This is a genomic window from Pseudomonas indica NBRC 103045, from assembly GCF_002091635.1.
GTDB lineage: Bacteria > Pseudomonadota > Gammaproteobacteria > Pseudomonadales > Pseudomonadaceae > Pseudomonas_M > Pseudomonas_M indica.
On record NZ_BDAC01000004.1, the window covers coordinates 1 to 55,961 of the forward strand.

General features: G+C 66.1%; 50 protein-coding genes, 1 tRNA gene and 1 pseudogene (1 of these 52 running past the window's edge). 21 read left to right on the plus strand and 31 right to left on the minus strand.

What is annotated here, in order from left to right:
• The first annotated feature begins 642 nt into the window (after positions 1-642).
• On the plus strand, positions 643-999 hold the full coding sequence (locus tag PIN01S_RS06240; protein ID WP_084334477.1) for a hypothetical protein: 357 nt from the start codon (positions 643-645) through the stop codon (positions 997-999).
• Positions 1,000-1,194: 195 nt separating this feature from the next.
• Here the strand turns inward: PIN01S_RS06240 and PIN01S_RS06245 are convergent, their stop codons facing one another.
• The 3 genes from PIN01S_RS06245 to PIN01S_RS06255 form a co-directional block, all read right to left on the minus strand.
• Positions 1,195-2,595, minus strand: a complete 1,401-nt coding sequence (locus PIN01S_RS06245) for a sodium-dependent transporter (protein WP_084334479.1) — start codon at positions 2,593-2,595, stop codon at positions 1,195-1,197.
• A gap of 76 nt (positions 2,596-2,671) precedes the next feature.
• Positions 2,672-3,730: a Glu/Leu/Phe/Val dehydrogenase dimerization domain-containing protein gene (locus PIN01S_RS06250; protein WP_084334481.1), complete on the minus strand. Its 1,059-nt coding sequence runs from the start codon at positions 3,728-3,730 to the stop codon at positions 2,672-2,674.
• 123 nt (positions 3,731-3,853) lie between these two features.
• Positions 3,854-7,321, minus strand: coding sequence for an indolepyruvate ferredoxin oxidoreductase family protein (locus PIN01S_RS06255; protein ID WP_084334483.1), 3,468 nt, complete (start codon positions 7,319-7,321; stop codon positions 3,854-3,856).
• Positions 7,322-7,523: 202 nt separating this feature from the next.
• Between PIN01S_RS06255 and PIN01S_RS06260 the strand changes: the two genes are divergently transcribed.
• Positions 7,524-7,991, plus strand: a complete 468-nt coding sequence (locus PIN01S_RS06260; RefSeq protein ID WP_084334485.1) for an Lrp/AsnC family transcriptional regulator — start codon at positions 7,524-7,526, stop codon at positions 7,989-7,991.
• A gap of 118 nt (positions 7,992-8,109) precedes the next feature.
• On the opposite strand, the gene phnP is transcribed toward PIN01S_RS06260, so the two are convergent.
• Entirely contained in the window at positions 8,110-8,859 is a 750-nt protein-coding gene (gene phnP, locus PIN01S_RS06265; protein ID WP_084334486.1) for a phosphonate metabolism protein PhnP, read from the minus strand.
• Entirely contained in the window at positions 8,850-9,404 is a 555-nt protein-coding gene (gene phnN / locus PIN01S_RS06270) for a phosphonate metabolism protein/1,5-bisphosphokinase (PRPP-forming) PhnN (protein ID WP_084334487.1), read from the minus strand. Before phnN ends, phnP begins: the two co-directional genes overlap by 10 nt.
• A 553-nt stretch (positions 9,405-9,957) precedes the next feature.
• On the opposite strand from phnN, the gene PIN01S_RS06275 reads away from it, so the two are divergent.
• Positions 9,958-10,290 carry an Arc family DNA-binding protein gene (locus PIN01S_RS06275; protein ID WP_084334488.1) on the plus strand — a complete coding sequence of 111 codons (333 nt, stop codon included), beginning with the start codon at positions 9,958-9,960 and terminating at the stop codon, positions 10,288-10,290.
• 166 nt (positions 10,291-10,456) lie between these two features.
• On the opposite strand, the gene PIN01S_RS06280 is transcribed toward PIN01S_RS06275, so the two are convergent.
• A complete protein-coding gene (locus PIN01S_RS06280) occupies positions 10,457-10,777 on the minus strand; it encodes a four-helix bundle copper-binding protein (RefSeq protein ID WP_084334489.1) in 321 nt (106 codons plus the stop codon).
• Positions 10,778-10,798: 21 nt separating this feature from the next.
• Positions 10,799-11,140: a hypothetical protein gene (locus PIN01S_RS06285; protein ID WP_084334490.1), complete on the minus strand. Its 342-nt coding sequence runs from the start codon at positions 11,138-11,140 to the stop codon at positions 10,799-10,801.
• A 77-nt stretch (positions 11,141-11,217) separates the two neighbouring features.
• On the opposite strand from PIN01S_RS06285, the gene PIN01S_RS06290 reads away from it, so the two are divergent.
• The gene (locus tag PIN01S_RS06290) at positions 11,218-11,658 is read left to right on the plus strand and encodes a YqaA family protein (RefSeq protein ID WP_084334492.1); all 441 of its coding nucleotides are present in this window, start codon (positions 11,218-11,220) and stop codon (positions 11,656-11,658) included.
• A gap of 196 nt (positions 11,659-11,854) precedes the next feature.
• Here the strand turns inward: PIN01S_RS06290 and PIN01S_RS06295 are convergent, their stop codons facing one another.
• From PIN01S_RS06295 to PIN01S_RS26710, 7 genes are all read right to left on the minus strand, one after another.
• The gene (locus tag PIN01S_RS06295; RefSeq protein ID WP_084334494.1) at positions 11,855-12,199 is read right to left on the minus strand and encodes a copper-binding protein; all 345 of its coding nucleotides are present in this window, start codon (positions 12,197-12,199) and stop codon (positions 11,855-11,857) included.
• Between the two features lie 83 nt (positions 12,200-12,282).
• Positions 12,283-12,789, minus strand: coding sequence for a cupredoxin domain-containing protein (locus PIN01S_RS06300; RefSeq protein WP_084334496.1), 507 nt, complete (start codon positions 12,787-12,789; stop codon positions 12,283-12,285).
• Positions 12,790-12,812: 23 nt separating this feature from the next.
• Positions 12,813-14,222, minus strand: coding sequence for a multicopper oxidase family protein (locus tag PIN01S_RS06305; RefSeq protein ID WP_084334498.1), 1,410 nt, complete (start codon positions 14,220-14,222; stop codon positions 12,813-12,815).
• Positions 14,223-14,239: 17 nt separating this feature from the next.
• A complete protein-coding gene (locus tag PIN01S_RS06310) occupies positions 14,240-15,655 on the minus strand; it encodes a TolC family protein (protein WP_084334500.1) in 1,416 nt (471 codons plus the stop codon).
• A gap of 11 nt (positions 15,656-15,666) precedes the next feature.
• Positions 15,667-15,981: a hypothetical protein gene (locus PIN01S_RS06315; protein ID WP_084334502.1), complete on the minus strand. Its 315-nt coding sequence runs from the start codon at positions 15,979-15,981 to the stop codon at positions 15,667-15,669.
• Between the two features lie 74 nt (positions 15,982-16,055).
• On the minus strand, positions 16,056-16,475 hold the full coding sequence (locus PIN01S_RS06320) for a hypothetical protein (protein ID WP_084334504.1): 420 nt from the start codon (positions 16,473-16,475) through the stop codon (positions 16,056-16,058).
• Between the two features lie 145 nt (positions 16,476-16,620).
• Positions 16,621-16,785, minus strand: a complete 165-nt coding sequence (locus tag PIN01S_RS26710) for a hypothetical protein (RefSeq protein WP_169715792.1) — start codon at positions 16,783-16,785, stop codon at positions 16,621-16,623.
• Between the two features lie 354 nt (positions 16,786-17,139).
• Here PIN01S_RS26710 and PIN01S_RS06325 point away from each other — a divergent pair, with 354 nt between their 5' ends.
• The gene (locus PIN01S_RS06325; protein WP_084334506.1) at positions 17,140-17,790 is read left to right on the plus strand and encodes a gamma-glutamylcyclotransferase; all 651 of its coding nucleotides are present in this window, start codon (positions 17,140-17,142) and stop codon (positions 17,788-17,790) included.
• 158 nt (positions 17,791-17,948) lie between these two features.
• Here the strand turns inward: PIN01S_RS06325 and PIN01S_RS06330 are convergent.
• Positions 17,949-18,025 (minus strand) — tRNA-Arg (locus PIN01S_RS06330).
• Positions 18,026-18,182: 157 nt separating this feature from the next.
• Between PIN01S_RS06330 and PIN01S_RS06335 the strand changes: the two genes are divergently transcribed.
• Both PIN01S_RS06335 and PIN01S_RS06340 read left to right on the plus strand, forming a co-directional pair.
• Positions 18,183-18,662 carry a GNAT family N-acetyltransferase gene (locus PIN01S_RS06335; protein WP_084334508.1) on the plus strand — a complete coding sequence of 160 codons (480 nt, stop codon included), beginning with the start codon at positions 18,183-18,185 and terminating at the stop codon, positions 18,660-18,662.
• A gap of 143 nt (positions 18,663-18,805) precedes the next feature.
• A complete protein-coding gene (locus PIN01S_RS06340; protein ID WP_084334510.1) occupies positions 18,806-20,179 on the plus strand; it encodes a dicarboxylate/amino acid:cation symporter in 1,374 nt (457 codons plus the stop codon).
• A gap of 3 nt (positions 20,180-20,182) precedes the next feature.
• Here the strand turns inward: PIN01S_RS06340 and PIN01S_RS06345 are convergent, their stop codons facing one another.
• Positions 20,183-20,656 (minus strand): MarR family winged helix-turn-helix transcriptional regulator, encoded by a 474-nt coding sequence (locus PIN01S_RS06345; protein WP_084334512.1) that lies wholly within the window; start codon positions 20,654-20,656, stop codon positions 20,183-20,185.
• Between the two features lie 147 nt (positions 20,657-20,803).
• Between PIN01S_RS06345 and PIN01S_RS06350 the strand changes: the two genes are divergently transcribed.
• From PIN01S_RS06350 to PIN01S_RS06370, 5 genes are all read left to right on the plus strand, one after another.
• Positions 20,804-22,576 (plus strand): N-acetylglutaminylglutamine amidotransferase, encoded by a 1,773-nt coding sequence (locus PIN01S_RS06350; RefSeq protein ID WP_084334513.1) that lies wholly within the window; start codon positions 20,804-20,806, stop codon positions 22,574-22,576.
• Positions 22,577-22,678: 102 nt separating this feature from the next.
• A complete protein-coding gene (gene ngg, locus PIN01S_RS06355) occupies positions 22,679-24,421 on the plus strand; it encodes an N-acetylglutaminylglutamine synthetase (protein ID WP_170837175.1) in 1,743 nt (580 codons plus the stop codon).
• 70 nt (positions 24,422-24,491) lie between these two features.
• Positions 24,492-25,682: an osmoprotectant NAGGN system M42 family peptidase gene (locus PIN01S_RS06360; RefSeq protein WP_084334517.1), complete on the plus strand. Its 1,191-nt coding sequence runs from the start codon at positions 24,492-24,494 to the stop codon at positions 25,680-25,682.
• Between the two features lie 106 nt (positions 25,683-25,788).
• The gene (locus PIN01S_RS06365; protein ID WP_084334518.1) at positions 25,789-28,575 is read left to right on the plus strand and encodes a hybrid sensor histidine kinase/response regulator; all 2,787 of its coding nucleotides are present in this window, start codon (positions 25,789-25,791) and stop codon (positions 28,573-28,575) included.
• A 59-nt stretch (positions 28,576-28,634) separates the two neighbouring features.
• A complete protein-coding gene (locus PIN01S_RS06370; protein WP_084334519.1) occupies positions 28,635-28,874 on the plus strand; it encodes a YheU family protein in 240 nt (79 codons plus the stop codon).
• A gap of 496 nt (positions 28,875-29,370) precedes the next feature.
• On the opposite strand, the gene PIN01S_RS06375 is transcribed toward PIN01S_RS06370, so the two are convergent.
• Complete coding sequence (locus PIN01S_RS06375) at positions 29,371-30,639, minus strand: cytochrome P450 (RefSeq protein WP_084334520.1); 1,269 nt, start codon at positions 30,637-30,639, stop codon at positions 29,371-29,373.
• 245 nt (positions 30,640-30,884) lie between these two features.
• Here PIN01S_RS06375 and PIN01S_RS06380 point away from each other — a divergent pair.
• Positions 30,885-31,034, plus strand: a pseudogene (locus tag PIN01S_RS06380) (con-10 family general stress protein); the annotation flags it as partial.
• Between the two features lie 56 nt (positions 31,035-31,090).
• Here PIN01S_RS06380 and PIN01S_RS06385 read toward each other — a convergent pair.
• From PIN01S_RS06385 to PIN01S_RS06395, 3 genes are all read right to left on the minus strand, one after another.
• Positions 31,091-31,525: a low affinity iron permease family protein gene (locus PIN01S_RS06385; protein ID WP_084334522.1), complete on the minus strand. Its 435-nt coding sequence runs from the start codon at positions 31,523-31,525 to the stop codon at positions 31,091-31,093.
• A gap of 85 nt (positions 31,526-31,610) precedes the next feature.
• Complete coding sequence (locus tag PIN01S_RS06390) at positions 31,611-32,321, minus strand: endonuclease (RefSeq protein WP_084334524.1); 711 nt, start codon at positions 32,319-32,321, stop codon at positions 31,611-31,613.
• 157 nt (positions 32,322-32,478) lie between these two features.
• Positions 32,479-32,709 carry a PLD nuclease N-terminal domain-containing protein gene (locus PIN01S_RS06395; RefSeq protein WP_084334526.1) on the minus strand — a complete coding sequence of 77 codons (231 nt, stop codon included), beginning with the start codon at positions 32,707-32,709 and terminating at the stop codon, positions 32,479-32,481.
• Between the two features lie 215 nt (positions 32,710-32,924).
• Between PIN01S_RS06395 and PIN01S_RS06400 the strand changes: the two genes are divergently transcribed.
• The 3 genes from PIN01S_RS06400 (at position 32,925) to PIN01S_RS06410 (ending at position 37,440) form a co-directional block, all read left to right on the plus strand.
• Positions 32,925-33,260, plus strand: a complete 336-nt coding sequence (locus PIN01S_RS06400) for a hypothetical protein (protein WP_139198533.1) — start codon at positions 32,925-32,927, stop codon at positions 33,258-33,260.
• Positions 33,261-33,508: 248 nt separating this feature from the next.
• On the plus strand, positions 33,509-35,146 hold the full coding sequence (locus PIN01S_RS06405) for a VRR-NUC domain-containing protein (protein ID WP_084334530.1): 1,638 nt from the start codon (positions 33,509-33,511) through the stop codon (positions 35,144-35,146).
• The gene (locus PIN01S_RS06410) at positions 35,125-37,440 is read left to right on the plus strand and encodes an ATP-dependent DNA helicase (RefSeq protein WP_084334532.1); all 2,316 of its coding nucleotides are present in this window, start codon (positions 35,125-35,127) and stop codon (positions 37,438-37,440) included. The genes PIN01S_RS06405 and PIN01S_RS06410 overlap by 22 nt, the downstream gene beginning before the upstream one ends.
• Positions 37,441-37,592: 152 nt before the next feature.
• On the opposite strand, the gene PIN01S_RS06415 is transcribed toward PIN01S_RS06410, so the two are convergent.
• The 6 genes from PIN01S_RS06415 to nosR form a co-directional block, all read right to left on the minus strand.
• The gene (locus PIN01S_RS06415; protein ID WP_084334534.1) at positions 37,593-38,147 is read right to left on the minus strand and encodes a nitrous oxide reductase accessory protein NosL; all 555 of its coding nucleotides are present in this window, start codon (positions 38,145-38,147) and stop codon (positions 37,593-37,595) included.
• A 34-nt stretch (positions 38,148-38,181) separates the two neighbouring features.
• On the minus strand, positions 38,182-39,012 hold the full coding sequence (locus tag PIN01S_RS06420; RefSeq protein WP_084334536.1) for an ABC transporter permease: 831 nt from the start codon (positions 39,010-39,012) through the stop codon (positions 38,182-38,184).
• Positions 39,009-39,920 carry an ABC transporter ATP-binding protein gene (locus tag PIN01S_RS06425; protein ID WP_084334538.1) on the minus strand — a complete coding sequence of 304 codons (912 nt, stop codon included), beginning with the start codon at positions 39,918-39,920 and terminating at the stop codon, positions 39,009-39,011. The genes PIN01S_RS06420 and PIN01S_RS06425 overlap by 4 nt, the downstream gene beginning before the upstream one ends.
• Positions 39,917-41,188 carry a nitrous oxide reductase family maturation protein NosD gene (locus tag PIN01S_RS06430; RefSeq protein ID WP_084334540.1) on the minus strand — a complete coding sequence of 424 codons (1,272 nt, stop codon included), beginning with the start codon at positions 41,186-41,188 and terminating at the stop codon, positions 39,917-39,919. Before PIN01S_RS06430 ends, PIN01S_RS06425 begins: the two co-directional genes overlap by 4 nt.
• A gap of 150 nt (positions 41,189-41,338) precedes the next feature.
• On the minus strand, positions 41,339-43,243 hold the full coding sequence (gene nosZ / locus PIN01S_RS06435; protein ID WP_084334542.1) for a TAT-dependent nitrous-oxide reductase: 1,905 nt from the start codon (positions 43,241-43,243) through the stop codon (positions 41,339-41,341).
• Between the two features lie 41 nt (positions 43,244-43,284).
• Complete coding sequence (gene nosR / locus PIN01S_RS06440) at positions 43,285-45,465, minus strand: transcriptional regulator NosR (RefSeq protein WP_084334544.1); 2,181 nt, start codon at positions 45,463-45,465, stop codon at positions 43,285-43,287.
• Positions 45,466-45,741: 276 nt separating this feature from the next.
• Here nosR and PIN01S_RS06445 point away from each other — a divergent pair, with 276 nt between their 5' ends.
• Positions 45,742-46,056: a c-type cytochrome gene (locus PIN01S_RS06445; protein WP_084334545.1), complete on the plus strand. Its 315-nt coding sequence runs from the start codon at positions 45,742-45,744 to the stop codon at positions 46,054-46,056.
• A gap of 207 nt (positions 46,057-46,263) precedes the next feature.
• On the opposite strand, the gene PIN01S_RS06450 is transcribed toward PIN01S_RS06445, so the two are convergent.
• The 4 genes from PIN01S_RS06450 to PIN01S_RS06465 are packed head-to-tail and all read right to left on the minus strand — an operon-like array spanning position 46,264 to position 49,281.
• Positions 46,264-47,454 carry an NnrS family protein gene (locus PIN01S_RS06450; protein ID WP_084334546.1) on the minus strand — a complete coding sequence of 397 codons (1,191 nt, stop codon included), beginning with the start codon at positions 47,452-47,454 and terminating at the stop codon, positions 46,264-46,266.
• Positions 47,441-47,683 carry a hypothetical protein gene (locus PIN01S_RS06455; RefSeq protein WP_084334547.1) on the minus strand — a complete coding sequence of 81 codons (243 nt, stop codon included), beginning with the start codon at positions 47,681-47,683 and terminating at the stop codon, positions 47,441-47,443. Before PIN01S_RS06455 ends, PIN01S_RS06450 begins: the two co-directional genes overlap by 14 nt.
• Before the next feature lie 49 nt (positions 47,684-47,732).
• The gene (gene hmpA / locus PIN01S_RS06460; protein ID WP_084334549.1) at positions 47,733-48,917 is read right to left on the minus strand and encodes an NO-inducible flavohemoprotein; all 1,185 of its coding nucleotides are present in this window, start codon (positions 48,915-48,917) and stop codon (positions 47,733-47,735) included.
• A gap of 16 nt (positions 48,918-48,933) precedes the next feature.
• Positions 48,934-49,281 (minus strand): hypothetical protein, encoded by a 348-nt coding sequence (locus PIN01S_RS06465; protein ID WP_084334551.1) that lies wholly within the window; start codon positions 49,279-49,281, stop codon positions 48,934-48,936.
• A 149-nt stretch (positions 49,282-49,430) separates the two neighbouring features.
• Between PIN01S_RS06465 and norR the strand changes: the two genes are divergently transcribed.
• Positions 49,431-50,987 (plus strand): nitric oxide reductase transcriptional regulator NorR, encoded by a 1,557-nt coding sequence (gene norR / locus PIN01S_RS06470; RefSeq protein ID WP_084334553.1) that lies wholly within the window; start codon positions 49,431-49,433, stop codon positions 50,985-50,987.
• Between the two features lie 362 nt (positions 50,988-51,349).
• Complete coding sequence (locus tag PIN01S_RS06475; RefSeq protein WP_084334555.1) at positions 51,350-51,571, plus strand: hypothetical protein; 222 nt, start codon at positions 51,350-51,352, stop codon at positions 51,569-51,571.
• 91 nt (positions 51,572-51,662) lie between these two features.
• Here the strand turns inward: PIN01S_RS06475 and PIN01S_RS06480 are convergent, their stop codons facing one another.
• Positions 51,663-53,156: a helicase HerA-like domain-containing protein gene (locus PIN01S_RS06480; RefSeq protein ID WP_425287670.1), complete on the minus strand. Its 1,494-nt coding sequence runs from the start codon at positions 53,154-53,156 to the stop codon at positions 51,663-51,665.
• Positions 53,157-53,374: 218 nt separating this feature from the next.
• On the opposite strand from PIN01S_RS06480, the gene PIN01S_RS06485 reads away from it, so the two are divergent.
• Together PIN01S_RS06485 and gpgS are read left to right on the plus strand one after the other, a co-directional pair.
• Positions 53,375-55,264 (plus strand): methyl-accepting chemotaxis protein, encoded by a 1,890-nt coding sequence (locus PIN01S_RS06485; RefSeq protein ID WP_084334559.1) that lies wholly within the window; start codon positions 53,375-53,377, stop codon positions 55,262-55,264.
• 437 nt (positions 55,265-55,701) lie between these two features.
• Positions 55,702-55,961, plus strand: partial view of an N-acetylglucosaminyl phosphatidylglycerol synthase gene (gpgS, locus tag PIN01S_RS06490; protein WP_084334561.1) — the beginning only. The gene runs 856 nt beyond the window's last position; the window shows 260 of its 1,116 coding nt (coding positions 1-260); its start codon is at positions 55,702-55,704; the stop codon falls past the right edge of the window.

Sequence of the window (55,961 nt, forward strand, 5' to 3'; positions counted from 1 at the left end):
GGCTAACGCCGAACCGCGCTCTATCCTCAACCGATACCCGCCGAATAAAGCCGTTTCAACAACACTGAACGGAACCATGTCACAAATAGATTCGATAGCGGAGAACCAGTCACAACGGTAGGAAGCGCGCGTTGCGTCCCCGCTCAGGGCTGTGGAATCGTTGCGCCACATCCGGCAGCGACAGCGCCGGAACGCCCCGATGGGGCTCGCTCGGGCCGTGAAGGACAGCCCGACGCATCCAGGGATGAGCACCCGATATCATGCCGAAGTTCCAGGCATGAAGGTACGGTCTCACCTTTCCCGGCAGCCGGATGGGACGGAGTTCCCGTTGGTATCCGCACGCCAGACATGGGCCACGGCCCTGACGACTTTTTCCAGTGATCGCGACCGCCTCGGGTGGATTGTGCGGGGCTTGCATCGCCCCTCGCACGGTAGCGCTTTGCCTGAAGGTAGAGCACTTCGCCAGTCATGATGCGAGGTGAACGCGGTTGGATGCCGAAACCGTGACATATCAATGCCCGCCGCGTCCGTCGCCCGACACGATCGAAACCTTTGCCGGGCTGCTCGACCCTCCTCTCCTCTTCTCCCCGGTTTTCGCCTGCTCGAGGCGAATGCCCTCTTCACTGCGACAGGAACACCTACATGGCAAAAGTGAATCTCGAACCCTTGCGCGACATTGCCGGATTCATGGCGGCGGCGCTGGTGGACAGCGAAAGCGGCCTGCTGCTCGCCGGTGATGGCGCCCAGGTGGACCTGGAAGCGGCCGCCGCCAGCAATGCCGAGGTGATCCGAGCCAAGCGCAAGGTGATCGAGAGCTTGAACCTGAGCGATTCGACCGAGGACATACTGATCAGCCTGTCCGGGCAGTACCACCTCCTTCGCCCGCTCGAATGCGACCCGAAGCTGTTTCTTTATTTGGTGCTGGATCGCACCAAGGCCAACCTGGCCATGGCACGCCATGAGTTGCGCTTGTATGAGAGGACTCTTGATTTGGCCTGAGCGCCTTCTTCGGCGAAGCCGTTTGCGAATGAATTCGTCCCTACATGGAAGGGAATCCGGATGGGCAATGTCGGACCGGGCCTCCGCCCCCTCTCCCCAGCGGGAAGAGGGGGTAGAAGGTGCACCCCATAGCTTTTGCAAGGGGCGAATTCATTCGCCCAGCGGGCAGATGAACCCACCCCGCATCGCCCTTCCTCAAATCACCCCGATGAGGTTGAGGAAGACCAGCACGATGCCCAGCGGGGTAACGAAGCGGATCAGCCACCACCACGCCTGGAACAGCGCCGGATGGCCGATGTTCAGTGCTTCGCTGACCCGCTTGCGCTTGAGCACCCAGCCGGTGAAGAACACCGTGGCCAGGCCGCCGAGGGGCATCAGCAGGTTGGTGGTGAGGTAGTCCAGGCAATCGAAGAAGGTCTTGCCGAACAGGGTGCCTTCGGCCCAGAGGTTGAACGAGAACACGCTGCCCAGGCTGAGCAGCCAGAGTGCCGCACCGCTCAGCAGCACCGCCTTGAGGCGGCTGATGCGGAAGCGTTCGGTCAGCCAGGCGATGGTGGGTTCGCTGAGGGAGATTGCCGAGGTCAGCGCGGCGATCAGCAGCATGACGAAGAAGAACACGCCGACCACCTGCCCCAGCGGCATCTGGCCGAAGGCGATGGGCAGGGTGACGAAGATCAGCCCCGGCCCGGCGCCCGGCTCCAGGCCGTTGGCGAACACCAGCGGGAAGATCGCCAGGCCGGCCAACAGTGCCACGGCGGTATCCGCCAGGGCCACCAGCAGCGAGGTGAGGGCAATCGAGGTACCGGCCGGCAGGTAGGAACCATAGGCCATCATCGCACCGCAACCCAGGCTGAGGGTGAAGAAGGCATGGCCCAGGGCGACGAGGATGGCCTCGCCGGTCAGCTTGGAGAAATCCGCAGCGAAGAGAAACGCCGCCGCTTGGCCGAACGCACCGCGCGTCGCGGCGTAGCCCACCAGGATCAGCAGCAGTACGAACAGCCCCGGCATCAGGTAGCGCACCGCCCGCTCCAGCCCCTGCTGCACGCCGAAGCCGACGATCAGCAGGGTCGCCAGCAGCACCAGGCTGGCGCAGACGGCCAGCTTCAGCGGGTCGGCCAGCAGGGCGCCGAATAGCGCGCCGCTGCTCTCCCCGTTCAAGCCGACGAAGCCTCCGCTGGCGGCGGCCGGCACGTAGGCCAGCGCCCACCCAGCCACCACCACGTAGAAGCTGAGAATGAGGAAGCCGGTTAAGCCGCCGACCCAGCCGGCCAAGCGCCAGCGCGGGCTGGCCCCGGATTGCTCCGCCAGCGCGGCGACCGCGTCGGAGGGGTTCTTGCGGCCGGCGCGACCGATCATCACTTCGGCCATCAGCAGCGGAATGCCGATGGCGAGGATGCAGCCCAGGTAGACCAGGACGAACGCCCCGCCCCCATGGACGCCGGTGATATAGGGAAACTTCCAGATATTGCCCAGGCCGACCGCCGAACCGGTGGCGGCGAGGAAGAATGCCCAGCGGCTCGTCCACAACCCTCGGGAAGCGCCGCTGGAAGCGGCTTGGCCGGCGTAGGCGCCGGCGGCGATGCTGTCTTGACTCACGGATTGACCCTCTTGTTGTTGTAGTGGGGTATCGCTGCGAGCCGCGCCCGGAGACTGCCGGGCGCGGCGTATGGGATCAGCGGCCGGCGCGCAGGCGCTCGTGGGCGAGGCGGTCGGCCACAGCGCTGGTGGTGGCGCCCTCGGCGTCGGCGCGCTCGAAGATCTGCCGCAGGGTGTCGCCGATGCCTTCGATGTGTGCCTTGAGCTGTGCCGGGGTACCGCCGGTGCGCTCGTAGCAGACGTCGATGATGCCGCCAGCGTTGATGGCATAGTCCGGCGCGTAGAGGCAGCCGCGACGGCGCAGTTCCTCGGCCAGCTCGGCGTCGGCCAACTGGTTGTTGGCCGCCCCGGCAATCACCGGCGCGCGCAGGGCTTCGAGGGTCTGCGGGTTGATGATGCCGCCCAGGGCGCAGGGAGCGAAGACGTCCACGTCGAGGCCGTAGATGTCGTTCGGGCCAACCACGGTGGCGCCCAGTTGCTCGGAGGCGCGGCGCAGGTTGCCCTCGAAGACGTCGCAGACCCACAGCTCGGAGCCCGCTTCCTTGAGCTGGCGGGCAAGGTCGAAGCCGACCTGGCCGACACCCTGGACCGCCACCTTGAGCCCGCGCAAGTCATCGCGACCGAGACGGTGCTTGACCGCCGCCTTCAGGCCGATGAACACGCCGTAGGCGGTGGACGGCGACGGGTCGCCGTCACGGGTGCCGCCATCGAAGGCTTCGCGCAGGCCGGCGCCGGCCACGTGGCGGGTGCGCTGGGCCATGATCTGCATTTCCGCGACGCCAGTGCCGGAGTCCGCGGCAGTGATGTAGCGCCCGCCGAGGCTGTCGACGAAATCGCCCATGGCCTGGAACAACGCCTCGCTCTTGCCGCTGCGCGGATCGCCGATGATCACCGCCTTGCCGCCGCCCAGCGGTAGGTTGGCCAGCGCCGACTTGTAGGTCATGCCGCGCGACAGGCGCAACACATCGCGCAGGGCCGCCTCGTCGGTGGCGTAGGGCCACATGCGGCAGCCGCCCAGGGCCGGGCCGAGGGTGGTGTCGTGGATGGCGATGATGGCTTTCAGGCCGGTGGTTTTGTCATGGCCGAAGACGACATGCTCATGGCGGTCGAATTCGACGTGAGAGAACACGGACATCGGGTTTTCCTCTGTGTGGTTCCGGTTGGGTCGGGATAAACGGGCGTAGCCCGGATAAGCCAGCGCAATCCGGGAGGGTCCTACTCCGGATTGCGCGGGCTTAGGGGCTGAATTGGGTGAGTCTCAGGCCGCAGGCTCGAATAGCTGCACCACCTTCAACTCATTGACCTGCAGGCGTGCCTGGAGCTGCCGCTCCTGCTCACGCACCTTGGCCACGGCACGCTCCTTGACATGGCCGTAGCCGCGGATTTGCTCCGGCAGTTCGGCAATGGCCACGGCCGTGCGGTAGTTGCGCGGGTTCAGGTGAGTCAGCAGGTCGGCAATGCTGCGCTCGTACTCGGCGATCAGCTCGCGCTCCAGACGGCGCTCGGCGCTGTAGCCGAAGACATCCAGCGCGGTGCCGCGCAACGATTTGAAGCGCGCCAGCAGCGCGAACGCCTTGAGCATCCAGGGGCCGAAGGTGCGCTTGCGCGGCTCGCCGGTGAGCGGGTCGCGCTTGGCCAGCCAGGATGGTGCCAAGTGAAATTCCAGGCGGTAGTCGCCCTGGAACTGTGCCTGCAGTTGCTTGAGGAAAGCGCCGTCGCTGTATAACCGCGCCACTTCGTATTCGTCCTTGTAGGCGAGCAGCTTGAAGTAGTAGCGGGCCACCGCTGCGGTCAGCGACCGCGAGGCGTCCGGGTCGATCTCGTTGACCCGCTCCACCAGGGCGCGGTAACGCTCGGCGTAGGCGGCGTCCTGGTAGCGGGTGAGGTAGTCGACGCGGAAACGGATCATCTCGTCGAGGGTCTCGCAAATCGGCTCGTCCAGCTCTTCCGGCTTGGCGAGTTTCTCCACCGCCGCCAGGTCGTGGGCGGCGCGGCGGCCCCAGAGGAACGCCTGCTGGTTGAGCTGCACGGCCACGCCGTTCAGTTCGATGGCCTTGTTCAATGCCTCGGCGGAGATCGGCACCAGACCCTTCTGGTAGGCGTAGCCGAGCATGAACAGGTTGGTGGCGATGCTGTCGCCGAGCAGGCGGGTGGCCAGGCGGGTGGCGTCGACGAAGTGAGTCTTCTCGGCACCCACCGCGTCGATCAGCGCCTCGCGCATGGCGGCGCCGGGCACCTGGGCGTCCGGGTTGCGGGTGAACTCGGCGGTGGCGGCTTCGTGGCTGTTGATCACGGCGTGGGCGATATGATCGTTGAGCTTGGCCAGCGCCTCTTCGCTGGCGGCCACCACCAGGTCGCAGCCGAGCAACAGGTCGGTCTCGCCGGCGGCGATGCGCACGGCGTAGATGTCATCCTGTTTGGCGGCGATGCGGATGTGGGTAACCACCGGGCCGAACTTCTGTGCCAGGCCGGCCTGGTCGAGCACGCTGCAGCCCTTGCCTTCGATGTGCGCGGCCATGCCGAGCAGCGCGCCGACGGTGGTCACGCCGCTGCCACCGACGCCCGGCAGGAGGATGTTCCAGGGACGCTCCAGGGTGGGCTGGGTCGGTTCCGGCAGGGCAATGAACAATGCATTCAAACCCACCGCCTCCGGCTGGCGCAGGCTGCCGCCGTGCACGGTGACGAAGCTCGGGCAGAAGCCTTCGATGCAACTGAAGTCCTTGTTGCAGGCATTCTGGTCGATCTGCCGCTTGCGGCCGAGTTCAGTCTCCAGTGGTAGCACCGACAGGCAGTTGGATTTCACGCTGCAATCGCCGCAACCCTCGCACACCGCCGGGTTGATGAAAGCGCGCTTCTGCGGGTCGGCCAGCTTGCCACGCTTGCGCCGGCGACGTTTCTCGGTGGCGCAGGTCTGGTCGTAGATGATCACCGAAACACCCTTGAACTCACGCAGCTCGCGCTGAACGGCGTCCAGCTCGCGGCGGTGGTGGAAGGTGACGATGGGCGCGAAGGTGGCGCGGGTCGGGTACTTGTCCGGCTCGTCGGTGACCAGGGCGATGCGCCGCACGCCCTCGGCATGGATCTGCTGGCTGAGCTGGTCGACGCGCAACTCGCCGTCGATGGGCTGGCCGCCGGTCATGGCCACAGCGTCGTTGTAGAGCAGCTTGTAGGTGATATTGACCCCGGCCGCCACGGCCGCGCGCAGGGCCAGTTGGCCGGAGTGGAAGTAGGTGCCGTCGCCGAGGTTCTGGAAGATGTGCGGGGTGTCGGTGAATGGTGCCTGGCCGATCCAGGTGGCACCCTCGCCGCCCATCTGGGTGAAGGTGTCGGTGTTGCGGTCCATCCACTGGGTCATGTAGTGGCAGCCGATTCCACCCTGGGCGCGACTGCCTTCCGGCACCTTGGTGGAGGTGTTGTGCGGGCAGCCGGAGCAGAAGTGCGGGGTGCGCACGGTGTTATAGCTGCGCTCCGCCAGGGCCTTTTCCTTGGCAGCGAGGAAGGCCAGGCGGGCCTGGATGGTATCGCTGGTGTAGATCGGCGCGAGGCGCTTGGCGATGACCCGGGCGATCATCGCCGGGGTCAGTTCGCTGAGGTTGGGCAGCAGCGAGTTGCCGTCTTCGTCGAATTCGCCGACCACCCGCGGGCGCTTGCCCACCGGCCAGTTGTAGAGCTGCCCGGTGAGCTGGTCTTCGATGATGCTGCGCTTTTCCTCGACCACCAGAATCTCGTCCAGGCCCTCGGCGAACTCGTGCACGGACACCGGTTCCAGCGGCCAGCTCATGCCGACCTTGAGCACGCGCAGGCCGACGCGGGCGCAGAGTTCGTCGTCCAGGCCGAGGTCGACCAGTGCCTGGCGTACGTCGAGGTAGGACTTGCCGGTGGTGATGATGCCCAGGCGCGGGTTCGGCGAATCGAGCATCACCTGATTCAGGTTGTTGGCCCGGGCGAAGGCGCGGGCGGCGTAGATCTTGTAGGTATTGAGGCGTTTTTCCTGCGCCAGCGGCGGGTCCGGCCAGCGAATGTGCACGCCGTCTTCGGGCAGTTGGAAGTCCTCGGGAATCTTCACCTCGACGCGCAGCGGATCGACGTCCACCACGGCGGAGGAGTCGACGTTCTCGGCAATGGTCTTGAGCGCCACCCAGCAGCCGCTGTAGCGCGACAGCTCCCAGCCGATGATGCCGTAGTCGAGGATTTCCTGGACATTGGCCGGGTTCAGCACCGGGATCGACGCAGCGATGAAGGCGTGCTCGCTCTGGTGGGCGATGCTGGAGGACTTGCAGCCGTGGTCGTCGCCGGCCAGCAACAGCACCCCGCCATGCGGGGAAACGCCGGCCGAGTTGCCGTGTTTGAACACGTCGCCGCAGCGGTCCACGCCCGGCCCCTTGCCGTACCACATGGCGAACACGCCGTCGTAGCGGGCACCGGGGAAGAGGCTGGTCTGCTGGCTGCCCCAGACGGCAGTGGCGGCCAGTTCTTCATTGACGCCGGGTTGGAAATGGATGTGGTTGTCCTGGAGGAAGGACTTGGCTTCCCAGAGGCTCTTGTCGAGATTGCCCAGCGGCGAACCCCGGTAGCCGGAGATGAAACAGGCGGTATTCAGGCCGTGGGCCTTGTCACGCTGCTTCTGCAGCATCGGCAGGCGGGTCAGCGCCTGGGTGCCGGTGAGATAGAGGTGACCGGTTTCGAGGCGGTACTTGTCATCCAGGCGGATCTCGGCCAGAGACATCGGGCGCTCCTTTTATTTTTATGGCGACCTTGGATGGCAAACGGTGGGTTGCCATCATGATTCGACCTGCCCCGGGATCGCCGGAGCGGACGGCTGGCTAAAACTATGACTGGGCGGTACCGATTTTTTCTTTCTAAATCGAGGCCAAAAAGCCAATATTGCGCATGAGCTTTCCAACAAAAACAAAAAACCAGGAACATTCATGCAGGAAAAATTAAGCAGCCTCGACCGCAAGATTCTCCGCCTGCTGCAGCACGACGCCGACCTCTCGGCGGCGGAAATCGCCGAGAAGGTGGAGCTGTCCCAATCGCCCTGCTGGCGGCGCATCCATCGCATGCAGGAAGAAGGGCTGATCGAGCGCAAGGTCGCCCTGCTCAATCCCCAGCGCCTCGGCCTGAGCATGACGGTGTTCGTCAACGTCAAGCTCTCGGCCCATGGCCGCAACAACCTGGACGAGTTCGAACAGGCCATCGTCGGCTACCCGGAAGTGCTGGAGTGTTACACCATGGCCGGCAGCTCGGACTATCTATTAAAGGTGGTGGCCAAGGACATCGTCGCCTACGAACGCTTCCTCCGCGATCACCTGCTCCAGCGCCCGCACGTGCAGGAGGCGCATTCCAATATCGCCATGAGCGAGGTGAAGCGCACCACGGAATTGCCGTTGGATTGACGCCTCGTCGGGCGTTGTACGGGTGGCATTCATCCGCGAAGCCTTGCGCCAGCAGAGCTGGCTCCTACACAGCGCGAATCAGTAGGGCCAAATTCATTCGCCCGCCTGTGGGGCTATCTCAGAGCATCCGCCCATCCTGCGCCAGGCTGACATTCGCCGGCAGCGCATTGGGACGGTCCAGCAGCCAGGCGTCGAGGCTGTGGCCGATATGAGTCAGGACACCCTCCCCTGGCTGCACCCGGGCGATTACCTCCAGGGCGCGGGTCAGGTCGTTGTGATTGCGCGGCGCCTGGGGTTGCGGCGGCATGGAGCAGTCCAGCACCAGCACATCCGGCGGGTCCCGGCGTAGCAGCGCCAGGCTGTCGTCGGGCAGGCCGATGGTATCGGTAAGGTAGGCAATGCGCCGGCCGCCGCCCTCCAGCAGGTAGCCGAAGGTCGGCCTGGAATGGACCAGCGGCACGGCGGTTACCGTCAACTCTCCCAGCTTGCGCCGCTCGAAGGCCGCGAACGGCTGGGAGAAGTCGAGGATGCCGGGATGCTTGTAAAGGTCGGCGAAACCGTCCGGGTCCGTCGGGCCGTGTACCGGAATCTGCAAGCCCTGGCCCCAACGAAGATGCAGCAACCCTTGGGCATGATCGGCGTGATAGTGGGTCTGCAGGATGCCGCTCAGGCTGTGCGGCGGAAAGCGTTCGGTAAGGTCGGTGAGCCCGCCGTCGATCAACCAGCGCTGGGTACCGCATTCGACCAGGGCACAGCACGGGCCGCGGCGCCGCTGCGGATAGACCCTGGCCGTATCGCAGGCCACGCAGGCGCAGTTGTACACCGGCACCTGGCGGGCATCGCCGGTGCCCAGCAGGGTCAGGCGCATACCCGTGCCTCGCCGAGCAGGGCGAGAAGCGACGCGAGGGTGGTTGCCAGTTCGCCGGAGTTGTCCAGCAGGACCACGTCATCCTCCAGGCCAACGGCGAAGATGGCGTTGCGCGCCAGGCGCGCTTCGATTTCCGCCGAGGATTCCCGTCCCCGCGCCAGCAGGCGCTGACGCAAGACGGCCGAATCGACGCAGAGCATCACCGCCAGCAGGTCGGGATAGCGGGCTCGGGCCTGCGGCAGGTAGGCCCGCGAGCCATTGACCAGCACATCGTGGCCGGCCGCCAGCCAATCGTCGATCTGCCGGGGAATGCCATAGGCCAAGCCATTGGCGCGCCAGCTCATGGCGAAGGCACCCTGCTCTTCCAGCCGTTCGAATACCTCCAGCGTCACCGACCGCGCCTCTTCGCCGACCGCTTCGGCCGAGCGGGTAATCACCCGGCGGGCGATCCGGCCGCCGCGTGCTTCCAGCAGCGGGCGCGCGGCCTGCAACAGGCTGTCCTTGCCCGCCCCGGACGGGCCCATCAGGTAAATCAGTCGACTCATGTGCGTTCCGGCTCTCGATCGACAGGGAACATTGCGGCTGGCCTTCCTTATATAGAGGAACTCGTTCGGCGGTACCGCGCCAAATCATAGCGTGCCCTCGCCGATGGCAGCGCTTCCCGCGACGGCTGGGCGCGCGACAGGCACATACAGGCATCGCGCCACTGGTAGCTGGCGATATGCCGTTTGTCGGGTAAAACGATGAAAAAGTTTCCGGGAGCGAGGTGGCCAGAGGCGCTGGAAAGCACGGGATAGCCACGACCGGAAAATAAGTGGGCTGCGAAGCGCAGCACATCGGCGCCATAATTCCGAGCAAATCAGGCGGATTTTGCTGACCGACTCTCATTTCCTGATAATCGGTGCTGGCAAAAAGCCTTTACATGGACCACACTATGACACGTAATTGACGTCAAGGAACCGTTTGGCTGACCCACGGTCATAACCACGCCAATAGTGATGTCCGGTGAACGACTTGCTGCAAGGATGGTCAAACCGGTGACTGTCCAATAGCTGATCGCCAGCATTCACTTCATTGAACTAACCGGTCCTGAAAAATATGCGCCCTATGAAACAGGCTATTTATTCCAGCCGCACGGCTGACAAGTTTGTCGTCCGCTTGCCCGACGGGATGCGTGAGCGCATCGCCGATGTGGCGCGTAACCACCACCGCAGCATGAACTCCGAGATCATCGCTCGCCTCGAACAAAGCCTGATTCAGGAAGGTTCGTTGGGCGATGACCTGAACATGCGTCTGGACAGCCCGGAGCTGTCCCTGCATGAACGCGAGCTTCTGCAGCGCTTCCGTCAGCTTTCGCGTCGACAGCAGAATGCGCTGGTCGCGCTGATCGCCCATGACATGGAAATGGCCGCTGAAGAGGCGACGGCCTGATCGAGCCGTAACAGCGAAAGAGCCGGCATTGCGCCGGCTTTTTTGTGCCTGATGAAATCGGACCGGTCTTCATCCGACAGAACGGTGGCCAAACCCGGCGGGACGGCATCGCAGATCCGCCCGGCTCGGCCAACCAGGCGCGGCGCTCCCTGCGCCGGCCCTCGCCTCAGGCCGCCATGCGGCGGCATTCCTCGGCGCAGCTCATGCAGGCCTTGGCGCAGGCCTGACAATGACCCGCCTCATGCTTGGCGCATTCCTCGCCACAGGCTTGGCAAACCTCCGCGCACAGGGCACAGAAGCGCTTGGCGAAGGGGCTCTGCCGGGTCATCATCACCGCCGCCAATTGGCACATGGCCGCACAATCGAGGTCCAGTTGGATGCAGCGTGCCATCATCTGCACATTGTCTTCGCGCAGGCAGGATGCGGCGCAGTTCTCGCAGGTCAGGGCGCAATCGCGGCAGGCCTGGATACAGGTATCGAAATTCATGGGGGGTCTCCCGTCATTCGGTCATCGAGTAAATGGATGGGTGCCAGAGGCCAGCGCCCAGGGGGGACGATCCGGCAACAGGGGATGCGGGGGTACGTAGTGAGCGGGCTCGTCCGGCACGGCGAAGATCGCCGTCGATGCGGTCAGTGGCGGAGTGTCGTTCGGGATCGCCGCGACCAGACAGCAATGACCTGCCGTGCAGGCCGGGGCGTGCATGCCCCGATGCGCTGTCGCATGGGCACTCTGGTGTGCCAGGGTTTCCCGGCACGGTGGCGCCGCCAGGCACTGCGCCTGCATCTCGGCGGTCAGCAGTACGCCCGCCAGCAGCACCAGCATGATGAGCAACGGCATACGGGTTGGCATCCGTCCTCCGGCAATGGTTCGGACCTAAGGGTGGACTGCCCGGCTCCGGCGAAGTTTTCCTCGATGGCTGAACGGTCGTGCTAGGCGAACCGTCCGCTTACGCGGGCCTGTTCCTGCTGGCGCTGGTGGCGGCGACCCTGCTGCCGGCGCAGTCGGAAGCCGCGCTGGTGGTCCTGCTGCTGAGTGGAGATTATTCGACCGCCGGGCTGCTCGCCGCGGCAATCGGCGGCAATACCCTGGGTTCGCTGGTGAACTGGCTGCTCGGCCGCTCCATCGAGCATTACCGCGATCGCCGCTGGTTTCCGGCCAATGCGGAACAATTGGCGCGTGCGCAGCGCTGGTATCACCGCTACGGGCGCTGGTCGCTGCTGCTGAGCTGGCTGCCCATCGTCGGCGACCCGCTGACGCTGATCGCCGGGGTCATGCGCGAGCCGCTGCCAAGCTTCCTTCTGATCGTCGCCCTGGCCAAGGCGGTGCGCTATCTAGTGTTGGCGGCGGTGACGATGGGGTGGGGATAAGGGCTGTGCACAGGGACCTCTTCATTCGAGGCACCGCTGGGCGGATAAATCCGCCCGCGAATGGGACACCCAAAAGCTTCGCCAGCAGATCTGGCTCCTACAGTAAATCCGCCCCTATTGCATGAGGCCCCGTGCGTAGGGGCGAATTCATTCGCCCGGCGCAGTTTCGCCAGGCAGATGAATCCCCCCAACAGCCTCACTGCGCCGGCTTGATCTCGGTGACGACGATGGCGCCGCCTTCCTGCTCGGCCTGGAACAGAACCTTGTCGCCCGGCTTGAGCCCTTCCAGCAGCGCGGCGTCGCGAACGCGGAAGACCATGGTCATGGGCGGCATGCCCAAGCTCTTGAGCGGGCCGTGGCGCAGGGTGATCTTCTTCGCCGCGGCGTCCACCTTGCGTACTTCGCCCTGGTTCATCTCCTCGTTCTGCGCCAACTGCATGTGGCCCGTGTGAGCCGAGTGGTCGACGGTCTCGGCGGCCTGGGCCCAGAGCGGTTGCGCCAGCCCAACGGCGAGCAGTGTGGCAGTCATCAGTGCTTTCATCGGTTCTCTCCTACTTCTCGCGGGCGCACGATGCCCCGCGTCAAAAACCCAGGGTCGGCAGATGCCCGCCGACCGCCTCTCATTCATTTGGTAGCCACGACCTTGATCCGTCCAACCATGCCCGCCTCGTAGTGGCCGGGAATCAGGCAGGCGAAGTGGAATTCACCCGGCCGGTTGAAGGTCCAGACGATCTCGCCGCGCTTGCCCGGGGCGACGTGGGCCATGTAGGGCTCGTCGTGTTCCATGCCGGGAAACTTCTTCATCAATGCCGCATGCTCGTCGAGTTCCGGTTTGGTGCCGATGACGAACTCGTGCATCACCTGGCCATCGTTGTGATGGACGAAACGTACCGTCTCGCCCGCCTTGACCTTGATGAAGTCGGGGCTGAAGCGCATGGCGTCGGACATGCTCACCTCGATGGTGCGGTCGGCCTCCTTGCGTTCGCCGGCGATGCCCCAATCCTTCTGTTCCTTGACCACCGGTTTGGCATGGCCGGAGCCGGCCTGATCGCCATGGGCATGGACCTGGGCGGCACCGCCCAAAGCCCCCAGCATCAACGCAGGGGCCACCATTTTGCGGATTCGTTTCATCGGTTCTGCTCTCTCTTTCACGTTCAGTGATCGGTATGCCCGGCGGGCTTGCGTACATTCACTTCGACATCCGGCGAGGCCTGCTGGCGGGGCATCGACTGCCCGCCCGCTCTGGACGAGCGCGCCGGCTCGGCCAGCACGCCGCGCCATTCGGATGCCACGGTGCCTTCGGGGTGGCGGTACCAGCCGTGGTCGCGGTAGTCGCCGGGCTGCTGGTCGGCGCGGACCTTGAGCACAGTGAACATGCCGCCCATCTCCACTGAGCCGAACGGGCCGTCGCCGGTCATCATCGGTGCGGTGTTGTCCGGCAGCGGCATTTCCATCTCGGCCATGTCGGCCATGCCGCGTTCGCCCATCACCATGTAGTCGGGAATCAGGCCGGTGATCTTCTTCGCCAAGCCGCGATGGTCCACCCCGATCATCGTCGGCACGTCATGCCCCATGGCGTTCATGGTGTGGTGGCTCTTGTGGCAGTGCAGCGCCCAGTCGCCCTCCTCGTCGGCGATGAACTCGACCTGGCGCATCTGCCCCACCGCCACGTCGGTGGTCACCTCCGGCCAGCGTGCGCTCTTCGGCACCGGGCCGCCATCGGTACCGGTTACCTCGAACTCGTGGCCATGCAGGTGGATCGGGTGGTTGGTCATGGTCAGGTTGCCCACGCGGATGCGCACCCGGTCGCCCTTGCGCACCACCAGCGGGTCGATGCCGGGGAAGATCCGGCTGTTGAAGGTCCATAGGTTGAAGTCGAGCATGGTCATGATCTTTGGCGTGAAGCTGCCCGGCTCGATGTCGTAGGCGCTGAGCAGGAAGCAGAAGTCGCGGTCGACCTCCTCGATCAGCGGGTGCGGCTCCTTCGGGTGGGTCACCCAGAAGCCCATCATGCCCATGGCCATCTGGGTCATTTCGTCGGCGTGCGGGTGATACATGAAGGTGCCGGGCCGCCGCGCGACGAACTCGTAGACGAAGGTCTTGCCCGGCTGGATGGCCTTCTGCGTCAGCCCGGAAACCCCGTCCATGCCGTTCGGCAGGCGCTGGCCGTGCCAGTGGATGCTGGTGTGTTCCGGCAGGCGGTTGGTAACGAAGATGCGCACGCGGTCGCCCTCCACCACCTCGATGGTCGGCCCCGGCGACTGGCCGTTGTAGCCCCACAGGTGGGCCTTGAAGCCGGGCGCCATCTCACGGACCACCGGCTCGGCGACCAGGTGGAACTCCTTGACTCCGTTGTTCATCCGCCAGGGCAGCGTCCAGCCGTTGAGGGTGACCACCGGGCGGTACGGCGCGCCGTTCTTCGGCTGCAGCGGCGGCTGGGTGTCCGGCCCGCCCTGGGAAACGATCTCGGGCAGCCCGGCCATCGCCGTTCGACTGACCGAAGAAGCGGCCACCGCCGCAGTAATGGCGCCGGCACCAAGAAAGAAATCACGTCGTGAAACCATAGTTATCGCAATCCTGTTCAATGACCGGCAGGCGCTTCGGCGGCCATTTCGACGCCGGAGGAAGCGGACAGGCTGGGTTTGCCGACCAGGGCCATGTCCAGGTCGGCGCGGGCGATCCAGAAATCGCGCAGGGCTTCGATGTAGCCGTTGACGCTGGCCATCTGCGTGCGGGCGTCGGCGAGCAGTTCGAACACGCCGATCAGCATGCCGTTGTAGCGCAGCACGTTTTCCTCGGCGATGCGCTGGCGCAGCGGCAGGATCTCGTCGCGGTAATGACGGGCGATGTCGTAGGCCGAGCGGTAGCCAAAGTAGGCTTCGCGCACTTCCGAACGGGCATTGATGGCGGTCTCGGCGGTGCGCTCCAGGGCCTGTCGGTACAGCGACTCGGCCTTGGCCACACGCGCACCGCTCCAGTCGAACAGCGGCAGCTCCACGCTGATCTCGTAGCCGCGCTGGGTCGGCTCCTCGTTGGAGGAGTTGTGCACCGCGCCCAGTTCCAGCACGTTGACGAAACGGGTGGCCCTGCTTAGCCCGAGGTTCTTCGCCAGGCTTTCGGCGCCGAGCTTCGCGGCTTCGATGTCGAGGCGGCTGGCCATGGCGGTACGTTCGATGTCCGGCAGATCGTCGGCGTTTTCCGGCAGGTCGGGCAAGCGTTCCGGCAATTGGAAGGCCGTCTGCTCGCCCCACAGCCCGAGCAGCCGGATCAGGCGCTCCCGCGCGGCGGTGCGGGCCTGCTCGGCGCGAACCAGGTTGAGACTGGCATCGGCATAGAAGCTCTGCTCGCGGGCCCGCTGCAACGTGCTGAAGTTGCCCGCCTCGGCCATGCGCCGGGCCAGTTCGGCGCTGGCATCGGCGGCCTCCTTGACCTTGCCTATGTAGCGCAGGCTCTCTTCGGCGGCGACGGCTTGGTAATAGGCTTTGCGGGTCTCCGCGGCGAGTTCGAGCACACGCAGGCTGGTCTCCCGCTGGACCTGCTCGAAGCGCCGGGCCTCCATACGCCGGGTCATGGGCAGGGCGATCAGGCGCGCGACGTTCAGGTGCACGCCGCGCTCCAGCTCCACTTCGTCGCCCTTGGTCAGGCGGCCGAAGGAGAAACCGGGATTGGGCAACCGTCCGGCCTGTACCAGATCGGCCTCGGAAATGCCCAGCTCATGGAACGACGCCTGCAAGCCAGGGTTGTTGAATAAGGCGACCTGCACAGCGTCGTCGACGCTCAGGGGCTTGGCCAGCAGTTCGCCGACCCGCTGCTTCAACTGCTCGCGCTCGCTGTCCGAACGGGCCCAGACCACCTCTTTGTCGAGCCGCTCGCCGGCGGTCCGCTCGACGCTGGAAAATCCGCCGTCCTTCGAGAAGCCGGCGCAGCCTCCGAGGCCAAGCAGGGCCACGGCAATCAGCGCAAGGCGGCCGCCGCGGCGTGGATTCGATACACGCATGGGGTGGCTCCTCAGTGCTGCATGTGGCCGGAATGCCCGCTGGATTCCGCACCGGTCTCGGGCTCGGCGGCATCCTCCTGGTAGGCTTCCATGGCGTAGGTGCGCCAGCCGCCGATGCGGCCGACGGTATCGTTGGTGGCGCGCCAGTCGGCGACTTCTGCGGGTTCTTCGAAGCGGCGGTAGTCGGCCAGCGGCGAACGGTAGACCGCCTCGGGCACGGCAGCGCCGGCGTCGCGCGGGTCCGGCTCGGCATGAATCGACGCGCTCAGGCTGAGCAGCGGAATGCAAGCCAGCGCCCACAATTCGGGTAAGGCATGACGAAGCATGAATGTCTCTCTCGCAAGGGGTCGGTCGCCGGTCTCGTGCCGGCAAAGGGGGCGCGCGCCAGGCGCGCCGGGACTCAGGCGAGAGTTCTCGGGGGACGTTCGGGCGCTTCGCCGATGAAGCCGGCGAAGGACACGAAGGCAGCAACCGCCAGGGGGGCATCGGGCAGGATGGGGGAATCGTGCAGCGTGGTGGTGGTCATGCCGGCGTGGCAGCAGGCGGAGCAGAGGCTACAGGAGGCATTGCCAGCCAAGTGGCCATCATGTCCCGCCGGTGGCGAATCCGGCTGAGCGGAAGTCGCCTGGGGCTGGCCGTGCTCGTGCGCGTGTTTTGCCTCCGAGCCATGGGCATGGGCCGGGGCACTCGCCTGGACAGCGTCACGATGGTGCTCACCCACTCCGCAGAACGGCATGGATACCGCCGCGATGGCCTTGAGAGGCATCGTCAGCATCAGTATCCAGAGCAGCGCGAGGCGTAGGGAAGCCGTCAGGGTCATGGGAGGCAGTCAGGAGCCGGCAACGAACGATGAGCCGCATTATGCATCGACTTCCCTGGCTCGTGGCAAACCTGACAGAAAAGTAATGTGTCGCCCGGCATTCGTCGCAGACCGGATCGTCGCGAAGACGGCCGGCACACGCACATCACTCTGGACGTGTCCGCCCGGTGCCCGGTTGCTCCTGATCGGCCTTGGTCGTTACCCGCGGCGCCGGTCGTGGTTCGTTGGCCGCATGCTTCTGCCGTGTGTCCGGCTCAGCGCGGGACAACGGATCGGGCAGTCGCTCGATGTCGAAATAAGGAAGTTGCATGGCACATTCTCCTTCCGAAACCTGTCCGGATACTGCATGGGTGCCCCTTTCGCGTCTTCGCCGTACCGTCGCGGTGGCATCGTTGGAACGCCATCCGATACCGGGACGTAATCCAAGTATGGACCCGCTCAGGGAGCGCCACTGCCTTTTCCAGCCAAACGGCCGTCGGTGGATTGATGCCGATCGACGAAGGGACGGTCCGTTGACGACAGAACCATCGGAAGCAATAACCCCGCCCATTTGGGCCATCTTGGCGACGCCGGGAACGCAAGCCGCCGAACGGTCATGCGCCGCTGTGACGCTGGCGTGCTTCATGCAGTCATTGAAGTGTCATCCGTGCCGCAGTTTTCTCGCATGAACGACCACGCTCCCTTCTCCTGTTCGCTCTACCCTCCGGCACTCGGGCTGCCCCGGCAGCTCACCTGCGCCGAATTGCAGGCATCCCTGGAAAACACCATGCGCCAACGCGGGGCGGGGCCTGTCTGGCTGTTCGCCTATGGGTCGCTGATCTGGCGTCCCGCCTGCCCCTCGGTGGAAGCCCGGCGCGCACGGGTGCACGGTTACCATCGCGGTCTGTACCTGTGGTCCATGCTGCACCGCGGCACGCCGGAAAACCCCGGCCTGGTGCTCGGTCTGGACCGCGGCGGCTCCTGCTCCGGCTTCGCCTACCGCCTGCCCGAGGCCGGCCTGGAGGAACACCTGCTGGCGCTCTGGCAGCGGGAAATGCCGGATGCCTCCTACCGTCCGGAATGGTTGAACTGCCGTCTGGAAGACGGCAGCCAGGTACGCGCCCTCGGCTTCGTCCTGCAACGGCACCTGCCCAGCTACGCCGGTTTGCAGCCGGACAGCGTGCTCAGCCGGGTCTTCGCCACCGCCTGCGGACATTTCGGCACCACCCGCGACTATGTGGAACAAACCGTCAGCGCCCTGCGCGCCCACGCCATGCCGGACTTCAACCTGGAAGCAACCCTGGCCCGCTGCTGCCCCGAACGCGTCAGCGAGTGACGGATTTGGGCAGGTGCGAGCTGGATGTCAGGAGCCCGGCTGATCGCCCTGATCCGTGGCGTTTATCGGGTGGTGGGCGTCACAGGTAGCGAGGCAATAGGCCATGCGAAAACGAAAAAGCCCCGCCTGCCTGAGCAGCGCGGGGCTTTTTCACGAGATGGTGTCCCAGGCAGGAATTGAACCTGCAACCTTCCCCTTAGGAGGGGGACGCTCTATCCAATTGAGCTACTGGGACACAGCGATAACGGGGGCGCATGTTAGGGTCTGTTGAGGTTTCGACGCAAGCCGCGTGACCGCGCAACGCCAACAGCCTCTAACGACCGGGCGATTTTGTCATGCCGTCGCCACGCAGCGCGACCATACTCTGTCGATTGCCCCACGGAGAGCCCGCCATGCCTGCCGTCGACCCCAGCGCCCTGCCCGACTCGCCCTTCGTCCATTTCAGCGTACGCGCCGCCAGCCCCGGCGATGCCAACCGGCTGGCCGACCTGCTGCAACAGCTCGGCGAACAGGACCCACGCCCCGATCCGACCCTGCTCGCCCTGCGTCTCGCCGAGCTGCCGGCCAGTCGCGAAGTGCTGGTGGCGGAGCGCGACGGCAAGCTGCTCGGCACCTGCACCCTGAACCTGATCGAGCACTTGGCCCATGACTTCGCCCGCTCGGCGGTGGTCGAGGACGTAGTGGTGGATGCCGGGGCGCGGGGACTCGGCGTCGGCCGGGCGCTGATGGAAAAAGCCGCCGAGCGCGCCCGCGCCTGGGGATGCTACAAACTGGCACTGTCCACCCACCGCGACCGCGAGGCCGCGCACCGCTTCTACGAGGCCCTGGGCTATCGGCCCCACGGCATCAGCCTGGCGTTGTCGCTGTCCTGACCGAATTCGACGCACTGCGCTTTCCGCGAAACTGACCGGCCCGTTAGAATCGCCGCTTTTTTGCGGCGTGGGCCCATCCGCCTTCGTCCGCTCGGCAGCTGCGGGACGCCGTGGCTTCCCCCACACGTCAGAGGGCAACCCCCATGAAGGCAGTTTTCTCCGCTTACCTGCGCACTCCCTTGCTGATGCGCATCTTCGCCGGCTTCCTGCTCGGCTCCCTGGTCGGCATCGGGCTGTGGTACGCCGGCACCCAGGACAGCGACCTGACCGCGCGCGTCATCCCCTACGTCCAGCCGTTCGGCAGCCTGCTGGTCAGCCTGCTGAAGATGATCGTGGTGCCGGTGATCCTGCTCTCGCTGATCACCGGCGCCGCCAGCCTGCCGCTGGCGCGCTTTGGCAAGATCGGCGTGAAGGTGATCGCCTGGTACCTGCTCTGCTCGTTCCTCGCCGCCGTCATCGGCACCCTGGTGGCGCTCGCCTTCAACCCCGGCGAAGGCAGCAACCTGGCCGGCTGGGAGCGTCTGGTCGGTGGCGTCAAGGGCGAGGCGGAGAGCCTGGTGGCCCAGGCCGACAGTAACGCCGGGCCGATGGGCCTGCTGCTGAGCATGTTCGAGAACCCCTTCCATGCACTGTCCGAAGGGCACTTCCTGGCCATCATCGTCTTCGCCATCTTCTTCGGCCTGGCCCTGCGCGTACTGCTCGACGGCGACGCCGGCGAAACCCAGAAGGCCGCCGTGCAGCGTCTGCTCGACAGCCTGGAAGCGGCGCGCGATGCGGTGTTCAAGATGGTCGACTGGATTCTCGAATACACCCCGGTCGGCGTCTTCGCCCTGTCGGTGGTGAACTTCGGCCTGTACGGCCCGAGCATCGCCGGCCCCTACGTCAACGTCACCCTGGGCGTGATCACCGGCGTTCTGGTGATGGTGCTGGTGGTCTATCCGGCCCTGCTGTGGGTCTCCACCCGGCGCAATCCGCTGCAGGTCTACAAGTACCTGCAGGAGCCGATGATCACTGCCTTCATCACCCGCTCCAGCGCCGCCACCCTGCCGGTGTCGCTGCGAGTGATCGAGCATGACCTGAAGGTGAAGAACGAACTGGCCTCCTTCTCCCTGCCGCTGGGCGCCACCATCAACATGGACGGCGTCTGCGTGCACCTGCCGATGTTCGCCATCCTCGCCGCCAATATCTTCGGCGTCGACCTCAGCGCCACGCAGTTGCTGATGCTGGTGCTCACCACCGTGCTGGCCTCCATCGGCGCCGGTGGCGTGCCGGGCGGCAGCCTGATGCTGCTGTTCATCATTCTCCAGGCGATGGGCCTGGCGCCGGAGCAGATCGCCGTGATCGTCGCCCTGGCCCTCGGCATCAACCCGATCCTCGACATGTTCGAGACCTGCAACAACGTCACCGGCGACCTGGTTTGCACCTATGCCGTGGCCGAGCGCTCGGGCCTGGTGGACCAGCCGAGCCCGTCCTCCGCAGACAGCGCTCCCGCCTTCCGCCCCTCTCCGGCCGAGTAACGGCTACTCCACATCCCCGCACAGCTCCGCGGCGCGCAACAGCGCCGCGGTCAGCCCGTGCCTCTCCCACTCCGGCAGCGCGGCGAAACGAGCGCGGAATTCCGGTGGCAGCAACGGCGGCGCCTCATGCAACAGGGCCCGCCCGGCCTCGCTGATGTGCAGCCATTGCTTGCGCCGGTCCTGGTCGTCGCGCTGGCGCTGCAACAGGCCGCGCTCCTCCAGGCGGTCGAGCATGCCCGACAGCGTCGCCGCGCTCAGGCTGACCTTGCCGCACAGCGAACTGGCGGTCAGCCGCCCTTCGCTGTTGAGCACCTGCAACACCAGCAACTGCATGGGCGTCAGGCCACCGTAGCGGGCCAGGCGCTTGGCATGCACCTCGCCCGCCTGCTGCAAACGCCGCAGGGCCTGGAACAAGGACTGTTCGAAGCCCTTGATCGATGACAATTCAGTTTCAGTCGAAACTATTAATTCTGACATACAGCACGCTTCATCCAACATTTAGCTTTGACATCAAAGCATTTTTTTGTTTGGGTGTAAAAGGTGCCTGAGCAGGTCGGCAACCGATAGTTTTCAACCGCCTGCGCTGTGCACCTCCCCAACGGCAACAACACCGGTAAGGAACCTATGTGCGGTATAGCTGGAGAATTACGTTTCGACGGCCGACCGGCCGATCTGGCCGCGGTCGAACGCATCACCCATCACCTTGCACCGCGTGGCCCCGACGCCTGCGGCTTCCATAGCCAGGGCCCGGTCGCCATGGGCCACCGGCGGCTGAAGATCATGGACCTCGACGAGGCCTCCGGCCAGCCGATGACAGACGCCTTCCTCGGCCTGTCGATGGTCTTCAACGGCGCGATCTACAACTACCCGGAACTGCGCGGCGAGCTGGAGGGCCTGGGTTATCGCTTCTTCTCCGACGGCGATACCGAGGTCCTGCTCAAGGCCTATCACGCCTGGGGCGAAGCCATGCTGCCGAAGCTCAACGGCATGTTCGCCCTGGCGATCTGGGAGCGCGACCGCCGCAGCCTGTTCCTCGCCCGCGACCGGCTCGGCATCAAGCCGCTGTACCTGGCGCGCAACGGCGAGCGGCTGCGCTTCGCCTCGACCCTGCCGGCGCTGCTGCAGGGCGGCGACATCGAGCGCAGCCTGAACCCGGTGGCGCTCAACCACTACCTCAGTTTCCACGCCGTGGTACCCGCCCCGCATACCTTGGTGGCGGGCATCGAGAAGCTGCCGCCGGCCACCTGGATGCGCCTCGACGCCCAGGGCAATGCCGAGCAGCAGTGCTGGTGGCAACTCGACTACGGCCCGCGCGAAGACGAACGCCAGCTCGGTTTCGAGGACTGGCAGGGCCGCGTGCTCGACAGCCTGCGCGAGGCCGTGGCGATCCGCCAGCGCGCCGCGGTGGACGTCGGCGTGCTGCTCTCCGGCGGCGTCGATTCCAGCCTGCTGGTCGGCCTGCTGCGCGAGGCCGGCGCGGCGGACAACCTGCTGACCTTTTCCATCGGTTTCGAGGATGCCGGCGGCGAGCGCGGCGACGAGTTCCACTACTCCGACCTGATCGCCCGTCACTACGGTACCCGCCACCACCAGTTGCGCATCGACGAGCGGGAAATCATCGAGCAGTTGCCGGCGGCGTTCCGCGCCATGAGCGAGCCGATGGTCAGCCACGACTGCATCGCCTTCTACCTGCTCTCCCGCGAAGTGTCGCGCCACTGCAAGGTGGTGCAGAGCGGCCAGGGCGCCGACGAGCTGTTCGCCGGCTATCACTGGTACCCGCAGGTGGACGGCGCCGCCGATCCGGTGGCCGCCTACCTGGCGGCGTTCCGCGACCGCGACTTCGCCGACTATGCCGAGACCGTGGCGTCGCGCTGGGTCGAGGAAGACTTTTCCGGCGAGTTCGTCCGCACGCACTTCGCCCACCCCGGCGCCGACGACGCAGTGGACAAGGCGCTGCGCCTGGACAGCACGGTGATGCTGGTGGACGACCCGGTGAAGCGGGTCGACAACATGACCATGGCCTGGGGCCTGGAGGCCCGCACGCCGTTTCTCGACTACCGCGTGGCGGAGCTGTCGGCGCGCATCCCGGCGCGCTTCAAGCTGCCGGACGGCGGCAAGCACGTGCTCAAGGAAGCCGCGCGACGGGTGATCCCGGCCGAGGTCATCGACCGGCCCAAGGGCTACTTCCCAGTGCCCGGCCTCAAGCATCTGCAAGGTGCCACCCTCGACTGGGTACGCGACCTGCTGCTCGACCCGAGCCAGGACCGCGGCCTGTTCCAGATCGCGGCGATCGACCGGCTGCTCAGCGACCCGCAAGGCCAGTTGACCCCCTTGCGCGGCTCCAAGCTGTGGCAGCTCGCCGCGCTCAACCTGTGGCTCGACGAACACGGGCTTTGACGCCCGACCGGACGACACGCCGGCCATACGCCGGCGAGGAACGGACCCGAAGTTCCAGGGTCGATCCAGAAGGGTCGCCCGGCACCGATGAAGGAGAATGCCATGCAGAAATCCCAGGCCTACGGCCAGCGCCTGCTGCGCGGACAGGCACCGTCCTACCAGCGTTTGCAGGCGCGCTTCGCCGAGGACGGCAAGGAAGAACCCCGGCAGCCGGTGGCCCTGCAATGCGGCTGGGGCCGCCTGCTGATCGGCCATACCTACCCGGACGCCGCCCGCCTGGCCGCCGACCTGCTGGAAGAACGGTCCGGCGAACGCGACATCGCGCTCTACGTGGCGGCACCGCAGCAGGTGCTGGCGCAGGCGCCACAGCAGTTGTTTCTCGATCCCTCCGACACCCTGCGCCTGTGGTTTTCCGACTACCGCCCGGCGCGCCGCCCGTTCCGCGGCTTCCATATCCGTCGCGCGCAGAGCGAGGGCGACTGGGCCGGGGTCAACCGCCTTTACCAGACGCGCGGCATGCTGCCGGTGGACAGCCGCCGCCTGACCCCGCGCGAGGAAGGCGGTCCGGTCTACTGGCTGGCCGAGGACCTCGACAGCGGCCAGGCGATCGGCGCGGTGATGGGCCTCAACCACGCGGAAGCCTTCGGCGACCCGGAGAACGGCAGCAGCCTCTGGTGCCTGGCGGTGGACCCGCAATGCACCCGCCCCGGTGTCGGCGAAGCGCTGGTCCGCCACCTGATCGAGCATTACCAGTCGCGCGGGCTGTCCTACCTCGACCTGTCGGTGTTGCATGACAACCGCCAGGCCAAGGCGCTCTACGCCAAGCTGGGCTTCCGCGACCTGCCCACCTTTGCGGTCAAGCGCAAGAACAGCATCAACCAGCCGCTGTTCATGGGCCCCGGCCCGGAAGCGGAACTCAACCCCTACGCGCGGATCATCGTCGACGAGGCACACCGTCGTGGCATCGAAGTACAGGTGGACGACGCGGCGGCCGGCATCTTCACGCTGATCCACGGCGGACGGCGTATCCGCTGCCGGGAATCGCTGTCCGACCTGACCAGCGCGGTGAGCATGACCCTCTGCCAGGACAAGCTGCTCACCCATCGCTACCTGCGTCGCGCCGGGCTCGAACTGCCGGCGCAGCGCCTGGCCGGCAGCACGGAAGAGAATGCCGCCTTCCTCGCCGAACATGGCCGCATCGTGGTCAAGCCGGTGGATGGCGAGCAGGGCAAGGGCGTCGCCGTGGACCTGCGCACTGAGGAAGAGGTGGAACACGCCATCGAGGCGGCACGTCGCTTCGACAGCCGGGTGCTGCTGGAAAGTTTCCACGAGGGCCTGGACCTGCGCATCCTGGTGATCGGCTACGAGGTGGTGGCCGCCGCCATCCGCCGTCCGGCCGAGGTCCAGGGCGACGGCCGACACAGCATCGGCGCGCTGATCGAAGCCCAGAGCCGGCGCCGGCAGGCCGCCACCGGTGGCGAAAGCCGCATCCCGCTGGACGAGGAAACCCAGCGCACCCTACACGCCGCCGGCTACGACTACGACAGCGTGCTGCCGGAAGGCACCCGCCTGGCCGTACGCCGCACCGCCAACCTGCACACTGGCGGCACCCTGGAAGACGTCACCGCGCAGTTGCATCCGACACTGGCCGACGCCGCCGTGCGCGCCGCCCGCGCCCTGGACATCCCGGTGGTCGGCCTGGACCTGCTGGTGGAAGCCGCCGACCAGCCGCGCTACGTGTTCATCGAAGCCAACGAGCGCGCCGGCCTCGCCAACCACGAGCCGCAACCCACCGCCGAAAAATTCGTCGACCTGCTGTTCCCGCTCAGCCAGACACCGAGCTGAGAAGGCCCCGCCGGCCATCCGTCCCCGTGGCGGATGGCGGGACAGCCGTCCACAGCCCCGGAGTGACCCCATGGCCGCCAAACTGCCCGAACCCGACCTGGCGTATCTGCAGCGCGTGCTGCTGGAAATGCTCGCCATCCCCAGCCCCACCGGCTTTACCGATACCATCGTGCGCTACGTCGCCGAGCGGCTGAAGGAACTGGGCATCCCCTTCGAACTGACCCGCCGCGGAACCATCCGCGCGACCCTCAAGGGACGCCGCTACAGCCCGGACCGCGCGGTCTCGGCGCACCTCGACACCATCGGCGCCATCGTCCGCGAAATCCACGCCAACGGCCGTGTCGGCCTGGCGCCGGTGGGCTGCTGGTCGAGCCGCTTCGCCGAGGGCAGCCGGGTCAGCCTGTTCACCGACAGCGGCGTGCTGCGCGGCAGCGTGTTGCCGCTGCTGGCCTCGGGGCATGCCTTCAATACCGCGGTGGACCAGTTGCCGATCAGTTGGGACCACGTCGAACTGCGCCTCGACGCCACCACCGCCAGCCGCGCCGACACCCTGGCCCTGGGCGTGGAGGTGGGCGATTTCGTTGCCTTCGATCCGCTGCCGGAGTTCACCGAGAGCGGCCATATCAGCGCCCGCCACCTGGACGACAAGGCCGGCGTGGCGGCCCTGCTCACTGCGCTCAAGGCGGTGGTGGAAAGCCGCCAGGAACCGCCGATCGACTGCCACCCGCTGTTCACCATCACCGAGGAAACCGGCTCCGGCGCGGCGGCGGCCCTGCCCTTCGACGTCAGCGAATTCGTCGGCATCGACATCGCCCCGGTGGCCGCCGGCCAGCAATCCAGCGAGCACGCGGTCAGCGTCGCCCTGCAGGACTCCGGCGGGCCCTACGATTTCCATCTATCGCGGCATCTCCTGCGCCTCGCCGGGCAACACGACATCCCGGTACGTCGCGATCTGTTCCGCTACTACCACAGCGACGCGCAGTCGGCGGTCACTGCCGGCCACGACATCCGTACCGCCCTATTGGCGTTCGGCTGCGACGCCACCCACGGCTACGAGCGCACCCACCTGGACAGCCTGGCCGCCCTCGCCCGGCTGCTCAGCGCCTACCTGCTCAGCCCCCCGGTGTTCGCCAGCGACGCCCAGCCGGCGCGCAGTTCGCTGGAGCGTTTCAGCCATCAACTGGAACACGACGCGCAGATGGAAAGCGAAACCCGGGTACCGCCGGTCGACAGCGTGCTGGGCCCGCGCCAGGAGGAATGAGGCTCCGAGGGATCGGTCGGCGCGTCCCGCCACGCTGCCCCTTGAAGGGCACGGCACATCCGGGCAAAGTGCCTGCACGGTCGACCGAATCCCTCATGAGGTTCACATGCCGCGCCTCTGTTGTCTGGCGTTGCTCCTGCTATGCCTGGCCGGGCCGGCCTGGGCGCTGTCGCCCGCGCCGCTCGATCGCGACGACCTGCGCCTCTCCCTCGGGCCCTATATGGGCTACCACGAAGACCGCGACGGCCGGCTCAGCGTCGAGCAGGCCCAGGCACTCCCGGACGCCGCCTTCGAGCCCGTCCGGGGCGACCACGCCAACCTCGGTAAGAACACCTCGGTGTGGTGGTTCAAGGTCCACCTGGCCAACAGCCGGGCGCATCCGCTGGCCGGCTACCTGGAAGTGAACTACCCGCTGCTGGACGACCTGCAGGTCTTCCTGGTCGATCCCACGGGCCAGGTGCGGCACCAGGAGAGCGGCGACCGCTTCGCCTTCGCCCAGCGCCCGGTGCAGGTGCGCAACTTCTGGTTTCCCCTCGAACTGCCCCCCGGCGAGAGCACCCTGCTGGTCCGGGTGGATACCACCAGCACGGTCTTCGTGCCGCTGTTCTTCAGCACTTACGCCGCCAGCGCCGCCGCCCAGGAAAACCTGATGGGGGTGAACGGCGCCTTCTACGGCGTGCTGTTCGCGATGTTCTGCTACAACCTGTTCCTGTTCCTCTCGCTGCGCGAGCGCGCCTACTTCTGGTATGTGGTCTACAGCCTCAACATCGGCCTGTTCACCGCCAGCTTCGACGGCATGCTGTTCAAGCTGCTGCCCGAACACGTCGGCCTGCAATCGATCAGCATCTACATCCTGATGTACCTGCACTGCCTGGCGGCGCTTCAGTTCAGCCGGCACTTCCTGCACATCCCCCAGCACTTCCCGCGCCTGGACCTGACCCTGCGGCTGTTCATGCTGGGCACCCTCGGCGCCCTGCTGTCGGTACCGCTGATCGGCCTGCAGAACTGGAACATCCTTGCCAGCCTGACGGTGCTGGCGGTCTCGCTGATGCTGCTGCTCGCCGGCGTCCATGCCTGGCGCAAGGGGCTGCGCTACGGCTCCTACTACATCCTCGCCTGGGGCATCCTGCTCGCCTCCTTCATCGTCGCCACCTCCGGCTCGCTGGGCGTCGAGCTGTTCGGCATCTACGGCGCCTCGGTGGTCAAGGTCGGCGTCGCCATCGAGCTGATCACCCTTTCCATCGGCCTCGCCGACCGCATCAACCTGCTCAAGGAAGAAGGCTTCCGCTCGCGCCAGGCGGCCGAACAGGCGCGCATCGAGAACAAAGCCAAGAGCCGCTTCCTCGCCACCATGAGCCATGAGATCCGCACGCCGCTGAACGGCGTGCTGGGCATGCTGCAACTGCTCAAGGAAACCCCGCTGGACCGCAGCCAGCGCTTCTACGTCGAAACCATCGCCAGCTCCGGCAGCTCACTGATGGCGGTGATCAACGACATCCTCGACTACGCCCGCATCGAGTCCGGCAAGTTGACCCTGGAACGGATCGAGTTCGACCTCGAGCAACTGGTCTCCGACACCCTCAGCCTGTTCACCGCCCAGGCCCTGGACAAGCGCCTGCGGCTCTACGTCAGCCTGGAAGGCGGCGTGCCGCGCACCCTGCACGGCGATCCGACGCGGCTCAAGCAGGTGCTGATGAACCTGCTGAGCAACGCCCTGAAATTCACCTCGGACGGCTACGTGGCGCTGAACGTCAGTCGGCGCAGCGACTCACAGGGTGCGCCGCACCTGATCTTCTCGGTCAGCGACAGCGGCATCGGCATTCGCAACGAGGTGCAGCCGCAGCTCTTCGAATCCTTCGCCCAGGGCGATTCCAGCACCACCCGTCGCTACGGCGGCAGCGGCCTGGGCCTGGCCATCAGCCGGGAACTGGTGGAGATGATGGGCGGCCGCATCGAAGTGCAGAGCACCCCCGGCCAGGGCACCCGCTTCGCCTTCGACATCCCCCTGCAGACCGGCGAGACGGAGGAAGACGAACTGCTACGCCTGCTCGCCGGACGACCGGCGCTGCTGGCCTCGCTGGACGGCCTCGGCCTCGACGCCCTGAGCCGTCTGCTCGGCCGCTGGGACATGCGCACCGAACGCTGCCAGAGCCCGGAGCGCCTGGTGGATTGCCTGGAAGACTTCACCAGCCCGCCCCTGCTGATCCTCATGGCGCCCTGGCCCGGCAGCGTCAACCACTGGCTGGAATCGTTGCGCCCGTACCTGGAGCCCGGACAGCGCGTGCTGATGCTCTGCCCGCCTGACCAGTGCCAGTCGCCGAGCGCCGACGGCCTGCGCCTGCTCACCCTGCCGCAGCCATTGGCGGTGACCGCGCTGCGCAAGGCCCTGCTGGAACTCTACGAAGAAGGCTCGCCGTCCGTCATGCCGACGTCCCGTCCACCGCGCGATGCCCAGCAGGCGGCGCCGTGCATCCTGGTGGCCGAGGACAATCCGGTGAATCAATTGGTGGTCCAAGGCTTCCTGCGCAAACGCGGCTACCAAGTGCGGGTGGTCGGCACCGGGCTCGCCGCGTTCGACGAATACCAGCGCGCGCCAGCGGCCTGCCAGTTGATCCTGATGGACTGCGAGATGCCGGAAATGGACGGCTTCGAAGCCACCCGCCGGATTCGCCGCCTGGAAAAGCAGCAGCACCTGCCGCCCGTCCCCATCGTCGCCCTGACCGCGCACATCCTCGACGAACACCGCCAGCACGGCAGCGACGCCGGCATGAACGACTTCCTCGGCAAGCCGCTAGACAGCCAACTGCTCTACGCCACCCTGGAGCGCTACCTGGGCTCGCCGGACAGCCCGGAACCCCAGGGCATCGCCGCCCTCCCGGACCCGGAAACCTGACCGGGGAAGTCGACGCCCGTGCGTCAATCTTCTAGCATCGCCGGTCCGGAGGTACACCCATGCTGATCCCCTACCACCTGCTCGAAGCCGACACCCTCACCCGCCTGCTGGAAGACTTCGTGACCCGCGAAGGCACCGACAACGGCGACGACACACCGCTGGAAACCCGGGTAGCCCGCGCCCGCCGCGCCCTGGAGAAAGGCCAGGCGGTGATCGTCTTCGACCCGGACAGCCAGCAATGCCAGTTGATGCTGAAGGAAGAAGTGCCTCGGGAATGGCTGGATGAGGACAGGGGGTAAACCCCTACCCTCTATGTTAGGTGTTGTTGGAAAGTCCTGAGCCCAACCGATTGCTGAGTTCCTCAGATACTTCTTGTTTCGCCCCCCGGCGAGTTACTTCTGGCAGTCGCCCCAGAAGGTAACCAAGAGGGCTTGCCCCGGCATACGGCCCCGGCTTCGCCGGGGTTCCCTCGCTCCATCGCCGTTCCGGGGGCCGACCTCGGCGGCCCCGCACGAAGGGCCATCCCTGGCCAATCGCGCCTCTCGCGGCATCCATGCCGCTCGTCCCCCTACACGACGATTCCGCTCGGCCTCCTGACGGGGCGTCGGAGTTGGCCCAACCTCTTCTGCAATCTCTCTGGCAATGCCAAAGCGTCAGGATGACTTCGTTACGCCGGGTAGCACGAATCTCCCCTCTCCCGTTTACGGGAGAGGGGCCGGGGGAGAGGGGTGCGTCACGCAAGCGGCACAACCAATGCAGGCAGAGCTAATTACTTTTCCAACCACATATCCCGTCCTACGAACCAAACCGCGCCGTAACCGCCACCGGCCGGACATTACGGATAACGAAACGACTACGCGGCAACGCCGGCATGCGCACCGGGCTCACGCTCAGGTCCTGGGTATCCGGCACCTCGTAGCGCATCCAGCGGGTCAGCGCGCGCAGCGCCAGCTTGAGCAGTTCGATGGTGATCCACTCCCCCGGGCAGCGATGGTCGCGACGGTGTTCGCCACCGCCCTGGGTAATGAAGTTGAAGGCGCTGCCATCCCAATGCTGGAAGCGCTCCGGCAGGAAATCGTCCGGCCGTTCCCAGGTGCGCGGGTCGCGGTTGGTGCCGAACAGGTCCAGCAGCACACGGGTTCCTTCCTCGAAGTAATGGCCGCGCCAGTGGAAGCCCTCGCGCACCCGCGCCGCCACGAAGGGGAAGAAGGCATACAGCCGGCGTACCTCCTGGGCGAAGGGCTCGATCAGCTCGTCGCGTTCCGCCAGGCGCGCATACCACTGCGGCTGACGATGCAGCTCCAGGGCGGCGAAGATCACGAAACGGGCGATCGCCACGGCGGGACGTAGCACGTTCAGCAGTTCCACCGCCGCCACGGCGGGATCGAGCAACCGCTCGTGCTCCCGATGTTCGGCAATGACCTGAAGCGCCGAACCCGGCGCCGGCACCAGCCGTCCTTCGCGCACCGCCCTCACCTGCTCCGCACACCAGCGTTCGGCCGCCGCCCGCGCCCGGCGCGCCCGCCAATGTCGCAGCCCGGCCCCGCCGGCACCGTCGATCATCGCCGCCAACCAGGCACGGCAACGCTCCACCTCGTCCCGCATCAGCAAGACTCCGGCCCAGGCGCAGATGCTGCGACAGAGGATCGTCTGTACTTCGTGGAGCAATACCACCTGCGGGCGGAGCGTCCAGGTTTCGATAGCCTCGCGCCAATGCGCCTCGTTGAGCCGCAGCAGCTCGCGCATGCGCTCCGGAGTCATCAGGTCCATGAACATCTGCTTGCGCAGCCGGTGCGCCTTGCCGTCCAGCCCCTGTACGCCGCCGACACCGAACAGGGTCTTCTGCAGCAAGCGCGGTGCCGCGTTCGTGCGGGTGAACAACGCCGGATCGTAGAACAGCCGGGCCGCCGATTCGCCGCTCAGGCAGAGCGTGCGCTGCAACAACAGGCGGGTCTCGAACAGATCGCTGCGATAGCGCCGGCAGCGGTCCGGGATGAACCCATACCCCTCGCGCAACAGGGCGAGCGTGCTGTCCAGGCTTCGATCGCGGGGGATATCGGACATGGAGTCTCCTGGCGAGCCGAAAAAGGGCAAGCCCTGATAGATCGACCATGCCGTGCAGCGAAGGTTTGCCCACGGGGCGCAAGGGCCGGAATAGAGTGGTTCGCTTGCAGCGAGACGGCAGCCGACCGCTCATGAAAAAGTCCTGAACTGTTTCGCCTGAACGCCCTCACACCTTACGAGGGCTGGCGAAAGCCGGCCAGACGTTCAACCCGCAAAAGGAGAACGACATGCCTAACCGTAATCCCGGCAACTTTGCCAACGACCGTGAAAAAGCGTCCGAAGCCGGCCGCAAAGGCGGCCACAACAGTGGCGGCAATTTCGCCAATGACCGCGAAAGAGCCTCGGAAGCCGGCCGCAAGGGTGGCCAGCACAGCCATGGTGGCGGCCGCAGTTAACCACCGCTGATACGAAGAACGGGGGCCCAGGGCCCCCGTTCTTCGTCGTGGCGCGTTCATTTTTCCGGCGACTCGGGTTCTTCGACGCCATCGATGATGTTCTTCACTTCGTTGTCGTCGCACTCGGCCTGCCGGCCCAGCTCGACGTAACGCTTGCGCATTTTCTTCAGTTGCTTCGCATCCCGCTCGTCGAGGTCGAGCAACGCCGTCTGCGCGTCCTTGCTGACCCGCAGTAGCTCGTCGAGCTTGATGTGCAGTGCATCGTTGTCGCGGTTCTGGGTGTTCTGGATGAGGAACACCATGAGGAACGTGATGATCGTGGTGGATGTATTGACGATCAGTTGCCAGGTATCGTTGAAGTGAAACAGCGGCCCGGTCGCAGCCCAGATCACCAGGCCCAGCACCGCGATCTTGAAGGTGCTGGCGCTGCCCGCCCACTCCGACAGACGCTCGGCCCAACGTTCGAATCTGCTTTTTTTCTTGGTCGCCATCAGGGTTCTCCCATTTCAACACCTAAAGGTTCCGACCCAAACCCAGCGCGGGAATTCAGAACGGCACGCCGAAAGGGAGAGCGGATCAGCGCCTGCCAGCCCTGCGGACCGGGCAACGCGATTTATCCAGCGGCCCTACGTAAGGGTTGCCCCAGCCCATCACGCAACCGACCCGCTGGTTGCGCTGGCGCTCCCAGGTCTCGACCGGATACTGCTTGCTCCAGACCGTGAACAACTGGCGATCCTGCTTGGACAGGCGCAGGCCGTAGCGCTCGCTCATGTAGAAATAGGTGCGCGCGATCATTCCGCGGATCGCCGTGCGTGGCATGACTTTGCGTGCATCGAAATCCACCACCGTCTGGCAGGCACCGTACTGGCCGTGGCGCTGCGGCAACCAGGCGAAACTGAAGTTGCTGCGATCGCCGTTCACCTCGCCGATGCTCGGCACCAAGTTGTGCAGATCGGCTTCAGCCCGGCGATAGGCTTCGTCGTTCTTCGCGCAATTGCTACGTCCGCCGTGCTGCCAGCAGCGACGCTGATGGCCGATCACCCAGGCCGGCACGATGTGTTCCCACTCCACGCGCCGGGCCCGCTTTGGATTCTTGCGCGGCACGTAGCCGCAACTGGCCAGGTCGACCCGTTCGCCCCGGTACTTGCAGCCGCAATAGAACTCGGTGGATTGCTTTTCGTAGAGCGTCCAGCCGATTCGCTTGGCTTCGGAGAAGCTTCGCGGCGCATCAGCCAGCGCGGGCAGGGAGAGAACGACGGCAAGCAGAAGAGAGAAACGCAACGGCATGGGCGGCACTCAAAAGCGCCGCATGTTACCCGCCCGACATTTTTTGCCAATCCTGGCAGGAAGATGGCAAAAACCAGATCACAGATTACACGGCATCACGGCCACGCCAAGGCCGGTTCAGATTGCCGCCGACACGCAGTAGATCGTAAACAGGTTCTCAGCCCTTGCTGTGCTCCTTCGAAGTAGGTCCACCCCGGGCAACCCCCTGCGGGCCGGAAATACCCCAGAGAATCAGCCCGACCACCGGCACCATGGCGATCAGGAATGCCCAGACGAACTTGGCATCCGTGCCGGCATCGCTGCGGAAAACGCTGACGATCGCCCACAGGTCGAAGCAGATGAGGATCACCGCGACGAACATCAGAAAAAACACCAGGCCCTCGCTCATGACGATTCCTCCCAGTGGCTCTTAATAGTTCTGGCCATGCACGAACCGGACAGTTCAACCGGGCCGACCACCGTGGTAGGCGGTCGTTTCCCACCTCGGAAATCAACTATTGTTCCTTTTGTGCTCGGGTCCGCAATTTTTTCGTGCCCGATCACACGCCATCGATTTCCAGAGAAGGTTATTTCTAGCGCCTTTCCAAAAAGGAGGAAGACCGCATGGATTGTGCTCGTATGGCGCAGCTCGCCCAGACCCTGGTCAGGCAGCATCGACAGACAGCCGATGCACCTCCCGGCATACCCGGCTACCGCTGGTTCCTCGAAGGCGCAGCCGAAACGGGGTTCGCCGAACCCGGCCGTGGCGGCGATCCCAAGTTCGCCAGTCGCTCGCGGGAATGGATATTTTCGGCGGACCTTCCGCAACTGCGACGCTGGATGCACACCATCCTCTATGCCGAACGCTGGACCGAGCACTGGCCTGCGTTCGTCGACCAGGCGTTGCAGAACGGACAACTGGAAGCCTTCGCAGAGCGCCTCGAACAGTTGGAGGGCTAGGATGCAGCGCCGTCCGGGAATCCGATATCCCGGATGGCGCTGCGCTTATCCGGGCTACGGCGAGACGAGCCCACTGATCCAACGAAGCCATCTCACCACGTCACTGCGCTTGTAGGGGCGAATTCATTCGCCCAACGAGCCCCGCCGAACACCGCCCTCCCCCGCTCCACCCATCGAATTCCGTTTGCCAAGCTAAGCGGCACGCTGATATCTGTATAAACAGACAGTAAAAAACAGCGACCCCTTCCATGCTCCGCACCCTCGACGATCCCTTTTACTACCTGAACAACTTCCAGCAGGTACTGCTGTGGATCGAGGCCCGCTACGACGACCTGCTGAACGCGGAAGAACGCCTCTTCATCTCTACCTTCCCCACCCTGCCGCAAGCGGCCCGGGCTCTGCTGGTGCGCATGGTGATGCGCAAGGGCACGCTGTTCCGCGCCGGCAAGCTGGTCTACCCGGAAATCGGCCCGGCGCCGGAGGCTGTCCAACCGCTGGTGGACCTGGGTTGGGTGGATGCGTCTCCGCCGCTGGACCTGCCGCAACTGTTCGCCCTGCTGACCAAACCCGAAATCCGCGCCCATTTCGCCGTGCGGCCGGACCTGCGCAAGGCCGAGCAGCTCCAAGCCCTTCTGTCGGACCACCCGCACGCACGTGCCTTCGAGGATTGGTGCCCCGGCAGCGACGACCGCGTCTACGCACTGACGATCATGGACCTCTGCGACCGCCTGCGCCTGATGTTCTTCGGCAACCTGCACCAGGACTGGTCGGAGTTCGTCCTCGCCGACCTGGGTATCTACCTCTACGAAAAGATCGAGCTGGACGCCGGCTCCCGCGGCTTTCGCGAGCGCCGCGACCTGGAAGACTGCCTGCATCTGCACCGTTGCCGCGAGCGCTTCGAGCGGGGCGAAGCGCTCGCCGAGGTGCTTGCCGACATCCCCCGCGAGGCCTGCCCCAACCCCTGGATCGAACAGCGCCGCGCCAAGCTGCTGTTCCTCATCGCCCAGCACTGCGAACGGCTCGGCGAGTTCGATGCGGCGCTGGCGCTGTACGCCGAATGCGCCTACCCCGGCGCGCGGGGGCGACGCATCCGCGTACTGGAACGCAGCGAGCGTTTCGCCGAAGCCCTGGCGCTGGCCCGCCAGGTCGAACAGGCGCCGGAAAGCGAAGCCGAGCGCCAGCACCTGCAACGCATCCTGCCGCGCCTGCAACGCCAGCTCGGCCTGCCCAAGGCGCCCAAGGCCACCCGCCCGGCGGTGGAACGGCTCGACTTGAGCCTCCCCCGCCCCGAGGCCCTGTCGGTGGAAGGCGCGGTGTTGCTGCATCTGCACCACAGCGATGGCCCGGTGCACTACGTCGAGAACACCCTGATCAACGCCCTGTTCGGCCTGCTCTGCTGGGAAGCGATCTTCGTCGCGCTGCCCGGCGCATTCTTCCATCCGTTCCACATCGGCCCGGCGGACCTGCACGCCCCAGACTTCCGCCAGCGCCGCGCCGCCCTGTTCGACGCCTGCCTGGCGCAACTGGGCAGCGACGCCTACAAGGACACCATCCGCCGCCACTACCGGGCCAAACAGGGCATCCTCTCGCCGTTCGTGCACTGGGGCGCCCTCGATGACGCACTGCTGGAACTGGCCCTGCACTGCCTGCCGGCCACGCACCTGCGACACTGGTTCGAGCGCATCCTGCAGGACATCAAGGCCAACCGTGCCGGGCTGCCGGACCTGATCCAGTTCTGGCCCGCGCAACGGCGCTACCGGATGATCGAAGTGAAAGGCCCCGGCGATCGCCTGCAGGACAACCAGTTGCGCTGGCTGGACTTCTGCGCCCGGCACGACATGCCGGTGGCGGTCTGCTACGTGCAATGGGCGGACGCGGTCAATTGAGCTACATCGTCGCCGTCCGCGCGCTCTGCGAGTTCACCGCCAAGGCGGGTGATCTCGACCTGCGCTTCACCCCCTCGCCCAGTGCCCAGGAAGGCATGGCCGGCCACGCCCTGGTGGCCTCCCGGCGCAACGCCGAATACCTGGCCGAACTGCCGCTGGCCGGCGACTACAAGCAGCTGCACGTGCGCGGCCGGGCCGATGGCTACGACCCCACGCTCAACCGTTTGGAAGAGGTGAAGACCTACCGTGGCGACCTCGCCCGGATGCCGGACAACCACCGCGCCCTGCACTGGGCCCAGGCCAAGGTCTATGGCTGGCTGCTGTGCCAGGCGCGGGGCCTGGCCGAGGTGGACGTGGCGCTGGTCTACTTCGATATACACAGCCAGAAGGAAACCGTGCTGGTGGAGCGCTGCTCCGCCGATGCGCTGCGGGATTTCTTCGAAACGCACTGCGAACGCTTCCTGCAATGGGCCGTGCAGGAACTCGCCCACCGTGCCGAACGCGACCGGGCGCTGGAGGCCCTGCGCTTCCCCCATGCGGACTTCCGCAGCGGCCAACGTGAACTGGCGGAAGCCGTGTACAAGGCCGCCAGCACCGGCTGCTGCCTGATGGCCCAGGCGCCCACCGGAATCGGCAAGACCCTCGGCACCCTGTTCCCGCTGCTCAAGGCGGCCCCACGCCAGGGCCTGGACCGGCTGTTCTTTCTTGCCGCCAAAACCCCCGGCCGCCAGCTCGCCCTGGATGCCGCGCGCCTGCTGGAGGCGAACGCGCCGGGCCTGCCGCTGCGGGTGCTGGAACTGACCGCCCGCGACAAGGCCTGCGAGCACCCGGACAAGGCCTGCCACGGCGAATCCTGTCCGCTCGCCCAAGGCTTCTACGACCGCCTGCCCGCCGCCCGGAGGGCTGCGCTGGAGCGCGTCTGGCTGGACCGCGACAGCGTGCGCGAGGTAGCGCTCGAGCACGCCGTCTGCCCCTATTACCTCGCCCAGGAACTGGCGCGCTGGGCCGACCTGCAAGTGGGCGACTACAACTACTACTTCGACGTCAGCGCCCTGCTCCACGGCCTGACCCAAGCCAACCAGTGGCGCGTCGGCGTGCTGGTGGACGAGGCGCACAACCTGCTGGAACGGGCCCGGCGCATGTACAGCGCCGAACTCGACCAGGCCGGCTTCGACACCCTGCGCCGCGAGGCTCCAGCCTCTCTGAAGAAGCCGCTGGAACGGATCAACCGAACCTGGCGCGAGCTGAGCAAGGACGACGACACCCCCTACCAGGCCTTGCCGACCCTGCCCGGAAAGTTCATCGCCAGCCTGCAATCGGCCATTACCGACATCACCAATCACTTCGGCGAGCACCCTACCCAGGTGCATGGCGCGCTGCTGGACTTCTACTTCGAGGCTATGCACTTCTGCCGCATGGCCGACACCTTCGACAGCCACACCCTGTTCGACATCAGACGCCGGCCGGGTACGCGCGGCCGCAGCCTATCCACCCTGTGCCTGCGCAACCTGGTACCGGCGCCCTACCTTCAACCGCGCTTCGCCGCCACCCGCAGCACCGTGCTGTTCTCTGCCACCCTGAGCCCACGGCATTTCCATGGCGACCTGCTCGGCCTGCCGGAAAACACGCCCTGGGTGGACGTGCAGTCGCCGTTCAGCGCGGGGCAACTGGCGGTCCGCGTGGTGGGCTCCATCTCCACCCGTTTCCAGCACCGCACCGCCTCCCTGGAACCCATCGCGGAACTGATGGCGCGCCAATTCGAGGAGCGGCCAGGCAACTACCTGGCGTTCTTCAGCAGCTTCGACTACTTGCAACAGACACTGGAACGCTTCGCTGCGCGCTTCCCGCATATCCCGCTGTGGACGCAATCGCGGCGCATGGACGAACCGGCGCGCCAGGCCTTTCTCGAACGCTTCGTCGAAGGCGGCCAGGGCATCGGCTTCGCCGTACTCGGCGGCGCTTTCGGCGAGGGCATCGACCTGCCCGGCGACCGTCTGATCGGCGCCTTCGTCGCCACCCTCGGCCTGCCGCAACTCAACCCGGTGAACGAACAGATCCGCCAGCGCATGGACCAGTTGTTCGGCGCCGGCTACGACTACACCTACCTCTACCCCGGCCTGCAGAAAGTGGTACAGGCCGCCGGCCGGGTGATCCGCACCCGCGAGGACCGCGGCGTGCTCTACCTGATCGACGACCGCTTCGCCCGCCGCGAGGTGATGCGGTTGCTACCGGGGTGGTGGAAGGTTGAGCGTAGCGATAGTCATGAGAGTGCCGCTATCCGCTTGGGCGAATAATTCGCCCACACACAGACCGACGGCTTCGTAGGAGCCAGCTCTGCTGGCGATCTGTTGGCGGGCTCGGTTCGCGAGCAAAGTTCGCTCCGCCCCTCGTAGGGGCGAAGTTAATCGCCCAACCCGCCCCTACAAATCGGCGTGCCCGGAACGGGTCAATGCGCCGTGCCATGCCCGCTGTGCCCAGCGTGTCCGTCATTGCCCGTGTGCATCATCTGCAACTGTTCCAGGCCGATTTCGTCCCAGCGCAACACTTGGCCGCCGCGGGCGGTGGCCATGCCTTCGGCGGCGAGGCGGTCGGCGAAGGAAGCCAGGGTGACGCCCATGGCGCCCTTGAGGTCCGAGCCGACCACGTAGTAGGCCTTTTTCGCGTCGATCAGGTGGCGGTCGTCCGGGTGGTTCCACTCGCTGCGGGTCATGTCGTGCACGTAGAGGGTCACGTTCAGGTTGCGGTTCTCCGGCTGCAGCCACCAGACGAACATCTCCTGCACCGAGCAGAATTTCTTCACCGCGCCGGAGGCTTCCACCGCCTCGCCCTTGGGCCCCGGCAGTTCGCTGATGACCATGCCGCAGACGTGGCATTCGTCGTCCGGGTGGAAGGCCACGGGGCCGGCCGGGGCTTCCGCCGCCGGTTCGTTGCAGGCCGCCAGGCCCAGGCAAAGCAGGATGGCGGTGAGGTGGCGCAAGCCGCCGGTGGGGATCAGGAACATCGGGGTCGTCCTTCTTGCAGTAAATTCGTCGGGGTCATACCTGGCGGCGGGCGAACGACCGCCCGGCCAGCGCCAGCGCCGCACCGGCCCAGGCCACCAGGGCCAGCCACAGGAGCGTGTTGCCCAGTGGCAGCTCGCTGCCCAGGCTCATCACGCCCATGCCGCTGCCGACGGCGTCGAAACCGGAGAGGTTGATCAGCCGATAGAGATCGGCCGGGTTGAACAGCAGCAGCCAGGGCAACCATTCGGGATCGAAACGGCCCTGGCCGAGCACCAGCAGCGCCAACAGCACCAAGTCGAAGACCAGCACGAAGAGAAACCACACCCCCAGCGCCAGCCCGGCTGCGCTGGATTTTTCCGTCACCCTGGCGCTGAGCGCGTAGGCCAGGGCGAGGAACACCAGCCCCAGCAGCAGCGACGACAGCATGAAGCGGCCGAAGGCCCAGGCCAGCAGAGCGATGTCCACCTGATCGACCAGCAGGCCGATGGCCAGCGCCGCGCCGCCGAAGCCGATCAGGGTAGCGAGGCCGAGGATCAGGCCGTGGCCGAGGAATTTGCCGAGCAGGATATGGCCCCGCCCCAGCGGGTAGGTCAGCAGCAACAGCAGGGTGCCGCCCTCGTCCTCGCCGACGATGGCGTCGTAGGCCAGCAGCAGCGCGATCAGCGGCATGAGGAAGGTGGCCAGGCTGGCGAGACTGGCGATGGTCGCCGGGATCGAGGTGAAGCCCACCTGCCCCGACGCCGCCGCGCCGAACCAGGCGATGCCCACGGCGAGCACGGCGAACAACAGGCTGATGGCGAGCAGCCAGCGGTTGCGCAGGCCGTCGCGGAGTTCCTTGCGGGCGATGGTCCAGATCGGGTTCATGCGTGTTCGCTCCGTACCGCGCCCATGAAGTGGCGATAGAGGTCTTCCAGGGACGGCTGATGGACTTCGATATCGGCCACCCCGCCCTCCTCCAGCAGTTGCCGCAGCAGGCCGAGCTTGCCGGCGGCCGGGGTATCGATTTCCAGGCTGTGGCCGTTGAGCCGCCGCGCCGCGTGCCCGGCCGAGGTCAGCCGTTGCAGCCAGGGCTGCGGATCGTCCAGGCCGGCGGCACGGATGCGCACCGGCAGGCCGGCTTCCAGGCGCAGGGCAGCCAGGGTGCCCATGGCCTGCAGGCGCCCCCCGGCGAGGATGGCGGCGCGGTCGATATGCGCCTCCACGCCGGGCAGCACATGGGAGCAGAGGATGATGCTGGTGCCCTGCTCACGCAGACGGTCCACCAGCCGGTAGAGCGACTGGGTGGCGATGGGGTCGAGGCCGACGGTGGGTTCGTCGAGCAGCAGCAGGCGCGGTGCGCCGAGCAGCGCCTGGGCCAAGCCGAGGCGCTGGCGCATGCCTTTGGAATAGGTTTTCACCCGCCGGTCCGCCGCCGCGGCGAGCCCCACCTCGTCGAGCAGCGCATCCGCCTGGTCGGTCGCCGCGCCCTTGAGGCGGGCGAAGTGGTGAAGTGTCTCGCGCCCGCTGAGCTGGGGGTAGAAGGTCACGTTCTCCGGCAGATAGCCGAGCTGGCGGCGTACCGCCAGGCTCTCGGCGCGCTCGCCGAGCACCGTCACCCGCCCCTCGCTCGGGCGCAGCAGGCCGAGGATCAGCTTCATGGTGGTGGTCTTGCCGGCGCCGTTGTGGCCGAACAGGCCGAGCACTTCGCCCGGCGCCAGGCGGAGGTGGAGGTCGTCGAGCACGGTGAGCGCGCCGAAGCGCTGGCTCACGCCTTCGATATCCACGGCATTCATGGGGTGTCCTCCGTGGCCGCCGGTGGCGACCAGCGCATCAGGGGGTGGCTGTCTTCGACGCCCGGCGAGCGGATCACCGGAAAGGCCCGCTGCACCCAGCGCAGCAGTTCGATGCCGGGGCTGTGCATCAGCAGGCGCACCTGGGGGTAGGTCCAGAGCAGGCGGTCGACGTTGTCGTTCGGTTCGTAGGCGACGTCGCCGAGGCCATCGCCGTTGCGGTCCCAGCCCAGGTAGTCGCTCCAGTAGTTGCCGCGTCCCTCGTGGGACCACTCCTGGCGGCGGGTGGCGACGTACTTGACCTGCTGACGGTTGTTGACGAAGGCGTTGCCGGCGATGCGGTTGTCCTCGGAGCCGGCGGTGAGGTGAATGCCCAGGGCACTGCCCTCGAAGCGGTTGCCCTCGATCTGGTTGAACAGCGAGTTGTAGATGAACAGGGCCTTGCCTTCGGCGCCGGAGATCATCGCATCGCCGTCGCCGCCGGGCCGCACGTCGATGACCTGGTTATCGCGCAGCGTCGAGTAGGTGATGTAGTTCATCAGGATGCCGTAGTTGCCGTCCTGCTCCGAGTGGTTGCCGATCACAGTGAGCTGGCGGCTCTGCATCAGCGCGTAGCCGGTGCGGGTGCGCAGGGTGGCGTTCCCGATGATGCGGTTGTTGTGGGAGAACATGTAATGGATGCCATAGCGCAGGTCGCGCAGGCGGTTGCCTTGCAGCAGGTTGTCGTTGGAGGTGTCGATGTAGATGCCGTCGCGTACGTCCCAGATGCGGTTGTCGATCACCTGGGCGCCGCTCACGGCGTAGAGGTGCACGCCGTTGCCGCGGTCCTGGGAGCGCAGGCGGGTGTCGCCTTCGATGTCGTTATCGCGGATCAGCGTCCCGCGGCTGGCATCGACCCAGATGCCGAAGCCCGGCCCGCTCAGGCGGTTGTGTTCGATATGCGCGTTGGCGGCCTGGCGTTCGACGAATATGCCCGAGTCCATGGCGCCGAGGTCGCGGCCCCAGTTGCGCAGGGTGCAGCCGCTGACGGTCACGTCCGATGCGGCCAGGGTCAGCGCGCTGCCGGTTCCGCCGGCGTCCAGTATCGCGCCCTCGGCACAGCGCAGGGTCAGCGGGCGGTCGATGCGGAAGTTGCCGTGGTATTCGCCGGCCGGGAGTTCCCAGTGCTGGTCGGCCACCGACTTCAAGGGCAACTCATCGATCGGCCGGGTATCTGCCAGAGCTTGGCCAAGACAGGCGCAGAGCGGAAGGAAGATCAAGATGCGCAGCATGGTCGGTACAGGCAACAAGGCTCATGTCCAATGACTGCCCCATCCGGGGCGGAATACATGCCGCGCGCAGGTATCGGCCTGACACGCGGCTGATCGAGAGGCGGCGGGGCAAGTCGCTCCTCACCCCTCCCCCTCACACCTTTCCCCTCATCAAGCCGGCTCGACGATCATCCGGCCCACCATCTCCATGTGCAGGGCGTGGCAGAACCAGTTGCAGTAGTACCAGTGCACCCCCGGCTTGTCGGCAGTGAAGGTGATGGACGAGGTCTGCTGCGGGCTGATCTCCATGCTCACGCCGTGGTTGACCATGCAGAAGCCGTGGGTGACGTCTTCGATCATGTCCATGTTGGTGATCACCACGGTGACCTGGTCGCCCTGCTTCACGTTGAACTCGGTGATGCCGTAGGTGGGCGCGGTGGAGGTCATGTAGACGCGGACCTTGTTGCCGTCGCGGATGACCTTGTTGTCGGTCTCCAGCTTCACCCCGTCCTTGGCGGCCATGGCCACGGTGTCGGCGAAGAACGGGTCGTCGCGGCTCCAGATTTTCTTCGTCCGGATCTGGTCGCGGTGGGCCAGGATGCAGTCGTGCGGCTCGGCGAAGGTGGGGCCGTCGTGCACCAGGCGCATTTCCTCGCCGGAGATATCGATGAGCTGGTCGTTCTCGGCATGCAGCGGGCCGACCGGCAGGAAGCGGTCCTTGGAGAACTTGCAAAGCACCACCAGCCACTTGCCATCGGCATCGCGGGACTCGGTGAGCGACGCGTGGTTGTGGCCCGGCTGGTATTGCACGTCGAGCTTCTGGCGGATGTAGGCGACCTTCTCGCCCTTGTAGGCGCGGATGGCATCGTCCAGGTTCCACTTCACCACCTGGCTGTCGATGAACAGCGTGGTGTAGGCGTTGCCGCGGTTGTCGAAGGTGGTGTGCAGCGGGCCGAGGCCGAGTTCCGGCTCGGCGATCACCACCTCGCGCGGGTCCTTCAGCTTGTTGTCGAAGAGATCGTCCAGGCGCGCGATCTCGATCATCGACACGGTGGGCGAGAGCTTGCCGTTGGCGATGAAGAAACGGCCGTCCGGCGAGGTGTTGAGGCCGTGCGGGTTCTTCGGCACCGGGATGTAGCGGGTCAATTCGGAACCGGCGCGGCCGTCCACCACCGGCACCTTGGAATCGCCGAGGGTCTTGAAGTGGCCCGCCTTGATCGCCGCCTCGATGCGCGGGATGTTGAACACCACCACCCAGTCGCGCTCGTTGCGCATCATGCCGGCCAGGTCGTTGGCCTTCTCCGAGTTGTAGCAGGTGGCGGCGGCGTACTTGCCGCTGTAGTCGGCGTCGGTGTTATCCAGGTTGCCGTCGACGATCACCTGGAAGGCCACTTCCATGGTGTCGGCGTTGACCGCGTTGAACATCGTGTAGCGCTCGGCGGCATCGAGATTCTTCAGGTTGCTACCGTCGTTCGGGTGCGGGATGACGAACTCGCCGTTGCAGAACACGTACTGCGTGCGCGGCACCTTCTGCAGCCGCAGGCCGTGGATGGCCTGGACGTTGGGGACGGTCACCATCTTGTCGCACTTCATGATGTCCAGGCGGATGCGCGCGACGCGGCTGTTGGCCTTGTCGTTGATGAACAGGTACTTGCCGTCGTAGCGCCCGTCGGTCATGGAGATGTGCGGGTGGTGGCTGTCGCCGTTGAGGAAACGCGCGCTGTCGCCCAGCACCCGCCGGCTTTCGTCAGTCAGGCCCCAGCCGGTGGCCGAGTCGACGTTGAACACCGGGATGCGCATCAACTCGCGCATGGACGGCACGCCCAGCACCCGGACCTCGCCGGAGTGGCCGCCGCTCCAGAAGCCGTAGTACTCGTCCAGTTCGCCGGGCTCGATGTGAATCTTCTGCTGTGCGTCCTTCACCGCCGCGGCCCAGGATTCGCGGCTCATCACCGCGCCGCCGAGGGCGGTGGCGCCGGCCAGGGCGGTGAGGCCGGTGGCGGCGGTGGCGCCGAGAAAGCCGCGGCGACTCAGGCCGAGTTTTTCGTCGTCCCGCTCCGTCTTTCTGTCACTCATGGGTGTTGCTCCTGTTGGCAGTCATCGTTTGAGGTGTCGGTTCAGTCGGCGATGTCCAGCTGCACCACGGCGATGGTTTCCATGGCCGCGACCGGTGCCGTCTTGTCGCGCTGGCGACGCTTGCGCTTGGCGATCAGCGGCGGGCACTTGCTGGCGTTGTGATAGGTGACCTGGCAGTCCAGGCAGTGGTGGCATTCGTTGGCGTCGATCCGCCCGTCCGGGTGGATGGCCTGGATCTCGCACTCGTGGGCGCAGAGCTGGCAGGGGGTGCCGCACTCCTTGCGCCGCTTGAGCCAGTCGAACAGGCGCAGGCGGCTGGGGATCGCCAGGGCCGCGCCCAGCGGGCAGATGTAGCGGCAATAGACCTTGCGGGTGAACACGTTGATCACCAGCAGGATCACGACGTACAGCACGAACCACCACTGGCGGTCGAACTTCAGGGTGATGGCGGTCTTGAACGGCTCCACCTCGGCGAAGCGTTCGGCGGTAGCCATGGATTCCAGGGAGAGGCCGAACAGCGCCAGGAGGATCAGGTACTTCACCGCCCACAGCCGCTCGTGCACGGCGAAGGGCAACTCGAACTGGCGGACCTTCAGCTTGCGCGCGACTTCGTTGATCAGCTCCTGCAGGGCGCCGAACGGACACAGCCAGCCGCAGAACACGCCACGGCCCCAGAGCAGGATGCTCGCTGCGGTGAAGGTCCAGAGGATGAACAGGATCGGGTCGCTGAGGAACAGCTCCCAGCGGAACCCCTCCATCAGCGCATGGACGAAGGTCAGCACGTTGACGATGGAGAGCTGCCCCAGGGCGTACCAGCCGATGAAGCCGACGGTGAACACCAGATAGGCGCGGCGCAGGTTGTGCAGCAGGCGCGGGAAGCGCACGAAGTAATCCTGGAGGAACAGGATCACCAGCAGCACGCCGAGGCCAACACCGAGCACGCCGATCTGGAACGCGCGGCCGTACCAGATCGACACCCACATCGGCCGGGCCGCTTCTTCCGCCGCCGCCAGTTCCTCGGCGGTGGGCGCCGGACGCTCGAAGTAGGCGTTGGGGAGCTGGTAGTCCAATTGGAAGCTGGCGAATTCGCCGCTGGTCGGCCCGGTCTGGCGGCGCACCAGCAATTCCAGGCCCCAGGGGTTGCCCGGGTCGAATTCATGATGGTCGCGGACGATGAACATCCCCAGCTCGGCGAAATCCGGCGCCCCCTCGATGCGCAGGCCGCCGAGGCGCTGGAAGTCGAGGTCGCGGAAGCTGATGGTCTCGCCACCCTGGCGCATCTGGATGCGGTCGAAGATGCCGCCGCGCACATAGCCCGAGCCCTTGAAGGAATAGAGGCCATTGCCCAACAGGACGATGGCGTGCTCGCCGGGTTTCAGTTCGCCGGTCAGCCAGTCGAACTGGTTTTCCCCGAGCAGGTTGCGGCCGATGCCGGGCACGTCGAGCTGGGCCACGTAGAGGTCGATGAAGGTGTCGTCGCGGTGGTCGGCGGGGGCGGCTTCCACCCCTTCGGCGGGGCTGCCGACGAAGGCGTCGTCCACCTGGCCGCGGGTCAGGTGCAGGCGGCGGATCGCGCCATTGCCGGTCAGGGCCGTCCAGTCCGCCGGCTGGAACAGGTCGCGCCGGATCAGCGCCGGCTTCTGCTTCCGGGCCGCCGCCTCATCGACCAGCCCCAGCGAGACCGCCACCTTGTGCGCCGCGCGCATGATCGTTTCGTTCACCACCATCACGGTCACGGTGGCGCCGGTGACGGCATCCACGGTGATGGTCTCGGGGTCGCTGGAATGACCGACCACCACCCGCCGGCTCACCTCGACGCCGCGGTACTTATCGGTGAAGTCGTGCAGCTTCTGCTCGGGAATGCCCACCAGCAGGATCGGCTCGTGGTGCTCCAAGACGTAGGCATCACGGATCACCCCGTCGGGGCCGAGCAGCACCTGCAGGTTGACCGGCTTGCCGGAGTAGGCCGGGATGTCCACCACCTGGCGGGTCTGAAAGGCATAGGCGAGCGTCTTGCCGCCCGCCGTGACGGTGCGCACCTGGAAGTCGCCGGCCGGCTCGGACAGCGCCTCGGCCTGCGGGAACACCGTGCGAATGCGCTGCCACTCGCGGTCGCTGTCATTGGCGGCGGCGTGCAGCGGAACGGACAGGAGGCAGGCCAGCAGCAACAACCAGAACGGTAGGAGCGGAACGTCGAGGGAACGGAGGCGCGACAGGGGCATGGGGTGGACAGCACTGATATCAAGATGAGTCCACGGTAAAAGACCGCTCGGCCCGCCCTCCTTGATCAAAATCAAGGAGCCCTCTCCCGCTGCCGCCCCCTTGATCCCGGTCAATAACCGCCCCCGCACGGGCGGAGCTTCCGCCGTTCTTGATCGAGGTCAAAGGGTCCCCCGCCGTTCCGACCTAGCATCGCGACGACGCGGGCGGCGGTTGCCGCACCGACGACACAACGCACACAGCCGGCGCGACATCCGCGCCAAACCCGAGGAAACCCGATGAAGAGATTTGCCCTTCCGCTGCTGGCCGGCGCGCTGCTGCTGCCCGCCCAGTCCCTGCTCGCCGCCGATGGCGAAGCCCTGTTCAAGAGCAAGCCCTGTGTGGGCTGCCATACCGTCGACAGCAAGCTGGTCGGCCCGGCGCTCAAGGAGGTCGCGGCGAAATACGCCGGTCAGGCCGACGCGGCGGCCACCCTCGCCCTGCACATAAAGAACGGTACCCAGGGCAACTGGGGCCCCATCCCGATGCCGCCAAACGCAGTGACCGAAGAGGAAGCCTCGGTCCTGGCCAACTGGGTACTGACCCTCAAATGAAAAAACGGGTGGTCCGGCATGCCGGACCACCCATTCCTCTTGCTACGGGTCGAATCGAACGATTAAACAGGCCGTTGAAAAATGTTGGCGAGGCAGCCGAGACAAGGCAAAAACGACCGAAAAAGCGCAGTTTACGTTCTGTAAATGAGCATTTTGAGGTCGTTTTTAACGCCGTATCGGCAACGCAGGTAGTTTTTCAACGGCCTGTTAACCCGGATGCCCATCCACCCGCATCTGACACAGCATCGGCGCGTAGCGCCACAGATAGATCGCGAACGCCAGCGCCCAGCAGATCCCCGCCAGCCATAGCGCCGGCAGCGGCCAGACACTCACCAGCACCACCCGCGAGAAGGTCCCGATATGCAACAGGGCGAATGCCGTGGCGACGCCACTCGGCAGCTCCAGCGCACGGCCGGTATGGCCGAGGGTGACACGGGCGAGCATCGCCAGGATCAACCCGGCCATGGCGCCCACGGTGAGCGCATGCAGGGCCTGGCTGGCATTGCCCAGCAGGCCGAGATGCCAAACAGCCATGCCGACCAGCGCCAGCACCAGCCAGGCATAGGCCAGGTGCAACGACCAGAGCAGCGGCACGCGCCAATAGGCCATGTCGTGCCAGCGCAACAGCCGCCAGAGATGACCGGCACCGAGAGCCAGGAACAGCACCGCACCGAGCGGCCCCGGTTGCAGCAGCGGCCCGGCGGCGGTGAGCAGCGCAACCAGGATGCCGCCGACCAGCAGCGACAGGTCGAGCCAGAGGATCGGCTGCACCATCTCCACCCGACCGAGACCGCGCTGGGTGAAGAACGGGATCACCCGCCCGCCGATCATGCCCATCAAGGCCGCGATCAACCAGAGTCCGGCGAGGACGCCACGGCGTTGCAGGCCGTCGTCGCCCAGGCCGAGCCCGGCGAGACTGAGCAGATTGGCTGCCGCCATCAGGCCGAGCACCAGCACGATAGGGTAGTTGCGCTTCTGCCGTGCCGCCCAGAGCATGCGCGCCATGACCACCGCCACCGCCGGCAGGAACAACGCATCCAGTAGGATCACCGCCGGCACCGGCGCACCGCCCAACCAGGCCAGGCGGCCCGTCAGCCAGAGTCCGGCGAGCAGCCCCAGCGGCCGGCCGGACAGGCCGGGCCGGCCGGTCCAGGTCTGCACCGCGGTGAGCAGGAAGCCGGCGACGATGGCCACGCCGAAACCGAACAGCATTTCGTGACGATGCCACGCCAGCCAGCCGCCCGCCGGCTGCCAGCCGGGCAACAGGCCGCCCAGGGCCAGCAGCCAGAGCGGCACGGCGATCAGCGCGTAGGCCGCGCCGCCGAGAAAGAACGGCCGGAACCCCAGGCGCAACACGGGCGGAATCGCCATCGCCCGGCGGCGATCAACAATGAGCACAACGACTCTCCTTCTTCTGCTGAGCCAGCAGACGCATCACATAACCGATCTTCAGCAGGGCCGGGCCCAGCACCGTCAGCGCATGCGCACCGACCAGCACACCGAGCGCCAGCCGGGCCTCGAACAGATAGGCACCGGCCAACCCCACCAGCAACAGCAGCAGACCGCCCAGCAGGAGGGAGTCGGCCAGCCGCCGAAGACGCCACGGACATTCGAACCACGAAACCATGCGTTGTCTCCTTTCTACCGGGCGGCAGGCTGTGCCGCCTTGATCGGAATCAGTTATCCAGTGCCGAGGCCGGCCCGAAGAACTCGTAATGGCATTGCCCCTCCGGCACACCCAGCTCGCGCAGATGCCGCTTCATCAGGGCCATGAACGGCTTGGGCCCGAGGAAGTAGGCATCGAGGTCGCGCTCCGCCGGCAGCCAGTCGGCCAGGCTCTCGCGGTTCAGCAGACCGATGGCGTCTGCTGCCCGGTCGTCAGGGCGAGGCTCGCTGTAGCAGACGTAGTGCCTGAGTTGCGGATGCTTTGCCGCCTGCTCGTCGAGCCAGTCGCGGAAGGCATGCACGCCGGCATGCCGGGCGCAGTGGATGAAGTGCACCGGTCGCCCGCTCGGCAGTGCCGCCTCCAGCATGCTCAACGCCGGGGTGATGCCGACCCCGGCGGTGATCAGCGCCAGCGGCTTGCGCGACGGCCGCAGGACGAACTCGCCCGCCGGCGGGAACAGTTCCAGGCGGTCGCCTACCTTCACCTGTTCGTGCAGATAACCGGACACCTTGCCGCCCGCCTCGCGCTTGACGCTGATGCGGTAGTCGCGGCCATTCGGTGCGGCAGACAGCGAGTAGTTACGGCGCACTTCCTCGCCATCGATCACCAGGCGCAGGCCGATGTACTGGCCCGGCAGGAAATCCGCCAGGGCGCCACCGTCGGCTGGACGCAGGTGGAAGGAAACGATCTCGTCGCTCTCAGACACCCGCCGCGCCACCTCGAACGACCGCGTCCCGCGCCAGCCGCCGGGTTGGTTGGCACTGGCAGCATAGACTTCCTCTTCCGCCCCGATCAGCAGGTCGGCCAGTTGCTGGTAGGCAGCAGCCCAGGCGGCGATCACCTCGTCGGTGGCGATCTCCTCCCCAAGCACCTCGCGGATCGCCCGCAGCAGGCAGGCACCGACGATGGGGTACTGCTCGGGCAGCACCTGCAGCGACACATGCTTCTGCACGATCTGCCCGACCAGCGGGCCGAGGGCTTCGAGCCGATCGATATGGCGCGCGTACATCAGCACGCCGTTGGCCAGGGCCCGCGGCTGGTCGCCGCTGGCCTGGTGTGCCTGGTTGAATAGCGGGCGCACTTCCGGATGTTCGCCGAGCATGATCCGGTAGAAATGCCGGGTCAGGGCTTCGCCGCCGGTTTCCAGCAGGGGAACGGTGGCTTTCACAAGGGCACGGTGTTGAGCGGATAGCATCATGGGCTCCGTCGATTTATTGGGAGGGGTGGAGACGCCCGTTCTCGCGGCGGACCTGCTGGCCCACGGAGAATTCGGCGTTGGGAGAACGCACGTCGACTTCACCGGTCGCGGTCTTCACCCGGTAACCGGTCTGGCTCAGGCCGCTGGCGTCCTGGACGGTGCGCCCGGCGAACAATCCGAGACCGCCACCCACCAGGGCACCGATCGGACCGCCAGCCGCACCGCCGATCAGTACGCCGCTGAGCCCGCCATACACGGCACCCGCCGTGTTGTCGTGCTGGACGGCCAGCACTTCGTCGGCCTGGACGGATGCGCTGGCCAGCAGGCTGGCCGCGACGATGAAAGAGAGGGAAAACTTCATACTTGACTCCTCTGACGTGCTAGGTTTCTCTCCCTGTGCATTTCAGTTTTCGTGCCACAAATTAATTCCTTATAAATCAATAAGTTGATAAAAATAGATGTCATTATGACAACGAAGTATCGCTGTCGTAACGACAACAGAGCGTCAGAATGACTACGAACCCCTTGCTCAGTGCCCTGCTCCCCCTGGTCGACGACCTGACCCGCGATCTGCCCGACGGCGAGCGCTATCGCCGGCTGCTGCAATCCCTGCGCGAACTGATGCCGTGCGACGCGGCGGCGTTGCTGCGCCTGGAAGACGACCAACTGGTCCCGCTGGCGGTGGACGGCCTGAGCACCGACACCCTCGGGCGCCGCTTCAAGCTGGCCGAGCACCCGCGCTTCACCGCCCTGCTGGCGCGCAATGGGCCGACCCGTTTCGCCGCCGACAGCGGCCTGCCCGACCCTTACGACGGCTTGGTCGAGGGTCATCGTGGCCATCTCGAGGTGCACGACTGCATGGGCTGCCCGCTGTTCATCGACGACCGCCCCTGGGGCCTGCTCACCCTGGACGCCCTCGACCCATCCCGCTTCGGCCGGATCGACCTGGACAACCTGGAAACCTTCGCCCGCCTCGCCGCCGCCACGGTGAAGGCCACCGAACGCCTGAGCAGCCTGGCACTGCGAGCGGAGAACGAGCACCAGCTCGCGGAGACCTACCGCCAGGCCGCCAGCCAGGCGCAGAGCCGCGAACTCATCGGCCAGAGCCCAGCCCACCGGCGGCTGCTGGAAGAAATCGAACTGGTGGCGGGCAGCGACCTGACCGTGCTGATCAGCGGCGAAACCGGGGTCGGCAAGGAGTTGGTGGCCCAGGCCATCCATGACCGCTCCAGCCGTGCCAACCGCCCCCTCATCAGCCTGAACTGCGCCGCCCTGCCGGAAACCCTGGTGGAAAGCGAACTATTCGGCCACGTGCGCGGCGCCTTCTCCGGCGCGGTGGGCGACCGCAGCGGCAAGTTCGAACTGGCGGACGGCGGCAGCCTGTTCCTCGATGAGGTCGGCGAGTTGCCGCTGAGCGTCCAGGCCAAGCTGCTACGGGTGTTGCAGAGCGGGCAGTTGCAGCGCGTCGGCTCCGATCGGGAACACCGGGTGGACGTCCGGGTGCTGGCCGCGACCAACCGCAACCTCGCCGACGAAGTGCGTGCCGGGCGCTTCCGTGCCGATCTCTATCACCGACTCAGCGTGTACCCGTTGCAGGTCCCGCCCCTCCGCGAACGCGGCCGCGACATCCTGCTGCTGGCCGGCTACTTCCTCGAACAGAACCGCCCGCGTCTGCGGGTGCGCAGCCTGCGCCTGGCGGCGGACGCCCAGGCTGCGCTGCTGGCCTACGATTGGCCGGGCAACGTGCGTGAACTGGAGCACCTGATCGGCCGCGCCGCCCTCAAGGCCCTGGCTGCCAATGGCGAGCGACCACGCATCCTCAGCATCGGCACCGCCGACCTGGACCTGCAGCCACGCCGCCCTGCTGAGCGACAGGCCGATGCCGTCGCCGCTCCCGGCGCCGCCGTGGACCTGCGCCAGGCCCTGGACGACTACCAGCGCCAACTGATCGCCGCCGCTTTGCAACGCAACCAGGACAACTGGGCCGCCGCCGCCCGCGACCTCGGCCTGGACCGCGCCAACCTGCATCGCCTGGCGCGCCGTCTCGGTCTCAAAAGCGCCACCTGAGAACCTGTTTACGCTCTCGCGAGCTAGAGCCATGCAAGGCCTCGGCGGCCCCACAAAAACAGGCGAGGACGCGGAGTTTACGAGTTGTAAATGAGCATTCCGAGCCTGTTTTTAACGCAGCAGAGCCGACGCGCAGCAGATCGTAAACAGGTTCTGAGCGCGCGACAGCCCGCACGTCACGGGGTTACGGCTGGACGGCCGAAGCCGCTTCGCTATAATCGCCGGCGTACGTTCCGGGAACTTGAAATGCGGAACGTTGCCTCAGGAAAACGGCTGCTCCTCGCAGCCCCTATAGGCGACCGTAGCAGCGAAAACCCTCCTTTTTCGCGTTGTCGCCGACCTGCCATAGCAAAGGAAACACAGTGACGAAAGACGAACTGCGCGCCGAACTGGAGCGTCAGGCGAAGCGTTATAAGGATATTTACGGCGGAGAAGTCACCACCTACGCCGCTCAACCGGACCCCGAGCGCAAGCCGTGGCGCAAGCGATCCAACCTTCTCGACCAGGCCTTCCAGAAAGAACTGGAGCGCATCGAGAAAGAAAAAGCCAAGAAAGAAGCCTCCGCGACCGACAATCCGGACTGAAAGCGGTTGCGCGGCATCCGCAGCCGCCTGCCTCTGGAAAAGCACCACGCCAGGCAATCGCGACTCGCTGCCCAACGTGGCATCACCGGAGTCAGCGCCGCTTGCCGCCCAGCAGCGAGCCCATCAGCCCTCGCGCCAACTGCCGCCCCAGTTGATTGGCCGCTTGGCGCAAGGCGGTCTTCATCACCTGGCCGGCGAGGCTGCCGATCAGGTCGCCGGCCATTTCGCCGAAACCGCCACCGCCCGCTCCCGTGCCGGCAGAAGGCTTCGACGCCGGAGCGGCCGAGGCTTCACTCGCTTTCGCCGCGCGGGCGGTGAGCATTTCATAGGCCGATTCGCGATCCACCGGTTTGTCGTAACGCCCACCCAAGGGTGACTGGCGGATGACTGCTGCGCGCTCGACCTCGCTCAACGGACCGATCCGCGATTGCGGCGGCGCGATAGCAACCCGCTCGACCATGGCCGGCGTGCCCTTCTCTTCCAGGGTCCCGACCAGCGCTTCGCCGATGCCTAGTTCGGTGAGCACGCTCAAGGCATCGAACGCCGGATTCGGCCGGAAACCTTCGGCCACCGCGCGCAGGGATTTCTGCTCCCTGGCGGTGAAGGCACGTAGGCCGTGCTGGATGCGCAGGCCAAGCTGGGCGAGGATCGGGTCCGGCAGGTCGGCGGGCGACTGGGTGACGAAATAGACGCCGACGCCCTTCGAGCGAACCAGCCGCACCACCTGTTCCAGGCGATCCTGCAACGCTTTCGGCGTGTCGGCGAAGAGCAGGTGCGCCTCGTCGAAGAACAGCGCCAGCAGCGGTTTATCCGCATCGCCGCGCTCCGGCAGTTGCTCGAACAGCTCGGCCAGCAGCCAGAGCAGGAAGGTGGCGTAGACCTTTGGCGCTTCGTGCACGAGGCGGCTGGCGTCGAGCAGATGGATACGGCCCCGACCCTCCGCCGTCGGCTGGAGGATGTCCTCCAGTTGCAGGGCCGGCTCGCCGAACAGCGCCTCGGCACCCTGCTGCTCCAGGGTCGCCAGCCGCCGCAACAACGCCTGGGCCGACGCCGAGGTGAACAGGGCGCTGTCGTCGCCGAGCAGGCTGTCGTCGTCCTTCAGATGATTGAGCAGTGCTTTCAAGTCTTTCAGGTCGAGCAGCAGCAGACCTTCGCGATCGGCCACCTGGAAGGTCGCATAAAGCGCCGCCTGCTGGCTGTCGGTGAGGCCGAGCAGATTGCCCAGCAGCAACGGTCCCATCTCGCTCAGGGTGGTGCGCAACGGATGGCCGCTCTGCCCGTGAACGTCCCACAGCGTCACCGGGTAGGCCTGCGGCTGGTGATTCAGCCAGGGCATGCCGGCGATGCGTTCGGCCACCTTGCCTTGAGGGGCTCCGGCGGCACCGAGGCCGCAGAGGTCACCCTTGATGTCGGCGGCGAACACAGCCACCCCGGCGTCGCTGAACGCTTCCGCGAGCCGTTGCAGGGTCACCGTCTTGCCGGTACCGGTGGCGCCGGCGATCAGGCCGTGGCGGTTGGCCAGTTTCAAGGCCTGGCCAACGGGTTGGCCGGCCGGGTCGGCTCCGAGCAGGAGCCTGTCAAGCATGGGCATCGTGCCCTCCTTTCCATTAAAGCTTTCTGACTGATCGGCCGATAAAGCGGTCATGACGCCAACCCCATCTGGCCGTCAGCGGCAAGGATGTCACAGTGGAGTCGTTCAAACTTCCGCATCCCAGCAGCTTTTCCCATGTGATCAGCTCGTCGTGCGCGAATAGAGAACGGGTTCGAAAGACGGGTGCCAGCTTCCTACCGGACATACAAAGAATGACCAATAACCTGAAGTTCAGCCACAAGATCCTACTCGCCGCCTCCCTGGTGGTCATCGCTGCCTTCACGCTGTTCACGCTGTACAACGATTACCTCCAGCGCAACGCCATCCGCGAGGACCTCGAGGGCTACCTCCACGAGATGGGCGAAGTGACCGCCAGTAACATCCAGAACTGGCTGTCCGGGCGCATCCTCTTGGTGGAAAGCACCGCCGAGGCGATCGCCAGCGACAGCGAGCCGGGCAAGGTCGTCAGCCTGCTGGAGCGCAAGTCGCTGACTTCCACCTTCAATTACACCTACCTCGGCACCGAAGACGGCAGCTTCACCATGCGTCCGGACGACCAGATGCCGGAAGGCTACGACCCGCGCACCCGCCCCTGGTACAAGGATGCGGTGGCCGCCGGCGGTTCGACCCTCACCGAGCCCTACGTGGACGCCGCTTCCGGCAAGCTGATCATCACCATCGCCACGCCGGCACGGCAGGGCAGCAGCTCGGTCGGCGTGGTCGGCGGCGACCTCAGCCTGGAAACCCTGGTGAAGATCATCAACTCCCTGGATTTCGACGGCATCGGCTATGCCTTCCTGGTCAGCGCTGACGGCAAGGTCCTGGTCCACCCGGACAAAGCCATGGTGATGAAGACGCTGCGCGATGTATTCCCGCAGAACACGCCGCGCATCAGCACCGACTTCAGCGAAGTCGAGCTGAACGGCGAGACGCGCATCCTCACCTTCACCCCGGTCGAAGGCCTGCCGTCGGTGCGCTGGTACATCGGCCTGTCCGTGGACAAGGCCAAGGCCTACTCCATGCTCAGCGAATTCCGCGCCTCGGCGATCGTCGCCACGGTGATCGCGGTGATCATCATCATCGCCCTGCTCGGCATGCTGATCCGAGTGCTGATGCAGCCGCTGCACGCCATGGGCCGCGCCATGCAGGACATCGCCCAGGGTGAGGGCGACCTGACCAAACGCCTGGCCATCCAGTCGCAGGATGAGTTCGGCGAACTGGCCACCGCATTCAACCGCTTCGTCGAGCGTATCCACGCGTCCATTCGCGAAGTCGCGGCCGCCACCGGCCAACTCAACCAGGTGGCCAAGCTGGTGGTGAACGCCTCCAACTCGTCGATGGCCAACTCCGACGAGCAGGCCAACCGCACCAACAGCGTCGCCGCGGCGATCAACGAGCTGGGCGCCGCCGCCCAGGAGATCGCGCGCAATGCCGCGGACGCCTCGCACCAGGCGTCCGACGCCCGCCACCAGGCCGAAGACGGCCGTCAGGTGGTGGAAAAGACCATCAAGGCGATGAACGAGCTGTCGGCCAAGATCAGTGCGTCCTGCGCCAACATCGAGGCGCTGAACAGCAAGACCGTGAACATCGGCCAGATCCTTGAGGTCATCAAGGGCATCTCCGAGCAGACCAACCTGCTGGCGCTCAACGCGGCCATCGAGGCGGCGCGTGCCGGGGAGGCCGGCCGTGGCTTCGCGGTGGTCGCCGACGAGGTACGTAACCTGGCGCACCGCACCCAGGAATCGGCCCAGGAAATCCAGAAGATGATCGAGGAGCTGCAGGTCGGCGCCCGCGAATCGGTTTCCACCATGACCGAGAGCCAGCACTACAGCGAAGAGAGCGTGCAGATCGCCAACCAGGCCGGCGAGCGTCTGGGCAGCGTGACCCAGCGTATCGGCGAGATCGACGGCATGAACCAGTCGGTGGCCACCGCCACCGAAGAGCAGACCGCGGTGATCGACTCGCTGAACATGGACATCACCGAGATCAACACGCTGAACCAGGAAGGCGTGGAAAACCTCCAGGCCACCCTGCGTGCCTGTGGCGATCTGGAACAGCAGGCCACCCGCCTGAAGCATCTGGTGGACAGCTTCCGCATCTGACCCGACGCCGGTGCGCCTCGTCTCTGCGGAGCGGGGCGCACCAACTGCTCCTCCCGCGCACCGCAGCCTCTTTCCCCGACCAGACAAAACTCCCACCTGCTCGGCGCCCGCATACCACCCTCTGCCTCTCCGCCTCGTTACCCTGCACTACGCTTTCTTTCAGGCGGATCAAGGAGTCGACCCTCGGAAAAAGCCCATCCTCAAGGCCTTCCGATAGCCAGCGGAACGAACATACGCACCCGTCAGCGGTCCACTTCTTGGCTAGCGGCCTGTTTGGCCGGTTCGGCCCCGTCGTTGCGGCATCCGGGCCCGGTGCTGCATCGGAGCGGACCTTGTCCGCCACGGCACCTCGCTTCGGCCTTTCGCCGCCGACGCCGGTCGACGAACCTGCCGTACGGGCCCCTGGCAGACACGCTCAGTCAGAGGAAGCTTCGAAAGTGCACATCGCTGATATGACCATGTTCTACGCCCCGGCCAGCGGAGGGGTGCGCACTTATCTGGATGCCAAACACCGCCGCCTGTGGCGCTATCCGAATGTCCGCCACAGTGTGCTGATTCCCGGCGCACGGTACTGCCAGCATGGCGGTATCCATGAAGTGCCTGCCCCGGCCCTGCCCTTCGGCCACGGCTATCGTTTTCCGATCCGTCGCGGCCCCTGGCGCAAGGTATTGCGTACCCTGCGGCCGGATCTCATCGA

Excerpts from the sequence above, each read along its gene's own strand:
- PIN01S_RS06240 (WP_084334477.1), top strand. The coding sequence starts at position 643 with ATGGCAAAAGTGAATCTCGAACCCTTGCGCGACATTGCCGGATTCATG.
- PIN01S_RS06250 (WP_084334481.1), bottom strand. The coding sequence starts at position 3,730 with ATGTCCGTGTTCTCTCACGTCGAATTCGACCGCCATGAGCATGTCGTC.
- PIN01S_RS06255 (WP_084334483.1), bottom strand. The coding sequence starts at position 7,321 with ATGTCTCTGGCCGAGATCCGCCTGGATGACAAGTACCGCCTCGAAACC.
- PIN01S_RS06260 (WP_084334485.1), top strand. The coding sequence starts at position 7,524 with ATGCAGGAAAAATTAAGCAGCCTCGACCGCAAGATTCTCCGCCTGCTG.
- phnP (WP_084334486.1), bottom strand. The coding sequence starts at position 8,859 with ATGCGCCTGACCCTGCTGGGCACCGGCGATGCCCGCCAGGTGCCGGTG.
- phnN (WP_084334487.1), bottom strand. The coding sequence starts at position 9,404 with ATGAGTCGACTGATTTACCTGATGGGCCCGTCCGGGGCGGGCAAGGAC.
- PIN01S_RS06275 (WP_084334488.1), top strand. The coding sequence starts at position 9,958 with ATGCGCCCTATGAAACAGGCTATTTATTCCAGCCGCACGGCTGACAAG.
- PIN01S_RS06280 (WP_084334489.1), bottom strand. The coding sequence starts at position 10,777 with ATGAATTTCGATACCTGTATCCAGGCCTGCCGCGATTGCGCCCTGACC.
- PIN01S_RS06285 (WP_084334490.1), bottom strand. The coding sequence starts at position 11,140 with ATGCCAACCCGTATGCCGTTGCTCATCATGCTGGTGCTGCTGGCGGGC.
- PIN01S_RS06295 (WP_084334494.1), bottom strand. The coding sequence starts at position 12,199 with ATGAAAGCACTGATGACTGCCACACTGCTCGCCGTTGGGCTGGCGCAA.
- PIN01S_RS06300 (WP_084334496.1), bottom strand. The coding sequence starts at position 12,789 with ATGAAACGAATCCGCAAAATGGTGGCCCCTGCGTTGATGCTGGGGGCT.
- PIN01S_RS06305 (WP_084334498.1), bottom strand. The coding sequence starts at position 14,222 with ATGGTTTCACGACGTGATTTCTTTCTTGGTGCCGGCGCCATTACTGCG.
- PIN01S_RS06310 (WP_084334500.1), bottom strand. The coding sequence starts at position 15,655 with ATGCGTGTATCGAATCCACGCCGCGGCGGCCGCCTTGCGCTGATTGCC.
- PIN01S_RS06315 (WP_084334502.1), bottom strand. The coding sequence starts at position 15,981 with ATGCTTCGTCATGCCTTACCCGAATTGTGGGCGCTGGCTTGCATTCCG.
- PIN01S_RS06320 (WP_084334504.1), bottom strand. The coding sequence starts at position 16,475 with ATGACCCTGACGGCTTCCCTACGCCTCGCGCTGCTCTGGATACTGATG.
- PIN01S_RS26710 (WP_169715792.1), bottom strand. The coding sequence starts at position 16,785 with ATGCAACTTCCTTATTTCGACATCGAGCGACTGCCCGATCCGTTGTCC.
- PIN01S_RS06325 (WP_084334506.1), top strand. The coding sequence starts at position 17,140 with ATGAACGACCACGCTCCCTTCTCCTGTTCGCTCTACCCTCCGGCACTC.
- PIN01S_RS06335 (WP_084334508.1), top strand. The coding sequence starts at position 18,183 with ATGCCTGCCGTCGACCCCAGCGCCCTGCCCGACTCGCCCTTCGTCCAT.
- PIN01S_RS06340 (WP_084334510.1), top strand. The coding sequence starts at position 18,806 with ATGAAGGCAGTTTTCTCCGCTTACCTGCGCACTCCCTTGCTGATGCGC.
- PIN01S_RS06345 (WP_084334512.1), bottom strand. The coding sequence starts at position 20,656 with ATGTCAGAATTAATAGTTTCGACTGAAACTGAATTGTCATCGATCAAG.
- PIN01S_RS06350 (WP_084334513.1), top strand. The coding sequence starts at position 20,804 with ATGTGCGGTATAGCTGGAGAATTACGTTTCGACGGCCGACCGGCCGAT.
- ngg (WP_170837175.1), top strand. The coding sequence starts at position 22,679 with ATGCAGAAATCCCAGGCCTACGGCCAGCGCCTGCTGCGCGGACAGGCA.
- PIN01S_RS06360 (WP_084334517.1), top strand. The coding sequence starts at position 24,492 with ATGGCCGCCAAACTGCCCGAACCCGACCTGGCGTATCTGCAGCGCGTG.
- PIN01S_RS06365 (WP_084334518.1), top strand. The coding sequence starts at position 25,789 with ATGCCGCGCCTCTGTTGTCTGGCGTTGCTCCTGCTATGCCTGGCCGGG.
- PIN01S_RS06370 (WP_084334519.1), top strand. The coding sequence starts at position 28,635 with ATGCTGATCCCCTACCACCTGCTCGAAGCCGACACCCTCACCCGCCTG.
- PIN01S_RS06375 (WP_084334520.1), bottom strand. The coding sequence starts at position 30,639 with ATGTCCGATATCCCCCGCGATCGAAGCCTGGACAGCACGCTCGCCCTG.
- PIN01S_RS06385 (WP_084334522.1), bottom strand. The coding sequence starts at position 31,525 with ATGGCGACCAAGAAAAAAAGCAGATTCGAACGTTGGGCCGAGCGTCTG.
- PIN01S_RS06390 (WP_084334524.1), bottom strand. The coding sequence starts at position 32,321 with ATGCCGTTGCGTTTCTCTCTTCTGCTTGCCGTCGTTCTCTCCCTGCCC.
- PIN01S_RS06395 (WP_084334526.1), bottom strand. The coding sequence starts at position 32,709 with ATGAGCGAGGGCCTGGTGTTTTTTCTGATGTTCGTCGCGGTGATCCTC.
- PIN01S_RS06400 (WP_139198533.1), top strand. The coding sequence starts at position 32,925 with ATGGATTGTGCTCGTATGGCGCAGCTCGCCCAGACCCTGGTCAGGCAG.
- PIN01S_RS06405 (WP_084334530.1), top strand. The coding sequence starts at position 33,509 with ATGCTCCGCACCCTCGACGATCCCTTTTACTACCTGAACAACTTCCAG.
- PIN01S_RS06410 (WP_084334532.1), top strand. The coding sequence starts at position 35,125 with ATGGGCGGACGCGGTCAATTGAGCTACATCGTCGCCGTCCGCGCGCTC.
- PIN01S_RS06415 (WP_084334534.1), bottom strand. The coding sequence starts at position 38,147 with ATGTTCCTGATCCCCACCGGCGGCTTGCGCCACCTCACCGCCATCCTG.
- PIN01S_RS06420 (WP_084334536.1), bottom strand. The coding sequence starts at position 39,012 with ATGAACCCGATCTGGACCATCGCCCGCAAGGAACTCCGCGACGGCCTG.
- PIN01S_RS06425 (WP_084334538.1), bottom strand. The coding sequence starts at position 39,920 with ATGAATGCCGTGGATATCGAAGGCGTGAGCCAGCGCTTCGGCGCGCTC.
- PIN01S_RS06430 (WP_084334540.1), bottom strand. The coding sequence starts at position 41,188 with ATGCTGCGCATCTTGATCTTCCTTCCGCTCTGCGCCTGTCTTGGCCAA.
- nosZ (WP_084334542.1), bottom strand. The coding sequence starts at position 43,243 with ATGAGTGACAGAAAGACGGAGCGGGACGACGAAAAACTCGGCCTGAGT.
- nosR (WP_084334544.1), bottom strand. The coding sequence starts at position 45,465 with ATGCCCCTGTCGCGCCTCCGTTCCCTCGACGTTCCGCTCCTACCGTTC.
- PIN01S_RS06445 (WP_084334545.1), top strand. The coding sequence starts at position 45,742 with ATGAAGAGATTTGCCCTTCCGCTGCTGGCCGGCGCGCTGCTGCTGCCC.
- PIN01S_RS06455 (WP_084334547.1), bottom strand. The coding sequence starts at position 47,683 with ATGGTTTCGTGGTTCGAATGTCCGTGGCGTCTTCGGCGGCTGGCCGAC.
- hmpA (WP_084334549.1), bottom strand. The coding sequence starts at position 48,917 with ATGCTATCCGCTCAACACCGTGCCCTTGTGAAAGCCACCGTTCCCCTG.
- PIN01S_RS06465 (WP_084334551.1), bottom strand. The coding sequence starts at position 49,281 with ATGAAGTTTTCCCTCTCTTTCATCGTCGCGGCCAGCCTGCTGGCCAGC.
- norR (WP_084334553.1), top strand. The coding sequence starts at position 49,431 with ATGACTACGAACCCCTTGCTCAGTGCCCTGCTCCCCCTGGTCGACGAC.
- PIN01S_RS06480 (WP_425287670.1), bottom strand. The coding sequence starts at position 53,156 with ATGCTTGACAGGCTCCTGCTCGGAGCCGACCCGGCCGGCCAACCCGTT.
- PIN01S_RS06485 (WP_084334559.1), top strand. The coding sequence starts at position 53,375 with ATGACCAATAACCTGAAGTTCAGCCACAAGATCCTACTCGCCGCCTCC.